Origin of the sequence: Salinarimonas sp. NSM (assembly GCF_052380005.1) — a bacterium.
In the GTDB taxonomy this organism is placed as follows: Bacteria; Pseudomonadota; Alphaproteobacteria; order Rhizobiales; family Beijerinckiaceae; genus Salinarimonas.
On sequence record NZ_JBQTCJ010000017.1, the window covers coordinates 1 to 56,447 of the forward strand.

The 56,447-nt window shown below is 72.1% G+C and carries 50 protein-coding genes and 1 tRNA gene (1 of these 51 running past the window's edge); 18 read left to right on the forward strand and 33 right to left on the reverse strand.

Annotated features, from left to right (window positions below; all coding sequences use genetic code 11):
* Positions 1-146: 146 nt before the first annotated feature.
* From ACTZWW_RS08680 to ACTZWW_RS08720, 9 genes are all read right to left on the reverse strand, one after another.
* Positions 147-1,190 (reverse strand): Fe(3+) ABC transporter substrate-binding protein, encoded by a 1,044-nt coding sequence (locus tag ACTZWW_RS08680; protein ID WP_444780550.1) that lies wholly within the window; start codon positions 1,188-1,190, stop codon positions 147-149.
* A gap of 273 nt (positions 1,191-1,463) precedes the next feature.
* The gene (locus ACTZWW_RS08685) at positions 1,464-2,702 is read right to left on the reverse strand and encodes an NAD(P)/FAD-dependent oxidoreductase (RefSeq protein WP_444780551.1); all 1,239 of its coding nucleotides are present in this window, start codon (positions 2,700-2,702) and stop codon (positions 1,464-1,466) included.
* A 99-nt stretch (positions 2,703-2,801) separates the two neighbouring features.
* Positions 2,802-3,242 carry a RidA family protein gene (locus ACTZWW_RS08690; protein ID WP_444780552.1) on the reverse strand — a complete coding sequence of 147 codons (441 nt, stop codon included), beginning with the start codon at positions 3,240-3,242 and terminating at the stop codon, positions 2,802-2,804.
* Positions 3,239-3,700 carry an acyl-CoA thioesterase gene (locus tag ACTZWW_RS08695; RefSeq protein ID WP_444780553.1) on the reverse strand — a complete coding sequence of 154 codons (462 nt, stop codon included), beginning with the start codon at positions 3,698-3,700 and terminating at the stop codon, positions 3,239-3,241. Before ACTZWW_RS08695 ends, ACTZWW_RS08690 begins: the two co-directional genes overlap by 4 nt.
* Positions 3,697-5,328 carry a benzoate-CoA ligase family protein gene (locus ACTZWW_RS08700; protein WP_444780554.1) on the reverse strand — a complete coding sequence of 544 codons (1,632 nt, stop codon included), beginning with the start codon at positions 5,326-5,328 and terminating at the stop codon, positions 3,697-3,699. Before ACTZWW_RS08700 ends, ACTZWW_RS08695 begins: the two co-directional genes overlap by 4 nt.
* 226 nt (positions 5,329-5,554) lie before the next feature.
* Positions 5,555-6,715, reverse strand: coding sequence for an acyl-CoA dehydrogenase family protein (locus tag ACTZWW_RS08705; RefSeq protein ID WP_444780555.1), 1,161 nt, complete (start codon positions 6,713-6,715; stop codon positions 5,555-5,557).
* Positions 6,716-6,729: 14 nt separating this feature from the next.
* Complete coding sequence (locus tag ACTZWW_RS08710; protein ID WP_444780556.1) at positions 6,730-7,560, reverse strand: enoyl-CoA hydratase family protein; 831 nt, start codon at positions 7,558-7,560, stop codon at positions 6,730-6,732.
* Positions 7,557-8,132 (reverse strand): MarR family winged helix-turn-helix transcriptional regulator, encoded by a 576-nt coding sequence (locus ACTZWW_RS08715; protein WP_444780557.1) that lies wholly within the window; start codon positions 8,130-8,132, stop codon positions 7,557-7,559. Before ACTZWW_RS08715 ends, ACTZWW_RS08710 begins: the two co-directional genes overlap by 4 nt.
* Positions 8,132-8,926, reverse strand: a complete 795-nt coding sequence (locus ACTZWW_RS08720) for an SDR family NAD(P)-dependent oxidoreductase (protein ID WP_444780558.1) — start codon at positions 8,924-8,926, stop codon at positions 8,132-8,134. Before ACTZWW_RS08720 ends, ACTZWW_RS08715 begins: the two co-directional genes overlap by 1 nt.
* Positions 8,927-9,184: 258 nt before the next feature.
* On the opposite strand from ACTZWW_RS08720, the gene ACTZWW_RS08725 reads away from it, so the two are divergent.
* From ACTZWW_RS08725 to ACTZWW_RS08765, 9 genes are all read left to right on the forward strand, one after another.
* Positions 9,185-10,366 (forward strand): ABC transporter substrate-binding protein, encoded by a 1,182-nt coding sequence (locus ACTZWW_RS08725; protein ID WP_444780559.1) that lies wholly within the window; start codon positions 9,185-9,187, stop codon positions 10,364-10,366.
* A gap of 335 nt (positions 10,367-10,701) precedes the next feature.
* Positions 10,702-11,622: a branched-chain amino acid ABC transporter permease gene (locus tag ACTZWW_RS08730; RefSeq protein WP_444780560.1), complete on the forward strand. Its 921-nt coding sequence runs from the start codon at positions 10,702-10,704 to the stop codon at positions 11,620-11,622.
* A 14-nt stretch (positions 11,623-11,636) separates the two neighbouring features.
* Entirely contained in the window at positions 11,637-12,659 is a 1,023-nt protein-coding gene (locus ACTZWW_RS08735; protein ID WP_444780561.1) for a branched-chain amino acid ABC transporter permease, read from the forward strand.
* Positions 12,656-13,405 carry an ABC transporter ATP-binding protein gene (locus tag ACTZWW_RS08740; RefSeq protein ID WP_444780562.1) on the forward strand — a complete coding sequence of 250 codons (750 nt, stop codon included), beginning with the start codon at positions 12,656-12,658 and terminating at the stop codon, positions 13,403-13,405. The genes ACTZWW_RS08735 and ACTZWW_RS08740 overlap by 4 nt, the downstream gene beginning before the upstream one ends.
* The gene (locus ACTZWW_RS08745; protein WP_444780563.1) at positions 13,405-14,103 is read left to right on the forward strand and encodes an ABC transporter ATP-binding protein; all 699 of its coding nucleotides are present in this window, start codon (positions 13,405-13,407) and stop codon (positions 14,101-14,103) included. Before ACTZWW_RS08740 ends, ACTZWW_RS08745 begins: the two co-directional genes overlap by 1 nt.
* Before the next feature lie 36 nt (positions 14,104-14,139).
* Positions 14,140-14,598: a cupin domain-containing protein gene (locus ACTZWW_RS08750; RefSeq protein WP_444780564.1), complete on the forward strand. Its 459-nt coding sequence runs from the start codon at positions 14,140-14,142 to the stop codon at positions 14,596-14,598.
* A gap of 117 nt (positions 14,599-14,715) precedes the next feature.
* Positions 14,716-15,051, forward strand: a complete 336-nt coding sequence (locus ACTZWW_RS08755; protein ID WP_444780565.1) for an ArsR/SmtB family transcription factor — start codon at positions 14,716-14,718, stop codon at positions 15,049-15,051.
* Positions 15,052-15,113: 62 nt separating this feature from the next.
* Complete coding sequence (locus ACTZWW_RS08760; RefSeq protein ID WP_444780566.1) at positions 15,114-16,517, forward strand: NAD(P)-binding domain-containing protein; 1,404 nt, start codon at positions 15,114-15,116, stop codon at positions 16,515-16,517.
* Positions 16,514-17,767, forward strand: a complete 1,254-nt coding sequence (locus tag ACTZWW_RS08765; RefSeq protein WP_444780567.1) for an MFS transporter — start codon at positions 16,514-16,516, stop codon at positions 17,765-17,767. Before ACTZWW_RS08760 ends, ACTZWW_RS08765 begins: the two co-directional genes overlap by 4 nt.
* Positions 17,768-17,803: 36 nt before the next feature.
* Here ACTZWW_RS08765 and ACTZWW_RS08770 read toward each other — a convergent pair whose 3' ends face one another.
* From ACTZWW_RS08770 to ACTZWW_RS08815, 10 genes are all read right to left on the reverse strand, one after another.
* On the reverse strand, positions 17,804-18,397 hold the full coding sequence (locus tag ACTZWW_RS08770; RefSeq protein WP_444780568.1) for a hypothetical protein: 594 nt from the start codon (positions 18,395-18,397) through the stop codon (positions 17,804-17,806).
* 33 nt (positions 18,398-18,430) lie between these two features.
* Positions 18,431-20,776: a putative bifunctional diguanylate cyclase/phosphodiesterase gene (locus ACTZWW_RS08775; RefSeq protein WP_444780569.1), complete on the reverse strand. Its 2,346-nt coding sequence runs from the start codon at positions 20,774-20,776 to the stop codon at positions 18,431-18,433.
* Positions 20,777-20,850: 74 nt separating this feature from the next.
* Entirely contained in the window at positions 20,851-23,553 is a 2,703-nt protein-coding gene (locus ACTZWW_RS08780) for a valine--tRNA ligase (RefSeq protein ID WP_444780570.1), read from the reverse strand.
* 116 nt (positions 23,554-23,669) lie between these two features.
* Positions 23,670-24,386: a PopZ family protein gene (locus tag ACTZWW_RS08785; RefSeq protein WP_444780571.1), complete on the reverse strand. Its 717-nt coding sequence runs from the start codon at positions 24,384-24,386 to the stop codon at positions 23,670-23,672.
* A 116-nt stretch (positions 24,387-24,502) separates the two neighbouring features.
* Complete coding sequence (locus ACTZWW_RS08790; RefSeq protein ID WP_444780572.1) at positions 24,503-25,894, reverse strand: TolC family outer membrane protein; 1,392 nt, start codon at positions 25,892-25,894, stop codon at positions 24,503-24,505.
* A gap of 235 nt (positions 25,895-26,129) precedes the next feature.
* Positions 26,130-26,798, reverse strand: coding sequence for a protein-L-isoaspartate O-methyltransferase family protein (locus ACTZWW_RS08795; RefSeq protein ID WP_444780573.1), 669 nt, complete (start codon positions 26,796-26,798; stop codon positions 26,130-26,132).
* 368 nt (positions 26,799-27,166) lie between these two features.
* Positions 27,167-27,240: transfer RNA gene (locus ACTZWW_RS08800), tRNA-Cys, on the reverse strand.
* A gap of 113 nt (positions 27,241-27,353) precedes the next feature.
* Entirely contained in the window at positions 27,354-28,466 is a 1,113-nt protein-coding gene (hppD, locus tag ACTZWW_RS08805; protein ID WP_444780574.1) for a 4-hydroxyphenylpyruvate dioxygenase, read from the reverse strand.
* A 63-nt stretch (positions 28,467-28,529) separates the two neighbouring features.
* A complete protein-coding gene (maiA, locus tag ACTZWW_RS08810) occupies positions 28,530-29,159 on the reverse strand; it encodes a maleylacetoacetate isomerase (protein WP_444780575.1) in 630 nt (209 codons plus the stop codon).
* Positions 29,156-29,674: a MarR family winged helix-turn-helix transcriptional regulator gene (locus ACTZWW_RS08815; protein ID WP_444780576.1), complete on the reverse strand. Its 519-nt coding sequence runs from the start codon at positions 29,672-29,674 to the stop codon at positions 29,156-29,158. The genes maiA and ACTZWW_RS08815 overlap by 4 nt, the downstream gene beginning before the upstream one ends.
* 165 nt (positions 29,675-29,839) lie before the next feature.
* On the opposite strand from ACTZWW_RS08815, the gene hmgA reads away from it, so the two are divergent.
* On the forward strand, positions 29,840-31,210 hold the full coding sequence (gene hmgA, locus ACTZWW_RS08820; protein ID WP_444780577.1) for a homogentisate 1,2-dioxygenase: 1,371 nt from the start codon (positions 29,840-29,842) through the stop codon (positions 31,208-31,210).
* A 254-nt stretch (positions 31,211-31,464) separates the two neighbouring features.
* Here hmgA and ACTZWW_RS08825 read toward each other — a convergent pair whose 3' ends face one another.
* On the reverse strand, positions 31,465-32,574 hold the full coding sequence (locus ACTZWW_RS08825; RefSeq protein ID WP_444780578.1) for a TRAP transporter substrate-binding protein: 1,110 nt from the start codon (positions 32,572-32,574) through the stop codon (positions 31,465-31,467).
* 65 nt (positions 32,575-32,639) lie between these two features.
* Here ACTZWW_RS08825 and ACTZWW_RS08830 point away from each other — a divergent pair, with 65 nt between their 5' ends.
* The 6 genes from ACTZWW_RS08830 to ACTZWW_RS08855 all read left to right on the forward strand — a co-directional run bounded on the left by ACTZWW_RS08830 (position 32,640) and on the right by ACTZWW_RS08855 (position 39,750).
* Positions 32,640-33,647 (forward strand): fumarylacetoacetate hydrolase family protein, encoded by a 1,008-nt coding sequence (locus ACTZWW_RS08830; protein ID WP_444780579.1) that lies wholly within the window; start codon positions 32,640-32,642, stop codon positions 33,645-33,647.
* Between the two features lie 288 nt (positions 33,648-33,935).
* Complete coding sequence (locus ACTZWW_RS08835) at positions 33,936-34,886, forward strand: MBL fold metallo-hydrolase (RefSeq protein WP_444780580.1); 951 nt, start codon at positions 33,936-33,938, stop codon at positions 34,884-34,886.
* A gap of 371 nt (positions 34,887-35,257) precedes the next feature.
* Positions 35,258-36,868 carry an FAD-dependent oxidoreductase gene (locus ACTZWW_RS08840; protein ID WP_444780581.1) on the forward strand — a complete coding sequence of 537 codons (1,611 nt, stop codon included), beginning with the start codon at positions 35,258-35,260 and terminating at the stop codon, positions 36,866-36,868.
* A complete protein-coding gene (locus tag ACTZWW_RS08845; protein ID WP_444780582.1) occupies positions 36,865-37,095 on the forward strand; it encodes a DUF2783 domain-containing protein in 231 nt (76 codons plus the stop codon). Before ACTZWW_RS08840 ends, ACTZWW_RS08845 begins: the two co-directional genes overlap by 4 nt.
* Positions 37,096-37,188: 93 nt before the next feature.
* Positions 37,189-38,994 carry an IlvD/Edd family dehydratase gene (locus tag ACTZWW_RS08850; RefSeq protein WP_444780583.1) on the forward strand — a complete coding sequence of 602 codons (1,806 nt, stop codon included), beginning with the start codon at positions 37,189-37,191 and terminating at the stop codon, positions 38,992-38,994.
* Positions 38,995-39,138: 144 nt separating this feature from the next.
* The gene (locus ACTZWW_RS08855) at positions 39,139-39,750 is read left to right on the forward strand and encodes a LysE family translocator (protein ID WP_444780584.1); all 612 of its coding nucleotides are present in this window, start codon (positions 39,139-39,141) and stop codon (positions 39,748-39,750) included.
* A gap of 16 nt (positions 39,751-39,766) precedes the next feature.
* Here the strand turns inward: ACTZWW_RS08855 and ACTZWW_RS08860 are convergent, their stop codons facing one another.
* The 4 genes from ACTZWW_RS08860 to ACTZWW_RS08875 all read right to left on the reverse strand — a co-directional run bounded on the left by ACTZWW_RS08860 (position 39,767) and on the right by ACTZWW_RS08875 (position 44,363).
* Complete coding sequence (locus ACTZWW_RS08860) at positions 39,767-40,162, reverse strand: DUF5368 family protein (RefSeq protein WP_444780585.1); 396 nt, start codon at positions 40,160-40,162, stop codon at positions 39,767-39,769.
* A gap of 13 nt (positions 40,163-40,175) precedes the next feature.
* Entirely contained in the window at positions 40,176-41,534 is a 1,359-nt protein-coding gene (locus ACTZWW_RS08865; protein WP_444780586.1) for an NAD(P)/FAD-dependent oxidoreductase, read from the reverse strand.
* Positions 41,535-41,617: 83 nt separating this feature from the next.
* A complete protein-coding gene (locus ACTZWW_RS08870; protein WP_444780587.1) occupies positions 41,618-43,903 on the reverse strand; it encodes a xanthine dehydrogenase family protein molybdopterin-binding subunit in 2,286 nt (761 codons plus the stop codon).
* 58 nt (positions 43,904-43,961) lie between these two features.
* A complete protein-coding gene (locus ACTZWW_RS08875; RefSeq protein ID WP_444780588.1) occupies positions 43,962-44,363 on the reverse strand; it encodes a rhodanese-like domain-containing protein in 402 nt (133 codons plus the stop codon).
* Between the two features lie 129 nt (positions 44,364-44,492).
* Between ACTZWW_RS08875 and ACTZWW_RS08880 the strand changes: the two genes are divergently transcribed.
* Both ACTZWW_RS08880 and ACTZWW_RS08885 read left to right on the forward strand, forming a co-directional pair.
* Complete coding sequence (locus ACTZWW_RS08880) at positions 44,493-45,629, forward strand: PilZ domain-containing protein (RefSeq protein WP_444780609.1); 1,137 nt, start codon at positions 44,493-44,495, stop codon at positions 45,627-45,629.
* 36 nt (positions 45,630-45,665) lie between these two features.
* Positions 45,666-46,874: an MFS transporter gene (locus ACTZWW_RS08885; RefSeq protein ID WP_444780589.1), complete on the forward strand. Its 1,209-nt coding sequence runs from the start codon at positions 45,666-45,668 to the stop codon at positions 46,872-46,874.
* A 12-nt stretch (positions 46,875-46,886) separates the two neighbouring features.
* On the opposite strand, the gene ACTZWW_RS08890 is transcribed toward ACTZWW_RS08885, so the two are convergent.
* From ACTZWW_RS08890 to ACTZWW_RS08930, 9 genes are all read right to left on the reverse strand, one after another.
* Positions 46,887-47,756, reverse strand: a complete 870-nt coding sequence (locus ACTZWW_RS08890; RefSeq protein ID WP_444780590.1) for an alpha/beta fold hydrolase — start codon at positions 47,754-47,756, stop codon at positions 46,887-46,889.
* A complete protein-coding gene (locus ACTZWW_RS08895) occupies positions 47,753-48,520 on the reverse strand; it encodes an alpha/beta fold hydrolase (RefSeq protein WP_444780591.1) in 768 nt (255 codons plus the stop codon). Before ACTZWW_RS08895 ends, ACTZWW_RS08890 begins: the two co-directional genes overlap by 4 nt.
* Before the next feature lie 92 nt (positions 48,521-48,612).
* Positions 48,613-49,560, reverse strand: coding sequence for a 4-hydroxy-3-methylbut-2-enyl diphosphate reductase (ispH, locus tag ACTZWW_RS08900; protein WP_444780592.1), 948 nt, complete (start codon positions 49,558-49,560; stop codon positions 48,613-48,615).
* A complete protein-coding gene (locus ACTZWW_RS08905; RefSeq protein WP_444780593.1) occupies positions 49,557-50,837 on the reverse strand; it encodes a hydroxysqualene dehydroxylase in 1,281 nt (426 codons plus the stop codon). Before ACTZWW_RS08905 ends, ispH begins: the two co-directional genes overlap by 4 nt.
* A complete protein-coding gene (locus ACTZWW_RS08910) occupies positions 50,834-52,510 on the reverse strand; it encodes a squalene/phytoene synthase family protein (protein WP_444780594.1) in 1,677 nt (558 codons plus the stop codon). Before ACTZWW_RS08910 ends, ACTZWW_RS08905 begins: the two co-directional genes overlap by 4 nt.
* Positions 52,511-52,514: 4 nt before the next feature.
* Positions 52,515-53,633, reverse strand: a complete 1,119-nt coding sequence (locus ACTZWW_RS08915; RefSeq protein ID WP_444780595.1) for a glycosyltransferase — start codon at positions 53,631-53,633, stop codon at positions 52,515-52,517.
* Positions 53,630-54,355 carry a lysophospholipid acyltransferase family protein gene (locus tag ACTZWW_RS08920; RefSeq protein ID WP_444780610.1) on the reverse strand — a complete coding sequence of 242 codons (726 nt, stop codon included), beginning with the start codon at positions 54,353-54,355 and terminating at the stop codon, positions 53,630-53,632. Before ACTZWW_RS08920 ends, ACTZWW_RS08915 begins: the two co-directional genes overlap by 4 nt.
* Positions 54,356-54,676: 321 nt before the next feature.
* The gene (locus ACTZWW_RS08925) at positions 54,677-56,212 is read right to left on the reverse strand and encodes a phytoene desaturase family protein (RefSeq protein WP_444780596.1); all 1,536 of its coding nucleotides are present in this window, start codon (positions 56,210-56,212) and stop codon (positions 54,677-54,679) included.
* A 58-nt stretch (positions 56,213-56,270) separates the two neighbouring features.
* Positions 56,271-56,447, reverse strand: partial view of a DUF2141 domain-containing protein gene (locus tag ACTZWW_RS08930; protein WP_444780597.1) — the end only. Its footprint extends 303 nt past the window's final position; the window shows 177 of its 480 coding nt (coding positions 304-480); its start codon lies beyond the right edge, outside the window — the gene reads right to left on this strand; it ends in the stop codon at positions 56,271-56,273.

Sequence of the window (56,447 nt, forward strand, 5' to 3'; positions counted from 1 at the left end):
TGGGGGGGGGGGGCCGCCCCCCCGCGGGGGGGGGGGGGCCCCGCGGCCCCCCCCCCCCCCCCCCGGGGGGGGGCCCCCCCCCCCCCCCCGCGGGGGGGGGGGGGGGGGGGCCCCCCCCCCCCCCCCCCCCGGCTCTGTCCGCCGCATCACTTCCAGCCGGCCCGATCCATGACCATGAGGGCGTCGGCGTTGTTCTGGGCGAAGGTCTCGGCCGAGAGGTCGTCCTCCTGGAACTCGCCGAAGCGCTGGATCCACTCGGGCGCCGCGACGCCCTCGACGACCGGGTACTCGCTGTTGCCCTCGGCGAAGTAGGCCTGCGCCGAATCGGAGGCGAGGTACTCGAGGAAGAGCTTGGCCGCCTCGGGGTTCGGGGCGTTCGCGGCGACGCCGGCGCCGGAGATGTTGACGTGGGTGCCGCGGTCGTCCTGGTTCGGGAAGACCACGCAGATCTGCTCGGCCACGGCACGGTCCTCGGGGTTGTCCGAGCGCAGCAGGTTGCCGAGGTAGTAGGTGTTGGAGACGGCGAGATCGCCCTCCCCCGCCGCGACCGCACGGATCTGGTCGGTGTCTCCGCCGCGGGGCTCGCGCGCCATGTTGGCGACGATGCCGCGCGACCACTCCTCGGTCGCCTCCTCGCCCAGCGCGGCGAGGATCGCGCCGGAAAGCGACTGGTTGTAGATGTTCGTCGACGAGCGGATCAGCAGGCGGCCCCGCCACTCCTCGTCGGCGAGCGCCTCGTAGGTCCGGGGCGGGTTCTCGACGCGGTCGCAGGCGTACATGATCACGCGGGCGCGCTTGGAGAAGCCGAACCACTTGTTCTCCGGATCCTGCAGGTACTCCGGCACGCGCTCCTCGAGCACCTCGGAGTCGACGGCCTGGAACAGCCCGGCCTCGTCGGCGCGCTCCAGGCGGCCGGCGTCGACCGTGATCAGCACGTCGGCAGGGGAGTTCGCACCCTCCGAGATCATGCGCTCGATCAGCTCGTCGGCACCCGCCTCGATGCGGTTGATCGTGATCCCGGTCTGCTCCGTGAACTCCGCGTAGAGCGCCTCGTCGGTGTCGTAGTGGCGCGACGAGTAGAGGTTGAGCTCGCCGCTCTGCGCGACGGCCAGCGCCGGCAGGCCCACGAGGCCGGCGGCGAGCGCGGTGCCGAGAAGGAGGGTGCGGCGTGCGGGCGAAGGATGGGTCATGGCGATCGTCTCTCTCTCCCTTGTCCGAGCCGCGGGAGCGCCCGGACGTTCATCCGTTGGGCCGGTCGCGCACGAGGTGCCGTACCGGCGATGGGCGGCATGAATAACGAACGAGACGAAGTCGTCAAGCGCTAGAACGAAGCTTAGAATTGCTGAAAAGAGGCTCAGTCTAGTTGAGAATCGCTCTAAAGTGAAGATATTCCACCAACCACGAAGTATTAGCTCAGTATTATCGCCCGCCCGCCACAGCCGTCGACCGGTCGATCGCGCCGCCTACCGTGCGAACCGGGCGATGCCGTAGGGCGCCATGTCGATGCCCGCGGTGTCGCCGGAGAGGAGCCCTGCGACGAGACGTCCCGTCGTCGCCGCCTGGGTGAGGCCGAGATGGCCGTGGCCGAATGCGTAGATCACCCGGCCCTTTCCCGGCGACCAGCCGATCACCGGCAGCCCGTCGGGCGTCGAGGGGCGTTGGCCCATCCAGCGGGTCCCGTCGCGGGCGTCGAGGTCCGGCAGGTAGATGCGTGCGAGGCGCGCGAGCGCATCCGCCCGCGCGTGGCGGGCGGACGCGTCGAGCCCGGCGAACTCGGCGGCTCCGCCGATCCGCAGCCCGACCGCGAGCGGCGTCGCCACGAACTTGCGCTCGGCGAAGATCAGCTGGCGCGACAGCGCGACGTTCGGCCGAGGGATGGTGACGTTGTAGCCGCGCTCCGATTCGAGCAGCACCGGGTCGCCCACGCTCGCCGCGAGGCGCGCCGACCAGGCGCCGGCGGCGACGACGACGAGGTCCGCGTCCCCCGTCGTCCCGTCTGCGAGCGTGATCGTCACCCGGTCGAGCTTCGGCTCGAGCGCCGTCGCCTCCGCCTCGTGGAAGGCCACCTCCCGCGCACGCAGCCAGGTCTCCAGGCCCTCGACGATCCGGCGCGGGTCGGCGACGACGCCCCAGCCGGGGTCGAACACCGCGCGCGCGATGCGCGGGGCGAGCGCCGGCTCCATGGCGCGCGCCTCGCTCCCGCTCAGCACCTCGAAGGGGAATCCATGCGCGGCGCGCCGCTCCCAGTCCGCCCGCTCGGCCGCGAAGCCGCCCTCGCTCTCGTAGAGCGTCAGCGCACCCTCGCGGCGCAGGTCGCCGGAGAGGCCGATATCCGCGAGGAGCGGGAGAAGGTCGTCGTACACGCGCCTCATCAGAGCCGCGTTCGCCGTGCTGATGCGCGCGATCTCGGCGGGCGTCCCGCTCGCCAGGAAGCGGCGCAGCCAGGGCAGGAGCCTCAGGGCGTGGCCGGGCCGGATCGAGAGCGGACCGAGCGGATCGACGAGCCAGCGCGGCACGCGCTTCCACAGGCCCGGCGCCGACGCGGGCGCGATCTCGCTCACCGCGACGCCGCCGGCATTGCCGAAGGACGCACGATCCCCGTCGAGCGCACGCTCGACGACCCGCACCGCGTGCCCGTCCCGGGCGAGCGCGCGGGCGCAGGCCAGGCCGACGACGCCGGCGCCGATGACGACGATACGCACGTGACGATCCTCGGGCGCGCCTACGGGGGGATGCGCGCGATCCGGGAGGGAGCGTGAGCCGCGCGGGCGCGCCTGTCAAATGCCGGGCGCGGCTCGCGATCAGGCGGGGACGACGGCCGTCGCCTCGATCTCCACCAGCGCGGCGGCCTCGACGAGGCGGACCACCTGCACGAGCGCCATCGCAGGGTAGTGCGCGCCGATCACCTCGCGATACGCCCGCCCGAGCTCGCGCTGGCAGGAGAGATAGGCGTCGACGTCGGTGACGTACCACGTCAGCCGAACGAGATCGCGCGGGCCGGCACCGCCCTCGGCGAGAATCGCGACGATGTTCTCGAGCGCGAGCCGCGTCTGTGCGACGAAGCCCTCCGGGAATCGGCCCTCGACGTCCCAGCCGACCACGCCGCCGGTGACGACGAGCGTGCCGCGCGCCGCCATCCCGTTGGAATAGCCCTTCGGCACGGGCCAGCCCGGCGGCTGCAGCACGCGCGGCCCCTCGCTCTCGCCCCCCTCGCCCATCAGGCGCTCGCGCAGGCCGGTCATCGGCATCTCTCCTCGTAGGCGGCCAGCGCCGCACGCAGGTCGTCGGGCAGACGTATCGCCCTGTGGGCGTTCAGGTCCGTCGTCACGATGACGAGGCGCGCCGCGATCACCGGCTCGTCCCCGCGATAGCCGGGAACCATCAGGCCCAGCGACGCGCCGCCGATCCGCTCGACGAGCACGGCGAAGTCGACGACGTCGCCCATCATCCCCGGCTTCAGGTAGTCCGCGTGCGCCTGCCCGTAGCCGAGCCCGACGCGGCGATCGCGGATGAGCACGTGGTAGTCGAGCCCCAGCGCGGCGCCGAAGAAGTCCTCGATGACGCCGTTGATCATGTCGAACCAGCGGGCGAAATAGACGATGCCCGCGGGGTCGCAATGGGCGAATCGGATCTTCACCGGCGCGACGTGGACGCCGGCGGCTAGGCGCGCGCGGGCGGGTGGCGTGATGCGCGCGCTCACCGGACGTCCTCCTCGCTCGCCTGCCGGCGCAGGGCGAAGCGCTGGAGCTTGCCGGTCTGCGTCTTCGGCAGAGCCTCGACGAACACGATCGAGCGCGGGTACTTGTAGGGGGCGATCTCGGACTTCACGTGCTCCTGCAGCATCTTCGCGGTCCCGGCGTCGGCGCTCTCGCCCTCGCGCAGGACGACGTAGGCCCGCACGATCATGCCGCGCTCCTCGTCGGGCGCCCCGACGACGCCGCATTCGGCGACCGCGGGATGGGTGAGGAGCGCCGCCTCGACCTCCGGCCCGGCGATGTTGTAGCCCGACGAGACGATCATGTCGTCCGAGCGCGCCTGGTACCAGAAGTACCCGTCCTCATCCATCAGGTAGGTATCGCCGGTGACGTTCCAGCCGTTCTCGACGTACTTCGTCTGGCGCGGGTCGGCCAGGTAGCGGCAGCCGGTGGGCCCGCGCACCGCGAGGCGCCCGACGCTGCCGGGCGGAAGGTCCTTCCCCTCCGCGTCGACGATCTTCGCCTCGTAGCCGGGCACCGGTCGTCCCGTGGCGCCGGGGCGGATCTCCTCCTCCGGGGAGGCGATGAAGATGTGCAGCATCTCGGTCGCGCCGATGCCGTCCATCAGCTTCAGCCCCGTCGCCTCGTGCCAGGCCTCGAACGTCGCCTTCGGCAGCGGCTCGCCCGCGGAGACGCACTTGCGCAGGCAGGACACGTCGAACTCGCCGAGCCGCGGCAGCATCGCCCGGTAGGCGGTGGGGGCCGTGAAGACGACGCTCGCGCGATGCTGGTCGATCGCCGGCAGCAGCTCGTTCGGCCCCGCCTTCTCGAGCAGCACGGTCGAGGCGCCGATGCGCAGCGGGAACAGCACGATGCCGCCGAGCCCGAAGGTGAAGGCGAGCGGCGGCGAGCCGATGAAGCGATCGTCCGGCGTCGCGCGCAGCACGTTGCGGGCATAGGCGTCGCAGATCGCGAGCATGTCGCGGTGGAAATGCATCGTGCCCTTGGGCTCGCCCGTCGTGCCCGAGGTGAAGCCGATGAGGCAGACGTCGTCGGCGGCGGTGTCCACCGCCTCGAACTCCGGGGAGGCGTCCTTCATCAGGGCCTCGAGCCCGAACGCGTCGTGCGTGTCCCAGTAGACCACCCGCTCGAGGCTATCGCAGAGCGGCTCGGCCTTGCGCATCTCCTCGGCGAGCCGCGCGTCGCACAAAGCGAGCGCGATCTTCGCCTTCTCGATCGGATAGGCGATCTCGCGGGCGCGCAGCAGCGGCATCGTCGCCACCACGACGCCGCCGGCCTTGAGCACTGCGAGGTAGCAGGCGACCATCATCGGGTTGTTGGCCGAGCGCAGCAGCACGCGCCCGCCCGGCACGAGGCCGAGATCCTTCGTCAGCACGTTGGCGATTCGGTTCACCCGATCCTGCAGCTGCGCATAGCTCAGGCTCTCGCCCGGCGAGACGATGCAGGAGCGATCGCCCCGCCCCGCGCGCACGTGCACGTCCAGGAACGCGTCGACGCAGTTCAGCCGCTCGGGATAGTGCAGCTCCGGGCGCGAGAAGACGAAGTCCGGCCACGTCTCCCGCGGCGGGAGGTTGTCGCGCGCGAACGTGTCCTGATGGGCGCTGGGGATCATGCGCGTCTCCGATGGCTTGAAATGCCTCGCACCCCTGTCATCCCGGATGCCGAAGGCAGTCCGGGACCCGGAACCGGCGCGGCCGAACCTAGCGGCGTGCGAACGCCGCGGCCACGTACGCCCGCATCGGCGGCGGGTGGACGGGCGCGCGTCCGCGCACCCTGAGGCGAGCACCTGTGGGTCTGGGTCCCGGGCCCGCTTCGCGACCCGGCATGACGGCGGTGCGTCATCCTCCCGCTCCCTTGAGCGTCTCGCGTGCGATGACGATCTTCTGGACCTCGGTAGCGCCCTCGTAGATGCGCAGCGCCCGGATCTCGCGGTAGAGCGCCTCGACGGGCACGCCCTTCGTCACGCCGAGCCCCCCGAAGATCTGCACGGCCTTGTCGATCACGGCCTGCGCGCTCTCGGTCGCGACCATCTTGGCCATCGCCGCCTCGCGGGTGACGCGCGGGGCGCCCATGTCCTTGGTCCAGGCGGCGCGGTAGACGAGGAGCGCGGACGTGTCGACGTCGGTCGCCATCTCGGCGAGCGCGGCCTGCGTCAGCGGCAGCTCGCCCATGGGCGCGCCGAAGAGATGGCGCGTACGCGCCCGCTCCAGCGCCTCGTCGAGCGCGCGGCGGGCGAAGCCCAGCGCGGCCGCGCCCACCGTCGAGCGGAAGACGTCGAGGGTGGCCATCGCCACCTTGAAGCCCCCGCCGGGGGCGCCGATGCGGTGATCGAGCGGCACGCGGCAGCCCTCGAAGCGCAGGCGCGCCAGCGGATGGGGTGCGATCACGTCGATGCGCTCCGCGACCGTCAGGCCCGGGTTGTCGGCCTCGACGAGGAAGGCGGAGAGCCCCCGCGCGCCGGGCGCCTCGCCGGTGCGGGCGAAGACGACGTAGTGGTCGGCGATGCCGCCGTTCGAGATCCAGGTCTTCTCGCCGTCGAGAATCGCCTCGCCGCCCTCGATCCGAGCCGACGTGGAGAGCGCCGCCACGTCGGAGCCGGCCTCCGGTTCGGAGAGCGCGAACGCGGCGATGCGCTCGCCCCGCACCACGCCCGGCAGGATACGCTGCTTGAGCGCGTCGGACCCGAACAGCGTCACGGGTCCCGTGCCGAGCCCCTGCATCGCGAAGGCGAAATCCGCGAGCCCGTCGTGGTAGGCCAGCGTCTCGCGGGCGAGGCACAGCGTGCGCACGTCGTAGGTCTCGCCCTGCCCGCCATAGGCCGCGGGCGCCACGGCGCGCAGCCAGCCGGCCTCGCCGAGGCGGCGCACCAGGGTCCGGCAGGCCTCGTCGACGTCGTCGTGCGAGACATCAAGATCCGCGGCGAAGTCCTTCAGCCGGATCGCGAAGTCACGGTGCCGGTCCTCGAAGAACGGCCAGCGCAGGAAGCTCTCGTCGGGCATGGGCGCGCGCCTCCTCAATCGCCGCCGAAGACGGGCTTCGTCTTCTGCGCGAAGGCCTCGAAGGCGCGGCGGAAGTCGTTCGTCGTCATGCACAAAGCCTGCGCGACGGCCTCGGCCTCGATCGCCTCCTCCACCGACATCGCCCATTCCATGGCGAGCATGCGCTTCGTCATCGTGTTGGCGTAGGTCGGGCCGGTGACGATCTCGGCGGCGAGCGCACGCGCCTCCTCGAGCACCGATCCCTCGCAGACGCGCGAGAAGAACCCCCAGCGCTCGCCCTCCTCCGCGCGCATGAAGCGGCCGGTGTAGAGCAGTTCGGAGGCGCGGCCCTGGCCGACGAGGCGGGGCAGGATCGCGCACGCGCCCATGTCGCAACCGGCGAGACCGACCTTGTTGAACAGGAAGGCGACCTTGGCGGAGGGCGCGGCGAGGCGGATGTCGCTCGCCATGGCGATGATGGCGCCGGCCCCGGCGCAGATCCCCTCCACCGCCGCGATCACCGGCTGCGGGCAGGCGCGGATCTCGCGCACGAGCTCGCCCGTCATCCGGGTGAAGGCGGTCAGCTCCTTCGTGCCCATCTTCGTCAGCGGCTCGATGATCTCGAACACGTCGCCGCCCGAGGAGAAGTTGCCGCCCGCCCCAGCGATCACCACCGCGTGGACGGTCTCGTCCTTCTTGAGCGCCGCGAAGAGATCGGTCAGCTCCCGGTAGCTCTCGAAGGTGAGCGGGTTCTTCCTCTCCGGCCGGTTCAGCGTCACCGTCGCGACGCCGTCCGACACGTCGAGCAGGAAATGCGCCGGCGCGTAGGACGCGACCGGGATGGTGACGGCGTTGGCGGGGTTCATCGCGGGCCTCCCGTGCCGGCGTTCCTGTTCGTGCGCGCCTGCGCATTGGCGTCGATGGCCGTGCGCGTCGAGGCCTTCACCTTCCCGAGCAGCCCCATCAGCGCCTCGCTCTCGTCCGCGTCGACCCCGCCGAGCATCTCGGCGATCCAGGCCTCGTGCTCCGCCGCCATGGCGCGAAAGGCGGCGCGCCCCTCCTCCGTCAGGCGGATCACCTGCGCGCGCCGGTCGGTCTCGGACACGCGCCGGTCGACGTGGCCGCTCTCGACGAGACGCTCGACGAGGCCGGTGACGTTGCCGTTCGAGACCATCATGCGCTTGGAGACGTCCGACAGCGTCATCCCGTCGGGCGCGCGCACGAGCTGCGCCATCAGGTCGAAGCGCGGCAGCGTCACGTCGAAACGCTCGCGCAGGCGCCGGCGCACCTCGCCCTCGATCATGGTCGAGAGCGTGAGCAGGCGCAGCCACAGCCGCAGCTCGGCCGCGTGCTCGGCGGGCGCCTCGAGCGCCTTGGCCTCGTGGTCCAGCGGCACCGGCTCCGGCGCATTCTCGTCGGCGGATACGCGATCGTGCATCACACCTCGCCCCCGGCGACCGCGATCGCCTGGCCGGTGACCGAGGCGGCGGCGGCGCCGCACAGCCACGCGACGGCATCGGCGACCTCCTCGGGACGCACGAGCCGCCCCTGCGGATTGTGCTTCGTCAGCTCCCCCATCGCCTCTTCCGGCGTGCGGCCGGTCTTGGCGACGATCCGCTCGACGCTGTGGGCGACGATGTCCGTATCGGTGAAGCCGGGGCACACCGCGTTGACCGTCACGCCCTTGCGGGCCGTCTCCAGCGCCAGCGCGCGCACGAGCCCGAGCGTCGCGTGCTTCGCGGCGACGTAGGCGGACACGTACGGGTAGCCCTTCAGCGCCGCGGTGGAGGCCACCGCCACGATACGCCCGAAGCCGCGCTCGACCATTCCCGGCAGCACCGCGCGGGCGGCAAAGACGACGCTCGTGAAGTTCATGTCGAGCATGCGCCGGAGCATCTCGTTCGAGGTCGCCTGGAAGGGCGCCGTCTCGGCGGCGCCGGCGTTGCAGATCATCAGGTCGATCGGCCCCGCCCGCTCGGCCGCCTCGCCGAGCGCGTGCGCCACCGCCTCCTCGATCGTCACGTCCGCGGTGACCGCGTGGCGCGCCGCGCCGGCGGCGATGGCGCGCTCGAGCGCGGCCATGTCGCGCCCGAGCACGGTGACCTCCGCACCTGCCTCGGCCAGCGTGCGGGCGATCGCGAGGCCGATGCCGCGCCCGCCCCCGGTGACGAGCGCGTGGCGGCCGGCGAGCCGTCCCTTCTGCGCGCTGCGGTGGCGCGGTGCGGTGTCCATGGCGCTCCCTCCTCGTCCCGCCCGTCGCGAAGATGCGTCCGGGCTCTTGTGGTTTGCGCGCGGCTTGTTTTAAGCTTCAAATATCAGGCCGGAACGAGGGCCGCGTCAAGCGGGGTTCGGGCGGGCCTGGCGGCGGGCGCGACGGGGGTGCCGGAAAAGGCGCTTTGCGGACGCGTCCCGTCGCGTACAGTGCCCCAGCGGCATCAACGAGCGCGGCAAATCGCGCGGGGAACAGCCAGAAACGGGAGTACAGCTTTCATGACGCGCATTTCCAAGCATCTCGGCCTCGCGGCGCTCGGGCTCCTCGCCACGACCGCGCTGACGCATGCGCAGGGCTCCGACCCGCTGAAGGTCGGCATCATCGTCACGCTGTCGGGCCCGGCCGCCTCGCTCGGCGAGCAGGCCCGCGACGGATTCCAGCTCGCGATCGAGCAGCTCGGCGGCGAGCTCGGCGGCGTGCCGGTCGAGGTCGTGGTCGTCGACGACGAGCAGAAGCCGGACGTCGCGCTCACCCGCGTCAACGGCCTGATCGAGCGCGACGGCGTCGACGTCGTCGTCGGCCCGATCTTCTCCAACATCCTCCAGGCGATCCACAAGCCGGTGATGGATGCCGACCGCATCCTCATCAGCCCCAACGCCGGCCCCTCGTCCTATGCCGGCGCGGAGTGCAGCCCGAACTTCTTCGTGACCTCCTACCAGAACGACCAGGTCCACGAGGTGATGGGCCGCGTCGCGCAGGACCGCGGCTACGAGCGCGTCTTCATCATGGTGCCGAACTACCAGGCCGGGCGCGATTCGGCGGCGGGCTTCAAGCGGCACTTCGAGGGCGAGATCGTCGACGAGGTCTACACCCAGCTCGGCCAGCTCGACTTCTCCGCCGAGCTCGCCCGCATCGCGGCGATGCAGCCCGACGCGGTCTTCACCTTCATGCCCGGCGGCATGGGCGTGAACCTGGTGCGCCAGTACAACCAGGCCGGCATGAAGGACCGCATCCCCTTCCTGTCCGCCTTCACGGTGGACGAATCGACGCTGCCCGCCCAGCAGGACGCGGCGCTCGGCATGTTCGGCGCGATGACCTGGGCGCCGGACATGGATACCCCCGGCAACGCCGAGTTCGTCGAGGCCTACATCGAGAAGTTCGGAAGCGTTCCGGGCTCCTACGCCATGCAGGCCTACGACACCGCGATGCTGCTCGATTCGGCGGTCGAGGCCGCCGGCGGCATCGGCGATCAGGATGCGCTGCTCGCGGCGATCAAGGCGGCGGACTTCCAGTCCCTGCGCGGCGACTTCGCGTTCAACAACAACCAGTACCCGATCCAGGACTTCTACCTCGTCGAGGTCGCCCAGCGCGAGGACGGCATGTTCCAGACGCAGATCGTCGAGCAGGTCTTCGACGACTACGGCGACGTCTACGCGTCCGAGTGCCAGATGGGCGGCTGAGGCGGCCGTGACGGCCATCGTCGCGGTTCCTCGGACGTCGAAAGGCTGTCGACGGAACCGCGACGGAGTTCCCCTCTCCCTCGTGGAGAGGGGCTAGGGGTGTGGGGCGTCGGGTGAAGAGCGATCGGCCGCCGCCGGCGAGACCGATTGGCATCGACGATCGCGCCACATCCTGCACGCCCCACACCCCCGGCCCCTCTCCACGAGGGAGAGGGGAGAGCCGGCATCACGGGCGACGCTCGCTCACGTCCGTTCGCCCTCTCCGGTCCGGGCTCCGCCCGGGCTCCCTCCCCCGTGGAGAGCACGCGACGCCCTTCAGCGAGGACCTTCGCGCCATGTACACCACGCTCATCCTCGTCCAGACCCTCAACGGCCTGCAGTTCGGGATCATCCTGTTCCTGATCGCGGCGGGGCTGACGCTCGTGTTCGGCGTCATGGACTTCATCAACCTCGCCCACGGCGTGCAGTACATGATCGGGGCGTACTTCGCCTTCGCCTTCACGACCTGGACCGGCAATTTCGGGCTGGGCCTGCTGCTCGCCCTGCCCGCCGCGCTCGTTTTCGGGCTGCTGCTCGAGGCCGTGGTCTTCCGGCACCTCTACGACAAGGACCATCTCGAGCAGGTGCTCGCCACCTTCGGAATCATCCTGTTCCTGAACCAGGGCGTGAAGGTGATCTGGGGCTCCTCGCCGCTCTTCGTGCCGGTGCCGGAGTTCCTCCAGGGCTCGATCCAGCTCATGGAGGGCTTCTTCTACCCGGTCTACCGCCTCGCCATCATCGGCGCGGGGCTCGGGGTCGCGGCGCTGCTCTACGTGCTCGTGAACTACACCCGCGCCGGGATGCTGGTGCGTGCCGGCGCGACCAACGCCAAGATGGTCTCGGCGCTCGGCGTCGACATCCGCCGGCTCTTCATGATCGTCTTCGGCTTCGGCGCCATGCTCGCCGGCTTCGCCGGGGCGATGGTGGCGCCGATCCTCTCGGTCGAGCCCGGGATGGGCGACAACCTCCTCATCCTGGCCTTCGTCGTCATCGTCATCGGCGGCATCGGCTCGATCCGCGGCGCCTTCCTCGCGGCGCTGATCATCGGCCTCGTCGACACGCTCGGTCGCACCTTCGCCGGGGACGTGCTGCGCCTCTTCCTCGACCCCGGCGCGGCCTCCACGATCGGGCGCGCGGTGGCGCCGATGCTGATCTACATCCTCATGGCCGCGGTGCTGTTCTTCCGCCCCGCCGGCCTCTTCCCGGTCAAGCGCTGAAGGGGCCCGCGCCGATGCTCGACACCGCCTCCCCCGCGGCGAAAGCCGCCGCGACACCGCCGGAGAAGGCTGATCCTCCCGCCGCCACGGCCGCGCCCCGCCCGCCGCTCTGGCGCCGCGAGGCGCTGGCCCTCGCGCTCTTCGCCTTCTTCGCGCTCGCCCCCGCGATCGCACAGGTCGGCGCGGAGGGCTACCTGCTCTCGCTCGTCATCCGCGCGATGATCTTCGCCATCGCCGCGCTCTCGCTCGACCTCATCCTCGGCTACGGCGCGCTCGTCTCCTTCGGCCACGCGGCCTTCGTCGGCATCGGCTGCTACGCGGTCGGCATCCTGATGGCGCACGCGGTGCCGGACCTCTTCGTCCAGCTCCTCGTCACGCTTCTGGCGAGCGCGCTCTTCGCCTTCGTCACGGGGGCGATCTCCCTGCGCACGAAGGGCGTCTACTTCATCATGATCACGCTCGCCTTCGGGCAGATGGTCTACTTCCTCACGACATCGCTGGCGCCCTACGGCGGCGACGACGGGCTCACCCTGCCCTCGCGCAGCACGGTGCTCGGCACGGACGTGCTCGAGAACGATCTCGTCTTCTACTACCTCGTGCTCGCCTGCCTCGTCGGCGTCTACGCCATGCTGCGCGCGATCGTCGGCTCGCGCTTCGGGCGCGTGCTGCGCGGCACGAAGGAGAACCCGGTGCGCATGCAGGCGATCGGCTACGATCCCTATCGCTACCAGCTCTGCGCGTACGTGATCGCCGGCATGATCGCCGGCCTCGCGGGCTTCCTGCTCGCGAACCAGCTGGAGTTCGTCTCCCCCGCCTTCATCTCCTGGCAGCGCTCGGGCGAGCTGATCATCATGGTCGTGCTCGGCGGCATGGGCACGCTCGTCGGGCCGATCGTCGGCGCGATGTCCTTCCTCTTCCTGGAGGAGATCCTCGCGCGCATCACGCAGGACTGGAAGCTGATCTTCGGCCCGCTCCTCGTCCTCGTCGCGCTGTTCGCGCGCGGCGGCATCCTCGGCTTCTTCAAGAGGGCGAAATGAGCGCGATCCTGGAGCTGCGGAACCTGCGCAAGAACTACGGCGCGCTCGCCGTCACCGACGACGTCTCGCTCGCCGTCGAGACCGGTGAGCTGCACGCGATCATCGGGCCCAACGGCGCCGGCAAGACCACGCTGATCCACCAGATCTCCGGCCTCGCCCCCTCCGATTCGGGCGCGATCCTGTTCGACGGGCGCGACGTCACCCGTACGCCGATGCACGAGCGGGTGCGCGCCGGGCTCGCCCGCTCCTTCCAGATCACCTCGATCCTGCCCGGCTTCACCGCCCGCGAGAACGTCGCGACCGCCGTGCAGGCCCGCTCGGGCTCCTCCTTCCGCTTCTTCGGCGACCCGTCGCGCGAGCGCGCGCTCGACGACGAGGCGATGGAGGCGCTCGCCACCGTTGGGCTCTCGGCCCGCGCCGACGTCGTCGCCGGCCGGCTCTCCCACGGCGAGAAGCGCCAGCTCGAGCTCGCCGTCGCGCTCGCGACGCGCCCGAAGCTGCTCCTCCTCGACGAGCCCCTCGCCGGCACGGGCCGCGAGGAGAGCGAGCGCGTCGTCGAGACGCTGCTGGCGCTCAAGCACCGCTACACGATCGTGCTGATCGAGCACGACATGGAGGCCGTGTTCGCGCTGGCCGACCGGGTGAGCGTGCTCGTCTACGGCCGCGTCATCGCCACCGGCGCACCCGACGCCGTGCGCGCCGACCCCGCCGTGCGCGAGGCCTATCTCGGCGAGGAGGCCGCCTGATGCTGTCCGTGCGCCATCTCGAATCGAGCTACGGCCCCGCCCAGGTCCTGTTCGACATCTCCTTCGACGTCGGCGAGGGCGAGGTCGTGACGCTGCTCGGCCGCAACGGCATGGGCAAGACCACGACGGTCAATTCCATCCTCGGCCTCGTGCGCCCCAAGGGCGGGGAGATCGCCTTCGAGGGCCGCCCGATCCGGGGGCTGCCCTCCTACGAGGTCGCGCAATGCGGCATCGGCCTCGTGCCCGAGGGCCGGCAGATCTTCCCGACGCTCACCGTCGAGGAGAACCTCGTCGCCACGGCCGCGACGCGCTTCGGCGCCCCGCGCTGGACGCTCGAGCGCATCTACGCGCTCTTCCCGCGGCTCCAGGAGCGGCGCCGCAACCTCGGCTCCCAGCTTTCGGGTGGCGAGCAGCAGATGCTCGCCATCGGGCGTGCGTTGATGACGAACCCCAAGCTCGTCATCCTCGACGAGGCGACGGAGGGGCTCGCGCCCCTCATCCGCGCCGAGATCTGGGACTGCCTCGCCCGCCTCAAGGCCGAGGGGCAGGCGATCCTGGTGATCGACAAGAACGTCGACGCGCTGATCCCGTTGGCGGACCGGCACGTCGTCGTCGAGAAGGGCCGCGTCGCCTGGATGGGCACGAGCGCCGACCTGAAGGCCGATGCCAGCGTGAAGGACCGCTTCCTCCACGTCTGACGAACACGCACGAGCAACGAGAGGGGAGCCGTCACCATGCGTACCGAAGAGATCGCCGGGATCACGCCCGGCGGAGAGGGGTTCGAGGGCGTGCGCCTCAACATCCTCGGCCAGATCTACGTGCCCAAGAGCGTCACCGAGCAGTGCTTCTCCTGGCACGCGACGTTCCCCGTCGGCACGTTCGTGCCGCCGCACATCCACCCGACCCAGGACGAGTACATCTACATGCTCGAGGGCCGCTTCGACCTGATGCTCGGCGGCGAGGAGGTCGTGGCGAACGCGGGCGACCTGATCCGCATGCCCAAGGGCATGCCGCACGGCATCTTCAACAAGACCGACCAGCCGGTGAAGTGCCTGTTCTGGGTGACGCCCACACGCAAGCTCTACGACCTGTTCTGGGGCATCCACTCCATGGCCGAGCAGGAGCCCGGCGCGGTCGTCGCGCTCTCGGCCCGCCACGAGGTCGAGTTCCTGCCCCCGCCTCCGGGCGCATGATGCGCGGAGCGGCGCGGCGGTCGCCCGCGCGCGGCCGCCGCGATAGGTTTCGCACACAACTTCGGTAATTCTGGAATTACCGTTGACGCCCTGCTCCGACGGGGGCAAGCTGCATTCATGGACACCACGCTCGCCATCGCCAAGCGTCTCGAGGCGCTGGGCAACCCGACCCGGCTCGGGATCTACCGGGCCCTCGTGCGCGCAGGCGACGGCGGGCTCGCCGTCGGCGCGCTGCAGGACCGTATCGGCATCCCCGCCTCCACGCTCTCGCACCATCTGCGCGCCCTCGTCGGCGTCGCCCTCGTGACGCAGGAACGCCAGGGCACGACGCTGATCTGCCGCGCGAACTACCCGGTCATGAGCGGGCTCGTGGCCTTCCTCTCCGAGGAATGCTGCGTGGAGAGCGGCTGCGGCCCGGCATCCCGACGGAGCGCGCGCGAGGAAGCCGTGTAGCGCATTTTCGCGCTCCTCTATTTCCAAAATTCTGGAACTATCGACATCGTGAGGAGAGCATCATGAACGCAGTCACCGGCCCGGCCGGGCTCCCGGTCGCCATCCTGGGGGCAGGCCCGATCGGCCTCGCGGCCGCCGCGCACTGCGCCGCGCGCGGCCTGCCGTTCGTCGTGATCGAGGCGGGTGCCGACGTCGGCGCGCACGTGCGCGACTGGGGCCACGTGCGCCTGTTCTCGCCGTGGCGCTACGACATCGACGAGGCCGCACGGCGGCTGCTCGCGCGCGCCGGGTGGGTCGCGCCCGATCCGGACGCGCTGCCCACGGGAGCCGAGCTCGCGGACCGCTACCTCGCACCGCTGGCGGACGCGCTGGCCGCTCACGGGCGGATCGAGACCGGCGCGCGCGTGGTCGCCGTGACTCGCGCGGGGCTCGACAAGGTCCGCAGCGCGCGGCGCGAGCAGGCGCCGTTCCGGATCGACGTGGCCCATGCCGACGGCCGCCGGACGCGCCTGACGGCACGCGCCGTCGTCGACGCGACGGGGACCTGGAGCACGCCCAATCCGCTCGGCGGCTCCGGCGTGCCGGCGCTCGGCGAGGCCGAGGCTGCCGGCCGCATCGCCTATCGCATTCCCGATCCCCTCGGGCGGGACCGCGCGCTGCATGCCGGCGCGCGCACGCTGGTGATCGGCGCGGGGCATTCGGCGGCGAACGCCGTGATCGACCTCGCCGACCTCGCGGCCGAGACCGGTGCCGGAACGGTGGCCTGGGCCATCCGCGGCGCGCGGCCGATCCGCGCCTTCGGCGGCGGCGCGGGAGACGAGCTTCCCGCCCGCGGCGCGCTCGGCGAACGGCTCCGGGCGCTCGTCTCGGAGGGGCGCGTGCGGCTCGAGACGGGCTTCCTCGCGACCTCAGTGCGCGAGGACGGCGACGGCGGCCTCGTCGTCGACGGCGAGGACGGCCGCGCGATCGGCCCCTTCGACCGCATCGTCGCCCTCACCGGCCAGCGGCCGGAGCTCGGCTTCCTGCGCGAGCTGCGCATCGATCTCGACCCGTGGCTCGAATGCGCGCGGGCGCTCGCCGGCGACATCGATCCCAACGTCCACGCCTGCGGCAGCGTCTCGCCGCACGGGCATGCGGCGCTCGCCCATCCCGAGCGCGGCTTCTACGTCGTCGGCGCCAAGAGCTACGGCCGCGCGCCGACCTTCCTCCTGATGACCGGCTACGAGCAGGTCCGCTCCGTCGTCGCCGCCCTCGCGGGGGCGCTCGAGGAGGCGGACCGGGTGGAACTGACACTGCCGAAGACCGGCGTGTGCACGACGGATCTCGCGGACGGGTCGGTGGCGTGCTGCGCGCCCGCCCCGGAGGGCGCCCGCGGCTGCTGCGGAGGCGAGCGTTCCGCCGACGCCGTCCCGATCGCGTCCCCCGCCCCGGCCACCGCCGGCGGCTGCTGCGGAGCCGCCGCGTGAGCCCACCGTCCGGGACAGCCGCCGCCGACCCGGCGGCGACCACCGCACCGACGGGGCCGTCGCGCCCCGTCGTGATCACCGCCCTCGGCATCACCCAGATCCTCGCCTGGGGATCGACCTTCTACCTGCTCGCGGTGCTCGCGCCGGTGATCGCCGGCGACACGGGCTGGCCGAAGACCTTCGTCGTCGGCGGCCTGACGCTCGGCCTCGTCGCGGCGAGCCTGATCTCGCCGCGGGTGGGGCGCGCCGTCGAGGCGACGGGGGGGCGGCCGGTGCTCGTGGGCTCGGCGCTGGTGATGGCCGCGGGGCTCGCCCTGCTCGGGCTCGCCACGACGCGTACGCTCTATCTCGGCGCCTGGCTGGTGATCGGGCTCGGCATGGGGGCTGGCCTCTACGACGCCGCCTTCGCCACGCTCGGGCGCCTCTACGGATCGACGGCGCGCTCGGCGATCACCACGCTCACCTTGTTCGGCGGCTTCGCCTCGACGGTGGGCTGGCCGCTCTCGGCCTTCCTGGTCGAGACGCTGGGCTGGCGCGGCGCCTGCTTCTCCTACGCCGCGATGCACGTCCTCGTCATCGCGCCGCTCTACCTGACGCTCCTGCCGCGCCGGCCGGCGCCGGCGCCCGTCGCGAGCCCGACGCTCTCCGGCGACGCGCCCGGGAAGGCCGCCTCGTCGCCCGCGCCGGCGGCCGGCGGCGAACGCCTGCTGCGGCTCACGCTGTCGGCGGCGCTTACGGTGAGCGGGCTCGCCACCGCCGTCCTCTCCGTCCACCTCATCACCGTGCTCCAGACGCGCGACCTCGCACTGGCCGCGGCGGTCGGCCTCGCGGCCTTGGTCGGGCCGAGCCAGGTGGGCGCGCGCGTGCTCGAGGCCTGGATCGGCCGGCGCTACCACCCGATCTGGACCGCCGGGGCGTCGGCGTCGCTCACCTTCGCGGGCGTGGCCCTGCTCGCGAGCGGGCATGCCGGCATCCTCACCCTGGCGCTCGTCTGCTACGGCGCGGGCATCGGCATCCGCTCGATCGTCAAGGGCACCCTGCCGCTCGCGCTGTTCGGCGCGCACGGCTACGCGGCGCTCATGGGCCGCCTCGCCCTCCCCCAGCTCCTCGTCGCGGCGCTGGCGCCGCTCGCGGGGGCGTGGCTCATGGAGGCGATCGGCCCCGACGCCCTGCTCCTGGCGCTGATCGGCATCACCGCCCTCGACGCCGCCTTCGTCGTGGCGATCGCCCTGCAGATACGGAGGCGATGACGGCTCAGACGGTGGGCGGCGGCTCGCGTCCCGTGGTCATTCGACCGCGAGCGAGACCCATAGATCGACGGCGAGCAGCGGTACGTACGCGGCCGTCGTCCAGGCGCGCACGCGCCGCGAGGAGGCCAGCAGGACCAGCGCCGGCAAGAGGATGATCGGCACGTCGAGCAGGGCCCACACCGCGATGGGGGACTGTCCGAAGTAGTGGATGTTCGCGCCCATCCCGAGAACGTGGAACGCGACGAGCGCCGCGAGGCCGTATCGGCCGTCGCGCTCGAAGTAGGCGCGCAGGCTGCCGTCCTCGTCCTCTGCCCGGCTCGGGAGGATGAGGGCCGAGGCGACGAAGAGCGTGAGCGTCAGGCCGACGAGGAAGAGGAAGTCGGCGAAGCCGAAGGTGCTGCGCATGGCGGCGAGGTGATTGATCGCCCACCAGTATTCCAGCATCTCGATGAACAGGACGCCGGCCCAGGTCACGGTGATCCAGTCGACCGCCGACCGCGAGCGCAATCGAAACACGGTGACGAAGCCCAGCAGGAGCCGCGTCACCGCAAGGCCCAGCACCATCGCCAGGATCGTCGAGATCATCCGGAACTCGTCCATGCCCACCGATATGGCCGCAGGGCGACGCACAGTCCAGATCCTGTTACGGCGACCGCCGACCCGTCACGCCGCGTCGCGTGCGCGCTCCGCCAGGAACGGCGCCACCGCGCCCGCGGGCATCGGGCGGCCGAAGAGCCAGCCCTGGGCCTGGGCGCAGCCGCGGGCGGCGAGGAAGGCGGCCTGCGCCTGCGTCTCCACGCCCTCCGCGGTCACGGCGATCTCCAGCGCGCGGCCGAGCTCGATCACGGCTGACGCGATCGCCGCGTCGTCGGGATCCTCGATCAGGTCGCGCACGAAGCTGCGGTCGATCTTGATGTCGTCCACGGGGAAGCGCTTGAGGTGCGTCAGCGAGGCGAAGCCGGTGCCGAAGTCGTCGAGCGCGATCCGCATGCCGGCTTCCTGGAAGGCCCGCAGGATCGCCTCGACCGCCTCCCCGCCCTGCCCCAGGAAGACGCTCTCGGTCACCTCGACGTCGATGCGCTCCGCCGGCACGCCGGCGCGGGCGAGCTGGGCGAGGACGCGCGGCGCGAGGTCCGGCCGCCGGAACTCGGCGGGGGCGAAGTTGACCGCGATCCGCCCGCAGGCGAGGCCGGCCTCCATCCACCCGCGGACGTCGGCGCAGACGCGTGCGCGCATGCGCTCGCCGATGGCGATCGCGAGCTCCGGGTCCTCGAAGGCGGCGGCGAAGCCGTGGGGCGTGACGACCGTCCCGTCCGCGCGCCGCCAGCGGGCGAGCGCCTCGAAGCCGGTGACGCGGCCGGTCTCGAGGCTCACCTTCGGCTGGTAGTGCGGCTCGATGGCATCCGCCCCGAGCGCCTCCGCGACGTCGCGCAGCAGCGTCACCCGGCGCTGGAAGCCCTCGCGCAGCCGCGGCTCGTAGACGACGACGCGGTTGCGGCCGCCCTGCTTGGCCGCGTAGAGCGCGAGATCGGCGTCCTTGACGAGCTCGCCCGGCGCCGTGTCGTGCTCCGGGCACAGTGCGAGACCGATGCTGATGCGCCCGACGAGGACGCGATCGCGAAAGAGGACCGACGCGTGCATCGCCCCCAGGAGGCGCGTCGCCGTCCGCTCGGCCTCGGCTCGGTCGGCCCGCGCGAGGACGACGGCGAACTCGTCGCCGCCGAGCCGCGCGACGACGTCGTCCGGCCCCACCTCCGCGGTCAGCCGCCGGGCGACCTCGACGAGGAGCGCGTCCCCGGCATCGTGGCCGAGCGTGTCGTTCACCTCCTTGAGCCCGTCGAGGTCGAGGAGAAGCAGCGCCGCGCCCGTCTCGCCGCCGCTTGCGCCCTCCCCCTGTTCCCGCCCGGCGTCGGCGGCGACCCGAGCGGCCGCGCGTGCGGAGATCGTGTCGAGCCTGGCCTGGAACTGCGCGCGGTTCGGCAGCCCGGTGAGCGCGTCGTGGTTGGCGGCGCGCCAGACCCGGCCCTCCGCGAGCTTGCGCTCGGTGATGTCGACGACGGCGGCGAGCAGCGCCGCGCGCCCGTCGATATCGATGGCGGAGGCCGCGAGCAGGACGTCGCGCTCCTCCCCATCGGGCCGGCGCAGGCGCGTCTCGAAGCCCTCGACGCGCCCCTGCGCCGTCACGGCCGCGACGAAGCGGGCGCGGTCCAGCGGGTTGGCGTAGAGGTCGGGCGTCGACCAGACCTCGCTCGCCCGCTCGCCGAGGAAGCCGCGTCCCGCGTCGTTGAGCGCGAGCACGCGCCCGCCCGCGCGCTCGGAGACGACGAGCGGGATCGGCACCGTGCGGAACATCCGCTCGAACATCTCGCGGCTCTGGGCGAGCTCGCCGTTGGCGTGCCGCTCGCGCTGGGTGGCCGCCCACTCGAGCCGGCGCAGCCTGTTCGAGCGATTGACGACGAGCAGCAGCGCCACGTTCAGCATCAGCAGGCCGAGCGCGAGACCGAGCGTCGTCGTCTTCACGCCCGGTGGCCCTTCGCCGAGCACCGAGAAGCCGACGAGCATGCACAGCGACGCGACGGCGCCGGTCGCGAGCGCGGTGCGGAAGTGGTTGGGCACCACGAGGTAGAACATCGTCGGCAGGACGACGACCACGAAGAGCGCGAGGTCGGACCGCGCGGAGACGAGGAGCCCTACCGCGAGCGAGACGACGATCTGCCACAGCACGATCGCATGCCCCAGCCGGCCGCTGTGCTGGAGCCTCAGCACGGCCGCGAGGCAGGCGAGCGAGGCGAGGATCGTGGCGAGCCGCGCGGGCACCGCCACCCAGAAATGCGGATCGCCGGCGAAGCGCCAGTCCGAGACCAGGAACAGCGTGTTGACGATCGCCGACGCGACCAGGAACAGCCGCGCCTGCCGGGCGGTCTCCGGCAGGCGCTCGGTCCGGAAGGCGGCTTCCGTACCGGGATCGCGGAACTCTCCGCTGAAGGGGCTGAGCGCGTAGGCCGACATGACGGCTACGCTTCGCACGCAGCAGTGTAATGGGCGTTAACACCACCCATGCGCGGATGCGCAAGCCCGATGGGTCATCCCTGCAACCGGGCCAGCGCCTCCGCCACCTTCGCCTTGCGCGCCAGCGTCTCCTCGAGCCGCTCCCGCATCTCCTCGACCACCTCTTCCTTGGCGTTGGCCAGGAAGGCGGGGTTGTCGAGCTTGGCGCGGGCCTTGGCCTCGTCCTGCGCGAGCTTGCCGTCCTCCTTGGCGAGGCGGGCGCGCTCGGCGTCGAGGTCGACGACGCCCTCGAGCGGCAGCGCCGCACTCTCGCCCCGCACGACGAGGAGGATGCTCGCCTTGGGCGCGGCGTCGGCCGTCCCGATCTCGGAGAGGCGCGCGAGGCGCCGGATCATGTCCGACCACGCCTCCGCGCGGGCGCGCACCGCGGCCGAGGGCGCGATCAGGAGCAGCGGCACCTGCGCGCCGCCGGGAACGCCGGTCTCCGAGCGCGCGGAGCGGATCTCGGAGACGAGATCGACCACCCAGCCGATCTCGGCCTCGGCCGCCTCGTCGCGCAGCGCCGCGAGGTCCGGCCACGCGGCGAGCGCGAGCACGGGCTCGTCGCGCGCCGGGCCGTCCGCCCCCTTCACCGCCCACAGCTCCTCGGTGATGAAGGGCATGAACGGGTGGAGCAGCTTGCACACCTGGTCGAGGAGGAACGCCGCGGTGGCCCGGGTCTCGTCCTTGGCCGGACCGTCCTCGCCCTGGAGCACGGGCTTGGCGAGCTCGAGATACCAGTCGCAGAACACGTTCCAGGTGAAGCGGTAGGCGGCCGCGGCGGCGTCGTTGAAGCGATAGGCCTCGATCGCCGCGCCGACGTCCGCGAACGCCCTGGCGCATTCGGAGAGCGCCCAGCGGTTGAGGGTCTCCTCGACCGCCTTCGGGTCGAAGCCGGCGACGCGCGCACAGCCGTTCATCTCGGCGAAGCGCGCGGCGTTCCAGATCTTGGTCGAGAAGTTGCGGTAGCCCTCGACGCGCGAGACCGCGAGCTTGATGTCGCGCCCCTGCGCCGCCATGGCCGCGAGCGTGAAGCGCAGGGCGTCGGCCCCGAACTGGTCGATCAGCGAGAGCGGGTCGATGACGTTGCCCTTCGACTTCGACATCTTGGCGCCCTTCTCGTCGCGGACGAGCGCGTGGATGTAGACCGTGTCGAAGGGCACCTCGTCCATGAAATGAAGACCCGCCATCATCATCCGGGCGACCCAGAAGAAGATGATGTCGAAGCCGGTGACGAGGGTGCTCGTGGGGTAGTAGCGGGCGACCTCCGGCGTCGCGTCCGGCCAGCCGAGCGTGGAGAACGGCCAGAGCGCCGAGGAGAACCAGGTGTCGAGCACGTCCTCGTCGCGGGTGAGCGCGACCTCGCGGTCGTGCTTGTCGCGGGCCTGCGCGCGCGCCTCGTCCTCGTCGTAGGCGACGAAGACGTTGCCCTCCTCGTCGTACCAGGCCGGGATCTGGTGCCCCCACCAGAGCTGGCGCGAGACGCACCACGGCTCGATGTTCTCGAGCCATTGGAAATAGGTCTTCTCCCACGTCTCCGGCACGAAGCGGGTGCGCCCGTCCTTCACGGCCGCGAGCGCACGCTCGGCGAGCGGCTTCACGTTCACGAACCATTGGTCGGTGAGGTACGGCTCGACCACGACGCCGGAGCGGTCCCCGTGGGGCACCGCGTGGACGTTCGCGACGATCTCGACGAGGAGCCCGCGCGCCTCCATCAACGCGACGACGCGCGTGCGCGCTTCGAACCGGTCGAGCCCGTGCAGCGCCAGCGCCTCCGGCTCGGGTGCGGCATCGCGCAGGAAGTCCTCGTTCTCCTCGAGCGACACCCGAGCCGACCGGTCGAAGATGTTGACGAGCGGCAGGTCGTGCCGCTTGCCGACCTCGAAATCGTTGAAGTCGTGCGCCGGCGTGATCTTCACCGCGCCCGATCCCTTCTCCGGGTCCGAGTAGTCGTCGGCGACGATCGGGATGCGCCGGCCGACCAGCGGCAGGATCGCGAACTTGCCCACGAGGTCCGCGTAGCGCTCGTCGTCCGGATGCACCGCCACCGCCGTGTCGCCGAGCATCGTCTCGGGGCGGGTGGTCGCGACCGTGATGAAGCGGCCTGCCTGCCCCTCGATCGGGTAGCGGAAGTGCCAGAGGTGGCCCTTCTGCTCGACCTGCTGCACCTCGAGGTCGGAGATCGCCGTCTGGAACTTCGGGTCCCAGTTGACGAGGCGCTTGTCCTTGTAGAGCAGGCCCTGGCGGTAGAGGTCGACGAAGACCTTCAGCACGGCCTTCGAGAGCCCCTCGTCCATGGTGAAGCGCTCGCGCGACCAGTCGCAGGAGGCGCCGAGCCGCTTGAGCTGGTTGACGATCGCCCCGCCGCTCTCCTCCTTCCAGGCCCAGACCTCCTTCAGGAAGGCCTCGCGGCCCATGCTGCGGCGGTCCGTCCGGTTCTCGGCTGCGAGCTTGCGCTCGACGACCATCTGCGTCGCGATGCCGGCATGGTCCATGCCCGGCTGCCAGAGCACGTCGCGCCCGCGCATGCGCTCGAACCGGCACAGCACGTCCTGGAGCGTGTTGTTGAGCGCATGCCCCATGTGCAGCGAGCCCGTCACGTTCGGCGGCGGGATCATGATCGTGTAGGGCTCGGCGTCCGCACGCTCCGGGCGCCCGGCGCGGAACGCGTCCGCATCCTCCCACACCTTGGCGATACGCCCCTCGACGGCGGCGTGGTCGAACGTCTTGTCCATCATGGGATCGGCCGATCGTATCTCGAAACGGAAACGCGCCCGTGGTGCGCGCCCTCGAGCCCCGGCTAGAAACCGGAGGCGAGCGCGCAAGTCAACGGGTGGCGGAGCGTGCGCGCGGATCAGCGTCCGCGTGATACGCGCTCGATCTCGGCACGTACGAGGCGCTCGACGATGCTCGGCAGGTTGTCGTCGAGCCAGTCCTTGAGCATCGGCCGCAGCATTTCCTTGACGAGATCTTCCAGCGTGCGGCCCTGGTTCGAGAGCACCGCGTGGGCGAGCATGTTGAACGAGCCGCCGACGGCGGCGTCCGTCGCCTCGGAGACGAGGCGCTCCTGATCGAAGGACCGCCGCGGCGGCGGCTCCGGCATCGGTGGCGGCACGTAGGGCGCGGGCCCGTCCGGGACGGGCTCGTCCTCCTCCTCCTCCTCCTCGTCGAAGGCCTCCATCTCCGGCTCGGGCTCCGGCCCGGGAAGCGCATCGAAGTCGGTCTCGGCCTCGAAGGCGGCGGTGCGGAAGTCGATGTCCTCGTGCTCGAGGTCGAGCGGCGAGGGATCGGCCGCGACCTTGGCCACCGGCTCGGCGACGGCGCCGAGATCGAGAACCTCCTCCTCCTCTTCCTCCTCCGCCTCGGGCTCCGGATCGTCCCCGAACATGTCGTCGACGGCGGACTGGGAGTTGCCGGCTGCGCCGTCGTCCTCGGGCTCGTCGACCTCCGGCTCCTCCTCGGGCTGCGCCGCGGACGCCTGGTCGTCGGCGATGATCCGGCGGATGGAGGCGAGGATGTCCTCCATCGTCGGCTCTTCGGACTTGGCGCTCTTGGGGCTGGCCGGGCTCATGAAGCACTCACCGATCACGATTCCACGCGCCGAGCATCGGCCGGCATGGTCAACGAAAGCTTAACGCGAGGGGGCGATGCGGTGCAAAGCGGCTTTCGAAGCGATCCACCGCGACGTCATTGCCCGGACGGGGTCTGCGTCCCGTACCAGAGGCCGTCCACCTGCTCGAAATGCACCGAAGGATCGTACACCTCGACGTTAAGCGCCAGCCGAGGCGGCGCCAGCCGGCCCATCGCCTGAACGACCGAGTAGGCGGCGACCACGCGGTCGCGCTGGGCCGTGATCAGGTTGACGCGCGCGTTCAGGAGCTCCTGCTGCGCATTGAGCACGTCGAGCGTGGTGCGCTGGCCGACGCGCGCCTCCTCGCGCACGCCGGTGAGCGCGGTCTCGGCGGCGGAGACCTGCGCCTGCGCGGCCACGATCTGCGCGGTCGAGGCTTCGTACTGCCCCCAGGCGGCGATCACCGCGGCCCGCACCTGCTCGCGCACCAGGTCCACGTCGAATCGCCGCTGCTGCGCGATCTCCTTGGCCTGGCGCACCCGCGCGGAGACCTCGCCACCCTGGTAGAGCGGCACGTCGAGCCGCGCCACGATCTGGGCGGAGGTCACGCTGTCCCCGGCGATGTTCGAGCTGTAGCGCTGGTTCACGGACCCCTGGACGCCCAGGCTCGGCAGCAGCTCGCCCTCGACGAGACGCACCTGCGCCTGCGCGGCATCCAGAGCGTGGCGCGCCGCGATGATGTTGGGGTTCTCGGCGAGCGCCGTCTGCACCGCGGCGTCGATCGTGCCGGGGATGAGGTTCTGCGGCACGCTGCCCGGCTGGAGCTGGCGCGGATCGACGCCGACGACCCGGCGGTAGATCGCGATGCTCGAGCGCAGGTTGGCCTCGCCGAGGCTCACCTGGGAGCGCGCGGCGGCGACGCGCGCCTCGGACTGGGCGACGTCGGTGCGCGTCACCTCGCCGACGTCGAAGCGGTCCTGCGTCTGCCGCAGCTGCTCGCCCAGGACGTCGAAATTGTTGGTCTGGAGGTTGAGGATCGCCGTGTCGCGCAGGACGTTCATGTAGGCCTGCACGGCCTGGAACAGCACGTCCTGGACGGACGCCTCGAGGTTCTGGCGCGCGGCGAAGACCTGGCTCTCGGCCTGGCGCACGGCGGCGGCGGTGCGGCCGCCGTTGTAGATCGACTGGTCGATCTGCAGCCCGATTCCCCGCGGCGTCAGCGCGGATTCCGTGCGCACACCACGCACGTCGCGCTCGCTCCAGGTGCGACCGATGTCGGCGCTGGCGCTGATGCGGGGGCGATAGCCGGAGAGTGCGCGGGGCACGTTCTCGTCCGTCGCGCGCACTCCCGCCCGCTCCCCGTTGATGATCGGGCTCGCGGTGTAGGCGCGCGCGAGCGCCGATTCGAGCGTCTCGGCGCGCGCCCCGCCACCCGGGAGCACGGTCGACAGTCCCAGCGCGGCGGCGATCAGCGCTGCGTTCCAACGGGCGGATCTGGCGCGGGGCATCACGGGTTTCCTGAACTGGCCCTGCCCGCGTGGCGCGGTATCGTCCCACGAGCTTCGAGCATCACGCTTGGGCCTCGACGTTTGGGCGGCATGGTCGGCGCAGAATACGGTCGCAGCCGAGTCGAGCAAGGAGAAGCGCCACGCCACCGCCATTTCTCCGACACCCGTTGCCCCAAAACCACGCCGGGGACCCGTCCATCCGGCGCCTCCTGCGCGAGACACGCGCCCGGATCGATCAGAAGACGAATCCCGGCTCCTCACGGAACGGCGGCAGCAATGGTGCGGCGGCGTCGAAGATCGCGCGCGATCCGAACGTGTCGCCCGAGCGCACGAACAGGCTCGCGCGGCTCGTGCGGCTGCCGTCGCCGACGATCACGCCGAGCCGCCCGTCCTCCGCGAGGCAGTCGAGCAGCGCCTGCGGGCGCACCTGCGCCGCGCCGTTCACGTAGATGACGTCGAAAGGCGCCGTCGCCGGGCAGCCGCCGTCGAGCGGGCCGACCACGACCTCCACCGATCCCGCCCCATGCTCCGCGAGGAGGACGCGGGTGCGCTCCGCGACGGCCTCGTCCGATTCGAGGATCGTCACCGCAGCGCCGAGCCGCTGCATCACCACCGCCTCGTACCCGAGCGCGCTCGCCACGACGAGCGCGCGCTCGCCCGCGCCGAGGCGCAGGTTCTGCAGCAGGCGCCCGAAGATCATCGCGGGCAGCAGGAAGCGCCCGCCGTCCTGCGTCTGCGCCACGGGGAGGCTCTGGTCGGAATAGGCGAGCGCCTTCGCCTCGTCGGGCGCGAAGGCCTCGCGGGGGACCTCGTTCATGGCCGAGAGGATGCCGAGATCGGTGATGTCGTAGGTGCGCAGCTGGTGATCCACCATCATGCGGCGCACGCGGGCGAAGTCGATCATCGGAGCCTCTCGGATCGGGTCGGCGTCTCACTGCGAACGTCGAGGCTTTTGGTGGATCGGCCCGCAAAAGGCAAGCGGGCGCGGGCGGGCGCGGCCGCTCGGATCGGACGTCCCGCCTCCGGGTACGGACCCGCGCAGGCGACGGGGAGCGCTTCTCCCAAGGGCGGATGATCCTACGGACGAGAAGCGCGGGGTAAGCGGCCGCAGGGTGAGCGGCCGGACGGTGCGGTGTTCCGGTGGGGCCCGGTGCGGTGAGGCCGCGGCCATGCGCCCGGCAGCCGCACGCCCGGCGGATCGTCGTCGGCGAAGACGACGCGGCCGCCCTCGGGCGAGGCGGCATGATCGCGGTCGGTCGTCGCCGGGAGCGTTGGAGGCCTCGCCCGGAATCGAACCGGGGTGCAAGGATTTGCAGTCCTCTGCGTAACCACTCCGCCACGAGGCCTCACCCGCGGCGTGTCCGTCGCGGGCCATCCTCATATCAGCGTCGCGCGCGCGCTGGCAAGGGCGAAAATCCGGAGAGATCGCCCCGCTCCATCGCCCGCACCACGCCGACCGTCACGCCTTCTCCTTGAGCACCCCGCGTCGGATCTGGTCCTCCTCGATCGACTCGAACAGGGCCTTGAAGTTGCCCTCGCCGAAGCCGTCGTCGCCCTTGCGCTGGATGCACTCGAAGAAGATCGGGCCGATCACGGTCTTGGTGAAGCGCTGCAGCAGCACCTTGGTGAAGCCGCCCTCGAGCACGCCCTCGCCGTCGATGAGGATGCCGTCGCGCTGGAGCCGCGCCACGTCCTCGCCGTGCTTGGGCAGGCGCTTGTCGATGCGGGAATAGTAGATCTCGTTGGGCGCGGGCATGAACTCCACGCCCTTCTCGATCAGCGTCTCGATCGTCTCGTAGAGGTCCTGCGCGCCGAGCGCCACGTGCTGGATGCCCTCGCCCTTGTACTCCTTGAGGTATTCCTCGATCTGGCCCGACTCGCCCGCGTCCTCGTTGATCGGGATGCGGATCTTGCCGTCCGGCGAGGTCATCGCCCGCGAATGCAGGCCGGTGAGCTTGCCGGAGATGTCGAAGTAGCGAATCTGGCGGAAGTTGAAGAGCCGCTCGTAGAAGCCGGCCCACTCGTTCATCCGCCCGCGATTCACGTTGTGGGTCAGATGGTCGATGTAATGGAGCCCCGCGCCCGTCGGGTGCGGGTCGCGCTCGCCGGCCCAGACGAAATCGACGTCGTAGATCGATCCCTTGGCGCCGTAGCGGTCGACGAAGTAGATCTGCAGGCCGCCGATGCCCTCGATCGCGGGGATGGCGAGCTCCATCGGCCCGATCTGCGTGCGGGCCGGCTTGGCGCCGAGCTTGATCGCGCGCTCGTAGGCGTGCGCGGCGTCGACCACGCGAAACGCCATGGCGGGCGCGCACGGCCCGTGCTCGGCGGCGAACTTCGCCGCGAAGCTCTCCGGCTCCGAGTTCAGCACGAAGTTGATGTCGCCCTGGCGATAGAGCGTCACGTTCTTCGAGCGGTGCTTCGCCACCGCGGTGAAGCCCATGCGCTCGAACAGCGCCGCGAGCTGCTCGGGCTGCGGATGGGCGTATTCCACGAACTCGAAGCCGTCGGTGCCCATCGGGTTGTCGTCGCTGATCTGCGGCGGCGGGGCGTCGTGCGGAAAGGGACCCATGTCCATCCTCCTCGTGATCTGGTTCGTCTTCGCGAACGTGCTCGCAATCGCGCGACGCGGGGTTCAGGCCGCGTCGGGCTGGTTCTCGGGCGCCGCCGCCGCGAAGGCGGGATGCGCGGCGCAGGCCTCCGCCACGGCGCGGATCCTCGGGAAGGCCTCGAGCGGCACCGAGAAGCGTCGTGCGTTGAAAACCTGCGGAACGATGTGGAGATCCGCCATGCCGGGCGTCTCCCCGAAGGCGTAGGGGGCGGGCGCGATCAGCCGCTCGATCGCCGCGAAGCCCTCGCTCACCCAGTGCGCGTACCAGGCGTCGACGGCCGCCTGGTCCGCACCGAGCCGCTCCTTCAGCCAGCCGAGCGTCGCGAGATTGTTGAGCGGATGGATGTCGCAGGCGACGATCGCGCACACGGCGCGCACGCGCGCCCGCTCGAGCGCGTCATGCGGCAGCAGCGGCGGCTGCGGCCAGCGCTCCTCGATGAACTCGAGGATCGCCGGCGACTGGATCAGGAACGCGCCCTCGTCCGTCTCGAGCGCGGGCACGCGCCCCTGCGGGTGGCGCGCGCGCCAGGCCTCGCCGCGGTGCTCGCCCTTCAGGAGATGGACCGTCGCGTGCTCGTAGGGAACGCCCTTCAGGTTGAGCGCGATCCGCACGCGGTAGGCGGCGGAGGAGCGGAAATAGCCGTGGAGCTTCATCGCGCCCCCTCCGATGCGTCCGAGGGATCGAGGTCGGGCGCGAGGCTGCGCATGCGCGCGTCGAGCCGGTCGATGAGCCCGAACAGCGTCTCGCGCTCGGCGTCCGTCAGCCCGGTGAACACCGCGCGCTCGAAGGCGAGCGCCTCGGGCGCCACCGCCTCGTAGATCCCCCTGCCCTCCCGCGTCAGCGCGAGCAGCTCCTCGCGCATGTCCTCGGCGTTCGGCCGCCGCTCGACGATTCCGCGCTCGGCGAGCGCCGCCACCGCCCGGGAGACCGTCGACTTGTGCATCACCGCGTGCGCCGCGATGTCGCGCGCCGTTCGGGTGTCGAACTGACCGAGCGTGGCGACGATGCGCCATTGCGGAATGGTGATGCCGAAGCGCTCGGCGTAGATCCGCGCCAGCGCGTTCGACACCGTCGTCGCGATGACGTTCAGGCGATAGGGCAGGAAGCGCTCGAGCGTCAGCGCCGGACCGCCGGGCGGCCCGTCGTGCGTGGGAGCGTTCGCTGGCATGTCCGCGAGGGATTCGGCTTGGGGGGAGGTCCGCATCGTTGACAGAAATCGGTTGCTGGTGCAACCATTATGACCATCGCGGCCATCTTGGCAAGGGCAGCATCCGAGCGTGGCGGCTCGCGCGTCGCAATCGCGCCGGGCGCCCGCGCCGCACGGGAGACATCCATGACCGTCCACCAGACCACCGGCTTCACGAGCCCCGACCTCCAGGGCCGGGAGACCGCGATCGTGCCGAACTACATGTCCGGCTTCGGCAACTCCTTCGAGACCGAGGCGCTCGAGGGCGCGCTTCCGGTGGGCATGAACTCCCCGCAGAAGATCAACTACGGCCTCTACGCCGAGCAGCTCTCCGGCTCGCCCTTCACCGCGCCGCAGGCGACGAACCAGCGCTCCTGGCTCTACCGCATCCGTCCCTCGGTGAAGCACTCGCACCGCTACGCCCGCGTGGACCGCGGCTTCATCCGCACCGGGCCGTGCCGCGAGGACACGCAGGCCACGATCGGCCAGATGCGCTGGAACCCGGTGCCGATCCCCGGCGAGGCGCTCACTTTCGTCACGGGGCTGCGCACCATCACCACCGCGGGCGATTCGGACACGCAGGTGGGCATGGCCGCCCACCTCGCCTTCGTGACGCGCTCCATGGGCAACGAGTATTTCTTCAACGCCGACGGGGAATATCTCGTCGTGGCGCAGGAAGGCCATCTGCGCTTTCGCACCGAGTTCGGCGTGATCGAGTTCGGGCCGGGCGAGATCTGCGTCATCCCACGCGGCGTGATCTTCAAGGTCGAGCTCGTGGACGGGCCGGCGCGGGCCTACGTGTGCGAGAACTACGGCGGCCAGCTCACGCTGCCCGATCGCGGGCCGATCGGCGCCAACTGCCTCGCCAACCCGCGCGACTTCCTCACGCCGGTGGCGGCCTACGAGGACGTCGAGGAGGAGAGCTTCCTCTACGTGAAGTGGGGCGGCGACCTGTTCATGACCAAGATCGAGCAGTCCCCGCTCGACGTCGTCGCCTGGCACGGCAACTACGCGCCCTACAAGTACGACCTGCGCCGCTTCGCGCCGGTGGGCGCGCTCCTGTTCGACCACCCGGACCCGTCGATCTTCACGGTGCTCACCGCGCCGACCGAGACGCCCGGCTCGGCCAACATCGACTTCGTCATCTTCCCCGACCGCTGGATGGTGGCGGAGAACACCTTCCGCCCGCCCTGGTACCACCGCAACCTGATGAGCGAGTTCATGGGCCTCGTCTACGGCGTCTACGACGCCAAGCCCGAGGGCTTCGTCCCCGGCGGCTTCTCGCTCCACAACCAGATGCTGCCCCACGGGCCGGACATGCAGGCCTTCGAGCACGCCTCGAACGTCGATCTCGGGCCCACCAAGCTCGCGGGCACCATGGCCTTCATGTTCGAGACCCGCTTCCCGCAGCGCGTGACCGCCTGGGCGGCGGGGCTGCCCGAGCTGCAGGATTCGTACATCGACTGCTGGCAGGGCCTGAAGAAGCACTTCGACCCCACCCGGCGCGAGCCGAAGTGATCTCGAGCGGAACGCAGCGCCCGATGCGTCCCGCTGCCGCGTCTCGCTCGTACCGCGACCGCGACGTCGGCTCTCCCCTCTCCCTCGTGGAGAGGGGCCGGGGGTGTGGGGCGGTCAGAACTGTCTCAACCGGGTCGAAGTCCGACCGTCGTCGTTGGTCGGGACCGGCGCGGCTTTCCGGCACGCCCCCCACCCACGGCCCCTCCCCACGAGGGGGAGGGGAGTCGGTCGGCGCGTGCCGGGAGCGGATCGCCTCACCCCCGCCCGCGGGTGCGGGCCATGAAGTTGTCGAAGGCCAGCTCGTTCACCGGCCACCACAGCAGCGCGTCGTCGCGGAAGGCGCGGTAGCTGTCCCACGAGCGCTTGAACGCCTCGTTGGAGGCCGCCGTCTCGTCGTAGTAGGCGTTCGCCGCCGAGAGCGCCGCCTCCATGACGTCCTGCGGGAAGTAGCGCAGCTCGGCGCCCTTGGAGACCAGCTCCTTGAGCGCGCCCGGGTTCACCGCGTCGTACTTGGCGAGCATCCAGTTGTTGGCCGCCTCCGAGGCGTGGCGGACGATCGCCTGGTAGTGCGCCGGCAGCGCGTTCCAGGCCTCGAGGTTGATGGCGGCGTGCAGCATCGCCCCACCCTCCCAGAAGCCCGGCGCGTAGTAGTACTTCGCCACCTCGTGGAAGCCGAGCTTGAGGTCGTCGTAGGGGCCGACGAACTCCGTCGCGTCGATCGTGCCGCGCTCCAGCGCCGAGTAGATGTCGCCGGGCGCGATCTGCTGGGGCACGACGCCGAGCCGCGCCATCACCTGCCCGCCGAGGCCGCCGATGCGGAACTTGAGGCCGTCGAGGTCGGCGAGGGAGTTGATCTCCTTGCGGAAGAAGCCGCCCATCTGAGCGCCCGAGTTGCCGCAGGCGAGGGAGATCGCGTTCATCGGCGCGAGCACCTCGTTGATCAGCCCCTCGCCGCCGCCGAAGTGCCACCAGGAATGCTGCTGGCGGGCGTTGAGACCGAAGGGCACGCCGGTGGCGAAGCCGAGGGCCGGCTCGCGGCCGAAGTAGAAGTACAACGGGGTGTGCCCCGCCTCGATCGTGCCGTTCGAGACGGCGTCGAGCACCTGCAGGCCGCCGACGATGTCGCCGGGCTTGAAGGTCTGGATGGTGAAATTCCCGTCCGTCGCTTCCGAGACGTAGCGCGCGAACGTCTCCATCGTGCCATAGATGGTGTCGAGCGAGTTCGGGAAGCTCGACTGCATGCGCCAGGTCACCGAAGGCTGGGACTGCGCGATCGCCGGGGCGGCGATCGTGGTCGCGGCGGCGGCGCCGGCGCCGAGCCCGGCGGTCTTGAGGAACGCTCTTCTGTTGGGGTTGGTGGTCATGGGCGGGTCCTTCTCCGGTCGTTTCCCCTGATGGTCAGACAAGCACGAAAGGTGCGCGCTACGCCATGAAATTAGCCTCTCTCAAGCACGGCCGCGACGGCCGCCTCGTGGTCGTCTCGCGCGACCTGACGCACGCCACGGACGCCTTTCCCGTCGTCGCCACGCTACAGGCGGCGCTCGACGACTGGGAGCGCGTGGCGCCGCGCCTCGCGGATCTCGCGGAGAGCCTGGAGCACGGGGCCGTCCCTTCCTTCCGCTTCCACGAGCACGACTGCGCCTCGCCCCTCCCCCGCGCCTATCAGTGGGCGGACGGGTCGGCCTACGTGAATCACGTGGAGCTGGTCCGCAAGGCGCGCGGGGCCGAGATGCCGGAGAGCTTCTGGACCGATCCGCTGATGTACCAGGGCGGCTCGGACGCCTTCCTCGGCCCGCGCGACCCGATTCGCATGGCGGACGAGGCCTTCGGCATCGACTTCGAGGCGGAGATCGCCGTCGTCGTCGGCGACGTGCCCATGGGCGCGACGCCCGAGGTCGCGGCGGACGCGATCCGGCTGGTTATGCTCGTGAACGACGTCTCGCTGCGCAACCTCATCCCGGGCGAGCTCGCCAAGGGATTCGGCTTCTTCCAGGCCAAGCCCTCCTCCGCCTTCTCGCCCGTGGCGGTGACGCCCGACGAGCTCGGCGCGGCGTGGGCCGGCGGAAAGGTCTCGCTTCCGCTGCTCAGCTACGTCAACGGAAAGCCCTTCGGCCGCCCGAACGCCGGCGTCGACATGACCTTCGACTTCCCCCGCCTGATCGCCCACGCGGCGCGCACGCGGCCCTTGTCGGCCGGAACGATCATCGGCTCGGGCACGGTCTCGAACCGGGACGAGGGCGGCGGCCCCGGGCGGCCGGTCGACCAGGGCGGCCTCGGCTATTCCTGCATCGCGGAGGTCCGCATGGTCGAGACGATCGCGACGGGCGAGGCGCGCACGCCGTTCCTGAGGTTCGGCGACAGTGTGCGCATCGAGATGAAGGACGAGGCCGGCCACTCGCTGTTCGGGGCGATCGAGCAGGTGGTGGAGACGGGTTGAGGGAGGAGGAGGAGCAGCAGCGTCTACCCGCTTCGCCATCGCAATCCTTCCCTGTAGGAGAAGGTGGCTCGGCGAAGCCGAGACGGATGGGGCGCGCGGGACGCGCGTTCGGCGAAGCCGAATCTATGCAGGGCCGGACGGCTTGGAGGCGCCCAATTTCCGCTTCGCGGAACGCGCCTTCGGCGCGCCCCATCCGTCCCGCCGCTTCGCGTCGGGCCACCTTCCCCTACAGGAAAGGATAGGCGCGCCCAACCGCCTCGATCAATTGAAGAGCAACGGGAGACAATAATGACCAAGAGCTTCGCCTCGACGGGCGACATGACCGAGAAGACCGTCACCTTCGAGGAGATCGGGCCGGACCTCTACGCCTACACGGCGCAGGGCGACCCCAATTCCGGCATCATCGTCGGCGACGATTGCTGCATGGTGATCGACGCACAGGCGACGCCGGCGATGGCGCAGGACGTGATCGCCCGCGTGCGGACCGTGACCGACAAGCCGATCAAGTACGTGTTGCTGACGCACTACCACGCGGTGCGCGTGCTGGGCGCCTCCGCCTACGGCGCGCAGGGCGTCATCGCGTCCGACCTGACGATGGCGCTGATCCAGGAGCGCGGGCAGCAGGACTGGGAGAGCGAGCTCGGCCGCTTCCCGCGGCTCTTCCGCGGCGCCGATTCGATTCCCGGCCTGACCCGGCCGAACCTCGTCTTCGACACCGAGATGAGCGTCTTCCTCGGCAAGCGCGAGGTGAAGCTCTACCACCTCGGCGCGGGGCACACGGCGGGCGACGTGGTCGCCTGGGTGCCGGATGCGCAGGTGATGTTCTCCGGCGACCTCGTCGAGTACCACTCCGCCTGCTATTGCGGCGACGCCCACCTGCGCGAGTGGCCCGAGACGCTGAACGGCATCCGCAACGCCGACCCGAAGGCGCTCGTCCCGGGCCGCGGCGACGCGCTGACCGACCGCGCCACGGTGCGCGAGGCGATCGCCATGACGCGAGACTTCGTTCAGACGCTCTACACCCAGGCCGAGCTGTCGGTCGCCAGGGGCCGCTCGCTCAAGGAGACCTACGACGCGACGCGGTCCGTCATGGACCCGCGCTTCGGCTCCTTCGCCATCTACGAGCACTGCCAGCCCTTCAACGTGGCACGCGCCTACGACGAGGCGTCCGGCGTCGACCATCCGACGATCTGGACCGCCGAGCGCGACCGCGAGATGTGGGCGGCGCTCCAGGGGTGAGCCGACGGCCGGCACCTCCTCGTCGAAGGAAGCCGGCAGAGCTTGGTGCACTCCGTGGGTGCAGCCCGCCGACGTTCTCCCCTCCCCCTCGTGGGGAGGGGCCGGGGGTGGGGGGCGTGCAGAACGTGCTCGACGCCGATGCAGCGGCGATCACGGTCGCGACAGCTCGGACGTGGCTCGCGCTGCATCCCGCCCCCCATCCGCCCCCTCCGGGGGCACCTTCCCCACGAGGGGGAAGGCAGGCCTGCGCCGCAGGCTCACCTCGACCCCAGCCGGAAGGAATGGTGTACCGACTGGATACGCAGGATTATTGGGAGCTCGGTCGCCCGTGTCGGTGCGGCCGAACCGAAATCAAGGGAGGTTCGCGGCAAATGGCGGAAAACGCCCGCAAGTCCCTCTACCAGTTCTCCTATCACCGCTCGCCGGACCAGGACGGCGCGGTCGTGCGCCGCCCCGTCGTGGTGATCGGCGCCGGACCGGTCGGCCTCGCCTGCGCGATCGACCTCGCCCAGCGCGGCGTGCCCGTCGTGCTCCTCGACGACGCCGACCGGATCGGCGCGGGCTCGCGGGGGCTGTGCTGGGCCAAGCGCACGCTGGAGATCCTCGATCGGCTCGGCGTCGGGCGCGCCTGCGTCGAGAAGGGCGTGACCTGGAAGCTCGGGCGCGTGTTCCAGGGCGAGGATGCGCTCTACGCCTTCGACCTGCTCCCCGAGACCGGCCACGCCATGCCGGCCTTCGTGAACCTGCAGCAATACTACCTGGAGCACTTCCTGGTGCAGCGCGCCGGCGAGCTCGACGCGCTCGACATCCGCTGGCGCAACAAGGTGACGGGCCTCGCGCATCTCCCCGACGGCGCGGCGCTGACGATCGAGACGCCGGACGGTCCCTACACGCTGCGCGCGGACTGGGTCGTCGCCGCCGACGGCGCGCGCTCGCCGACCCGGGCCATGCTCGGCCTCGACTTCGTCGGCGAGGCCTTCGAGGAGCGCTTCCTCATCGCGGACGTGCGGATGTCGGAGGCCTTTCCCACCGAGCGCTGGTTCTGGTTCGACCCGCCCTTCCACGAAGGGCGCTCCGCGCTCCTGCACAAGCAGCCCGACGGGATCTGGCGCATCGACCTCGGGCTGGGCGCGAACGCCGACGCGGCGCACGAGCAGAAGCCGGACGTGGTGACCCCGCGCATCGCGCGGATGCTCGGCCATGACGACTTCGCGCTGGAATGGGTCTCGGTCTACACCTTCCAGTGCCGCCGCCTGGAGCGCTTCGTGCACGGGCGCGTCGTCTTCGCCGGCGACGCCGCCCACCAGGTCTCGCCCTTCGGCGCACGCGGGGCCAATTCCGGCATCCAGGACGCGGAGAACCTCGCCTGGAAGCTCGCACGGGTGATCCGGGGCGAGGCGCCGGCGAGCCTCGTCGACACCTACGACGTCGAGCGCGTCGCCGCGGCCGACGAGAACATCGGCCACTCCACCCGCGCGACCGACTTCATCGCGCCGCGCACCGCGCAGGAGATGCGCTTTCGCGACGCCGCGCTGACGCTCGCGCGCGATTGCGGCTTCGCCGAGCGGATGGTGAACTCGGGCCGGCTCTCGACGCCGTCGACCTATCGCGCCAGCCCGCTCTCGACGCCCGACGCCGAGCCCTGGGCCGGCACGGCGCGGCTGGGCGCGCCGATCCCGGACGCGCCGATGGAGCGTGCGGACGGCACCCCCGCCTGGCTCCTCGCCGAGGTCGGCGGGGACGCGGTGGAGATCGTCATGCCCGACGGCGCCGACCACGGCCCGCCGCCCGAGGGCTTGCGCCGGATCGTGATCGGCAAGGACCTCATCGACATCGAGGGCCGTTTCCGCGAGCGCTTCGACGCGGTGCCGGGCGCGAGCTGGCTCGTGCGCCCGGACCAGCACCTCGCCGCGCGCCTGCGCCACGAGGACCCGGCGCGCGTCGCCGCCGCCGCCCGCCGCATGCTGGGAGACGTCGCATGACCGAGACGCGAGCCGCCCCCGCCCGCGCCCCCGGCGGCCTCGACACGACGAGCCGCCTGCCAGACCCCGACCGCGCCTACCGCGCCCTGATCGACGCCCACCGCGGCCTCTCCGACGAGGAGAGCGCCGCCCTCAACACCCGGCTCGTGCTGATCCTGGCCAATCAGGTCGGCGACGAGACGGTGCTCGAGGAGGCGATCGCGCTCGCCCGCGGCGATCCGGCGTGAGACCGGGACGTCGCGATCGGCCTCCCCCGTCGACAGCCGGCGCGAGCCGCGTATGATCCCGCGCCGAAGCACGACCAACGACGAGGAAACGCCATGCCCGCGCGCCGCCGCATCTCTCCCGCCGAGCTGCGCTCGCGCCTGTGGTTCGACAACCCCGACAACCCGGGCATGACGGCGCTCTACCTCGAGCGCTACCTCAACTACGGCCTGACCGGGGAGGAGCTGCGCTCGGGCAAGCCGATCATCGGCATCGCACAGACCGGCTCCGACCTCGCGCCCTGCAACCGGCACCACATGGAGCTGGCCAAGCGGGTGCGTGACGGCATCACCGCGGCGGGCGGGCTCGCGCTCGAGTTCCCCTGCCACCCGATCCAGGAGACCGGAAAGCGGCCCACCGCCGCGCTCGACCGCAACCTCGCCTACCTCTCCCTCGTCGAGGTGCTCTACGGATACCCGCTCGACGGCGTCGTGCTGCTCACCGGCTGCGACAAGACCACCCCCGCCTGCCTCATGGCGGCGGCGACGGTCGACATACCGGCGATCGCGCTCAACGTCGGCCCGATGCTCAACGGCTGGATGGACGGCAGCCGCACCGGCTCCGGCACGGTGATCTGGGCGGCGCGCGAGCGGCACGCGGCGGGCGACATCGACTTCCAGCAGTTCATGGACATCGTCGGCTCCTCGGCGCCCTCGAACGGCCATTGCAACACGATGGGCACCGCCTCGACCATGAACGCGCTCGCCGAGGCGCTCGGCATGTCGCTGCCCGGCCAGGCGGCGATCCCCGCGCCCTATCGCGAGCGCGGGCAGATGTCGTACCTCACCGGCAAGCGCATCGTGGAGATGGTGTGGGAGGACCTCAGGCCCTCGGAGATCCTCACCCGCGAGGCCTTCGAGAACGCCATCGTCGCCTGCTCGGCCATCGGCGGCTCGACCAATGCGCCGATCCACCTCAACGCCATCGCCAAGCACGTCGGCGTGCCGCTCGACTGCGACGACTGGGAGCGCGTCGGCTTCGAGATCCCGCTCCTCGTCGACATGCAGCCGGCGGGACGCTTCCTCGGCGAGGAGTACTTCCGCGCCGGGGGCCTGCCCGCGGTGATGGCCGAGTTGATCGAGGCCGGCAAGATCCACGAGGACGCGCTCACCGCCAACGGCGCCACGATGGGCGAGAACTGCCGCGGCAAGCATTCGCGGGATCGTGAGGTGATTCGCCCCTACGCGTCGCCGATGCGCGAGAAGGCGGGCTTCCTGCACCTCAAGGGCACGCTGTTCGACTCGGCCATCATGAAGACGAGCGTGATTTCCAAGGAGTTCGCCGAGCGCTACCTCCAGAACCCGGACGACCCGCTCGCCTTCGAGGGCCGCGCCGTCGTCTTCGACGGCCCGGAGGACTACCACGCCCGCATCGACGATCCCACGCTCGGCATCGACGAGGACACGATCCTGATCATGCGCGGGGCGGGGCCGATCGGCTATCCCGGCGCGGCGGAGGTGGTGAACATGCAGCCGCCGGGCGCGCTCATCAAGCGCGGCGTGCGCGCCCTGCCCTGCATCGGCGACGGCCGCCAGTCGGGCACCTCCGCCTCCCCCTCGATCCTCAACGCCTCGCCCGAGGCCGCCGCCGGCGGCGGGCTCGCGCTGCTCGAGACCGGCGACCGCATCCGCATCGACCTGAACCGCCGCCGTGCCGACATCCTGCTCCCGCCCGACGAGCTCGAGCGCCGCCGCGCCGATCTCGCGGCCAAGGGCGGCTTCCCGCACCCCGCGAGCCAGACGCCCTGGCAGGAGATCCAGCGCGGCATGGTCAGGCAGCTCTCGGAGGGCATGACGCTCGAGCCCGCGACGAAGTACCAGCGCATAGCCACGACCTTCGGCGTTCCGCGCGACAACCATTGAGCGCGCATCCTCCCCGGAGGGGAGGAGTCCGTGCGCAGCACGGCGGCGGGGCCGTTCGGCCGTCCCCCACTGCGGGACGGAGGCGCGTTGCGCTCGCCGTCGAGGCATGATCTCCTGCTCTCGCGCTACCGTAGGAGCCCACCCGTGAGCCTCGACTATCTCCTCACCTCGCTGATCGTCATCCTCCTGCCCGGCACCGGCGTGCTCTACACGCTGGCCTACGGGCTCGGGCGCGGGTGGCGGGCGAGCGTCCTCGCGGCGTTCGGGTGCACGCTCGGCATCGTGCCGCACATCGCGGCGAGCATCGTCGGCCTCGCGGCGCTGCTGCACACGAGCGCCCTCGCCTTCCAGATCGTGAAGTATCTCGGCGTCGCCTATCTCCTGTGGATGGCGATCTCGATGCTGCGCGAGGGCGGCGCGCTCGAGGTTTCGGAGAACAAGGCGCCCACGCCGCCGATGCGCATCGTGACCAGCGGCTTCCTGATCAACATTCTCAACCCGAAGCTGTCGGTGTTCTTTCTCGCGTTCCTGCCGCAATTCGTCCCGGCCACGACCGCCACGCCGACGCTGACGATGCTCGTCCTCGCCCTCGTCTTCATGGGGCTGACCTTCGTCGTCTTCGTCGGCTACGGCGCCTTCGCCGCGGCGACGCGCGCCTACGTGATCGGGCGGCCGGCGGTGGTGACGTGGCTCAAGCGCGGCTTCGCCGCCGCCTTCGGGCTGCTCGGCCTGCGGCTGGCGCTGGCCGAGCGCTGATCCCGAGTCGCGCGGCTCAACGGGAGGCGCGCGGCGCGGCGTTGGTGAGGCCTGCGCGGCGGCGCCGGCCCGGCAGGCCGAACAGGGCCGCCAGGATCGGCCACGCGACGAGGACGCCGCCGGCGAAGGCGCCCGCCGCGATCAGCGCCATCGCCACGAGGTCGATCCCGGCGACGAGGTGCGCGTGGCCGGCATCGGTCAGTCGCGGCGCCAGCGCCACGGCGGCGAGCGCCGCGAGCACGCCCGCCACGAGCGCTCCCGTGCGAGGCCCGCCGCGGAAGGGAGCGCGGGCGAGCACCAGGAAGCCGTAGAGCGCGAGAAGGCCGGCGAGCGCGAGCAGGCCCACCCACAGCCAGATCCCGAAGGTCTCCTGCGCGATGGCCAGGAGGGTGTGCGGAGAAAAGTCCTTCATCGGTCGTCCTCCCTCAGGCGAGCCCGCGCAGCATGGCGTGGTAGGTCGGCATCAGCGCCTTCTCCTCGATCACCCAGGCGACCCAGCTTTCCTCGAGCGGATCGATGAAGGGGAAGGACGGCGTCAGGTTGTTGTCGTAGTCGAACTCCACCAGCATCGCCGTGCCGACCCGCGTCACCAGCGGGCAGGACGTGTAGCCGTTGTAGGACGCGGTGAGCTCGCGCTCCTCGAGCCACGAGACGATGTTCTCGCAGGCGACCGGGGTCTGCCACTTGACGCTCGCCGCCGTCTTGCCCTTGGGCACGCCCGCGACGTCGCCGATGGCGAAGACGTTCGGCCAGCGGGTGTGCTGCATCGTGTGCTTGTGCACCTCGACCCAGCCGTCGGCGGCGAGCGGCCCCTCCTGCCAGGAGAGCCCGCTCTCGCGCACGGGGCGCGGCGCGCGCATCGGCGGCACCACGTGGATGAAGTCGTAGCCGGCCTCGACCATGCCGTCCGGCGTGCGGTAGGTGGCGCGCTTGCGGCCGGGCTCGATCGCGGCGAGCACGTGCTCGGGGCGCCACGTCACGTCGCGCCCGGCGAAGATCTCCGCGACCTTGGCCGCCACCGGCGGCACGGCGAAGAGCCCCTGGTTGTGTGCGAAATAGGTCAGGTTCGCCCGCCCGCGGGTGCCGGCGCCGCGCAGGCGGTCGTCGGTGAGGAGCGTGTACTTGAGCGGCGCCCCGGCGCACTTCATCTCGGTCGCGGGCCGGCCGAAATGGCCCTCACCTCCCGTCTCGACGAAGGCCTGCATCGCCACCCAGGACGCACCCGCGGCCTCCGGCCCGGCGTAGATCGAGGCGATACCGTCGCGGCCGATCAGGTCGCGGCTCATGCCGTCGATGGCGTCGTAGGCGAGCTCCAGGCCGGTGGCGACGACGAGGACGTCGTAGGAGACCGCCTCGCCGGTCGTCGCGACCACGCGGCGGGCCTCCGGGTCGATCTCGGCGACGTCGGCCTTGATCCAGGAGACGCGCTCGGGGAGGAATCGGGCGTTGCGGTCGATCGTCCGGCCCGGCGCCCAGACGCCGGAGCCCACGAGCGTGAAGCCGGGCTGGAACCAGTGCGCCTCGCGCGCGTCGAGGATCGTGATCGTGCCGTTCGGCAACAGCGCCGAGAGCCGCGCCGCGGCGGTGAGGCCGGCGGCTCCGGCGCCGGCGATCACCACGTCGACCCTTCGGCTCGAGATCCGCGCGGCTCGGGCCGGGGAGCCCGCGAGCGGCAGGGCGCCGATCGCGGCGGCGCCGGCGAGCGCCTTGAGCGCGCCCCGTCTGCTGATGCTGGAGGGACCTGCGGCGGATCCCCCCTCCCCGTTGCGGCGGTTCGTCGTCATGGCGTTCCTCGGGCTTTTATCTAGAACATGCTAATATTCGCATGTTCGAAGACCGGGGAACAGTCGGGATGATCCGGATGCGCTCAGGCTCGCCGGATCGCCGCGAACACCGCCTGTGGCGTCGCCGGCATGTCGATGTGGACGAGGCCGCAGGCGCGATGGAGCGCGTCCGCGACGGCGTTCATCGTGGCCGGCGCCGCGCCGATCGTCCCCGCCTCGCCCGCGCCCTTGATGCCGAGGACGTTGGTGGCGCAGGGCACGTTGCGGGTCTCGAAGACGAAGCTCGGCACGTCCGCCGCGCGCGGCAGCCGGTAGTCCATCAGCGAGGCCGTGACGAGCTGGCCGCCCGCGTCGTAGACGACGCGCTCGTGCAGCGCCTGGCCGATGCCCTGGACGAGGCCGCCGTGCACCTGGCCCGCGAGCAGCAGCGGGTTCAGCGTCACGCCGAAATCGTCGACGACGACGTAGGCGACCACCTCCACATTGCCCGTATCCGGGTCGATCTCCACCTCGCAGACGTGCGTGCCGTTGGGATAGGTCGCCGCCGGCGGCTTCCAGGCGTGGGAGGCGATGATCGGCTCGCCCGCCCGCGCGGCGAGGTCGGCGAAGCCGATCGCGCGGTCGGTGCCGGCGATCCGCACCGCGCCCTCCGCGATCTCGAGGTCCGCGACCGCGGCCTCGAGCGCGTCGGAGGCGAGCGCCACGAGGCGGGTCGCCACCTGCTCCGATGCGCCGGCGACGGCGGCCCCGCCGATCGGGATCGAGCGCGAGCCGCCGGTGCCGCCGCCGGTGGCGATCTCGTCGGTGTCGCCCTGCCGGACGCGGATGCGCTCGAGCGGAAGGTCGAGGTGCTGCGAGACCAGCTGGGCGTAGGCGGTGGCATGCCCCTGCCCGCTCGACTGCGTGCCGATCGTCACGACGGCGCCGCCGTCGGCCTCGATCCGTACGGTCGCCTCCTCCGGCCCGCCGCCGGCGCAGGCCTCGATGTAGCTCGCCATCCCGATGCCGCGGATGCGCCCGCGGGCGCGGGCCTCCGAGGCGCGCGCCTCGAAGCCGTCCCAGCCCGCGAGCGCCATGGCGCGGCGCATGTGGCCCTCGAACTCGCCGCTGTCGTAGGTGCGCCCCGTCGCGGTGCGGTAGGGCATCTGGTCGGGCGCGACGAAGTTCTTCGCGCGCAGGGCGTCGGGCGCCGCGCCGATCTCCCGCGCGACGTGGTCGACGAGGCGCTCGATCACGTAGGCCGCCTCGGGCCGCCCCGCGCCGCGATAGGCGTCGACGGGGAGCGTGTTGGTGTACCAGCCGCGGATGCGGGCGTGCACCGCCGGGATGTCGTAGACGCCCGGCGTCATGGTGGCGCCGCCGGTGGGGATGAACGGCGCGAACTGGGAGAGGTAGGCACCGAGATCCGCATCGATCGTCACCCGCATGGCGAGGAAGCGCCCCTCCTCGTCGAGCGCCATCTCGGCGCGCGTGCGGTTGTCGCGCCCCTGCGCGTCGCCGACGAAATGCTCCGTGCGATCCGCCGTCCACTTCACCGGCGCGCCGAGCCGCTCGGCCGCGAGCACGCAGAGCGGGTACTCGCGGAAGACGAACATCTTGGTGCCGAAGCCGCCGCCGACGTCGGGCGTGACCACGCGCAGCGTCCCGGGCTCGCGGCCGAGAACACCGGCGACGACGTCGCGCACGAGATGGCTGCCCTGAGAGCCCAGCGTCAGCGTGATCCGCCCGGTCTCCCGGTCGATCTCGGCGAGGCAGGCGCGCGGCTCGACGTAGTTGGTCACGAGCCGATTGTTGACGAGCTCGAGCGAGACCACCCGTGCGGCAGCGGCGAAGGCCGCATCCGTCGCAGCCGCGTCGCCCACGCTCGAGTCGAACGCGAGGTTCGTGCCGAGGTCGGGCCACACCAGCGGGGCGCCGTCCTCCTCCGCGGCCGCGATGCCCACGATGGCGTCGAGCGGCTCGTACCGTGCGGGAAACGCCTCCGCCGCCTCGCGGGCCTGGGCGAGCGTGTCCGCCACCACCACGCCGACGACGTCGCCGACGTGGCGCACCATGCCCGACGCGATCACCGGGTAGGGCGGCGTCGCCATGCGGCTCCCGTCGGAATTCCGCGCGGGCGCGAGGCAGGGCAGCGGCTTGAGCTCCGCGGCGTCCGACGCCGCGAGGACGAGGCGCACGCCCGGCATGGCGCGGACCTCGGCGAGATCACCCACGGCGAGGCGCGCGTGGGCGTGGGGGCTGCGCACCATCACGGCGTGGAGCACGCCGTCCGGCGCGAGATCGTCGGTGTAGGTGCCCGCTCCGGTGACGAAGCGAACATCCTCGACGCGACGCGCCGCTTGGCCGACGCCGAACTTCATGGGGCGCATCGCCGTGCTCCGTTCCTCGTTCCCGGGTGTCGAGAGGGTGGCGCCCCCGCGCCCCGTGTCAACCGTCGTCGCGCCCGGAACGCTCTCCCGCGGCATGGGCATCCGCGCCCGAAGCGTCCGCGCCGCCCTCGGCGCGCGCGACGGGCTCGCCGCCCATCACCCAGTCCTCGATGCCGCCCTGGTAATGGGCCACGCCCGCGATGCCCGCCGCCAGCGCCGCATGGGCGGCGTGCTGCGAGCGCACGCCGGCCGAGCAGGTGAAGACGATCCGCCGGCCGTCGCGCGGCAGGCGCGCGGGCTCGAAGGCGTCGAGCGGATGCGAGACGGACCCGGGGATGTGGCCGCGCGCATATGCCGCCGGCTCGCGCACGTCCACGAGGAGGATGTCGCCCGCCGCGAGGCCGCGCTTCACGTCCTCGCGGGTCAGGGCGGGGGCGTTTCCCGTCTCGAAGGTCAGCATGGCGTGTCTCCCGTCTGCCGTGCATCGCGAATTGCGTGCACGTTTCGAACATTATGGTCGCGATCGATTCAGGATTCCGGAACCGGCGCGGGCTTATGGTGACAACGCGGAACCACCCACGTGGGCACCATGCTCGATTTCCAGGTCAGACGCCGCTTCGCCCAGATGCGCCGATCGTTCGCGACGCTAGGGTTCGCCGGCGACGCCGCGGACGCGGCGCGGTCGTCCGAGCTCGTCTTCGACGACAGCGCCGTCACGCCGCCGAGGCTCGAGCAGGCGCACGCCGTCGAATGGCGCCGCGACGAGGACGATCTCGTCGAGGGCGTGTCCGCGCAGACGCGCGAGGCCGTGTTCCGGCTCGCCTACGCGATCCGGCGCGAGGCCGACGCGCTCGACGATCTCGCGCCGCGCGCCCGCACCGCGGCGCGGCGGCTCTCGCGCGAGGAGGCGGACATCGCCGAGGCGCTCGCGGGGCTCGATCCCGAGGATCTGCGTCCCGCGCTCGATCTCGCCACGCCGCCGGTCGCGAGCCTCGTCGGCGAGGTCGGGGCCGTCGCCCTCTCCGTCTCCCTCGCCGCCGTGCGCGCGGGCGCTTCCGCCCGCGGCTTCGCCGAGGCGTCGCGGCGGATTGCGGACCTCGCCGCGCTCCTCGCCGGCGCCTGGGACGGTATCGAGGGACTCGTCGTGGGGATCGAGGAGCGCTCGGCCGACACCGCTGCGCTGGCCACCGACCTGCGCCGGCGCGGGGCCGGGCTCGTCGGCGGCCGGGCGGAGACCGGCGCGCGCGACGTCGCGGCGCTGCGCCGCCTCGTCCGCGAGACCGAGGGGACGGCGAGCCGGATTGCCGAGACGGCGGAGGACCTCGCCCGCAGCGTGCGCACGCTCTCCGACGGCCTCCTCGCCGTCGTGCGGCGCCCGCCGGAGGGCGAGCGGCGCGCCACGGCGCGCGTGCCGGTGGACCTTCCCTGCGAGGTGCGCGTGGCCACGGGCGTCGTGCCCGGGCGCGTGCGCGATCTCTCGCTCACGGGCGCGCTGGTCGCGCTCGACGAGCCCGTGGCACTCGCCCCCGGCCAGCCGCTCTCCTTCCGCCTGCCGGATGTCGCGCCGCTCGCGGGCTCCGTCGTCACGGTGGAGGAGGCGAGCCTGCGCCTGACCTTCGACCTGCGCCACGGTGCCAACGCCGGCGCCCAGCCGGCGCTGGAGCGGCTCGTGGGTCTCGCGGACGAGCGGCGCGGGCCGCTTCCAAATCACGGGACGATCCCGTAGGAAGGCCGCGCCCCGCAATCGAAAGGCGCGCATCCCTTGCCCCCGCTCTCCACCGCCGGCGCCCGCGCCGCTCCGCGCGCGCTCCTCGTCGTCGTCGCCTATCTCGGGTTCGTCTCCCTCGCGCTGCCGGACATCGCGCACGGCGTCTCGTGGCCGTTCGTGCGCGACGCCTTCACGCTGCCGCAGAGCGGGCTCGGGCTGATCATGGCTGGGACCGCGGCGGGCTTCTTCGTCTCCTCCTTCTTCGCCGGGCGGCTGCTCGAGGCCGTCGGTGTCGGGCGGCTGCTGGCGGGCTCGACCGGCCTCGTCGCCGCGGCGCTGGTGGGCGTCGCGGTCGCGCCGAGCTTCCCGGTCTTCCTCGCGGCCGCCCCCCTCGTCGGGCTCGGCTCCGGCGCGATCGATTCGGGCCTCAACGCCTATGCCGCGGCGCGCTTCTCCGCGCGTCACATGACCTGGCTCCACGCCGCCTTCGGCTTCGGCGCCGCCTGCGGACCCTTCCTGATGACGGGCGCGCTCGTCGTCGGCGGCTCCTGGCGGCTCGGCTACGGCACGATCGCGCTGATCATGGGGGCGATGGCGCTCGTCTTCCTGTCGACCCGTGGGCTCTGGCGCGCCGATGCCGGCGGGCCGATCACGGCCGGGGAGACCGCGGGCGCGAGCCCCGCGCCCGCCCGGGTGACGACCCGCGCCGCCCTCGCGAACCCCGTCGTTCGGCTGCAGATCGCGATGTTCTGCATCTACGTCGGCGTCGAGTACGGGGCGGGGCTGTGGATCTTCACCGTGCTCAGCGAGGGGCGCGGCCTGTCGGTCGAGCTGGCGGGGACGATGGCGGGGCTGTTCTGGGGCGGGCTGTTCCTGGGCCGCGTCGGCTTCGGCCTGGTCGCCGACCGCCTCGGGGAGGACCTCTCCGTTCGGCTCGGCCTCGCGGGGATGACGCTGGGCGCGGCCGCCTTCGCGCTCGCGCCGACACCGGTGGGCCTCGTCGGCATCGTGCTGCTCGGCCTCGCCTGCGCGCCGGTCTACCCGATGCTGATGTCGCGCACGCCCGCACGGCTCGGCGAGGCGGTGGCGACGCACGCGATCGGCTTCCAGGTCTCGGCGGCGATGCTCGGCGGCGTGATCTTCCCCGCGCTCGGCGGCCTCCTGGCGGACGCGATCGGCCTCGACGCGGTGCCCCTGATGGTGCTCGCCTCGGTGCTGGCCCTCGTCACCCTCAACGCGATGCTGGAGCGCCGCACCGCCTGAACGCGCGCCCGCTCAATCGAGCCGCCGGCGCAGGAAGCCCACCACCGCCTCGGCGAAGGCGTCGTTGGCGTCCCCCGCCACCATGTGGCGCGCCTCGGCCACGTCGACGAACTCCGCGTCCGGCGCCATAGCCAGGAAGTCCCGCGCGGCCTCGGGCGTGACGAGCTCGCTCGAGCCGCCGCGCACGAGGAGCGTGGGCACGCCGAGCGTGCGCGTGGCCTGGTGGAGGCGCGCCTCCGCCCGCTCCCAGTCGGCGTTGACGGAGCGCGGGCCGTCGAGGAAATCCGGGTCCCAGTGCCAGCGCAGGCGCCCGTCCGGGGAGGCGCGCAGGTTCTTGCGCAGGCCCTCGAGCGAGCGCGGGCGGGGGCGATGCGGCAGGTAGGCGGCCACCGCGTCCGCCGCCGCCTCCAGCGAGGCGAAGCCTTCGCGGGCATGCGCGCGCATGAAGCCCTGGATCTTGTCGACACCGCGCGGGTCCATCCGCGGCACGATGTCGACGAGGACGAGCCCGCGGAACGGCGCGGGCGCCCCCGCCGGCGTCTCGCCCAGCGCCAGCAGCGAGGCGATGCCGCCCAGCGACGCGCCGATCGCCACCGGCACCGCACCTTCGCTCGCCAGCGTCCGGCCCACGGCGGCGGCGTCCGCCGCGAAGTCGAGGAAGGAATAGCCGCCGCCCGGCGCGCGATCGCTGTCGCCGTGGCCGCGCTGGTCGAGGCACACGGCCCGCCAGCCCTCGTGCGCGAGGCGCCGGGCGGTCTCCTCCCAGGCGTGGCGCGTCTGCCCGCCGCCGTGCAGCAGCAGCGCCGAACGGTGGCCCTCTCCGTGGACGTCGCCGACGAGGCGATTGCCGGCCGCGCCGACGAAGCTGCGCGTCGCGCTCACGGCCGCTCCTCCAGGAAGGCCAGGACGCCGGCCTTGTGGACCTTGTCGCCGACCGCGAGGTTGTGGTCGCGCCCGGGGATGTCGAGCGCCCGCGCGCCGGGGATCAGCGCGGCGAGCGCGGGGCCGGAGCCGGCCACCGTGTCGTTCGTGCCCACCGAGACCAAGACCGGCATCGCGAGCGAGGCCACCTCCTCGCGCGAGAGGGTCTGGCGCGAGCCGCGGATGCAGGCGGCGAGCGCCTTCAGGTCGCTCCCGGTCTGCTCGGCGAAGGCGCGGAACATGCGCTGCATCGGGTCCGTGAGCGCGGCGAGGGAGGGCGCCTCCATCGCGTCCGCGATGCCGAGCGGCAGCCCGACGCCCTCGACGAGGTGGATGCCGAGCCCGCCGAGCAGGGCTGCGCGCACCCGCTCGGGCGCCATCAGCGCCAGATGCGCCGTGATCCGCGCCCCCATCGAGTAGCCCATCACGTCGGCCCGCTCGAGCCCGAGATGGTCCATCAGCGCGAGCACGTCGCCCGCCATGACCTGCGAGCCGTAGGCGTCCGGCTCGTAGAGCTTGGCACTCTTCCCGTGCCCACGATTGTCGAGCGCGATCACCCGGCGCCCGGCATGGGCGAGGGTCTTGGTCCACATCGTGTTGACCCAGTTGACCGCGTGGCTCGAGGCGAAGCCGTGCACGAGCACGATCGGCTCGTGCCGATCCTCGCCCGTGGGCGCGAGGTCGATGTAGGCGATGTCGACGCCGTTCGAGGAGAAATGCTGCATGGGAACCGGGTGCTGCGGCCGGGTGGGCGGGGGCGCAGACTAGTGCGCCCGTCCCGGGGAGGCAATTCCGCCGGAAGACGCGCCGCCCGTCCTCACCGCCCCGCCAGCGCCCCGAGATCCACCGGCGCGAAACGCGTCGTCTCCACCGTGGTGGTGATCTCCTCCACAACGACTTCGCGCCACCCTCGAAGCCGCTCCAGCGTCTCGCGCACCAGCACCTCCGGCGCGGAGGCGCCGGCCGTGAGGCCGATGGTGGTGACGTCGGCGACGAAGCCCTCGTCGAGCTCGGCGGCGTCGGCGATCATCCGCGCCGGGCGGCCCAGCACCGTGGCGAGCTCCCTCAAGCGGGTCGCGTTCGACGAGTTCGGCGCGCCGCACACGACGATGCGCTGCGCCCGCTCGGCGAGCACCCGCACCGCCGCCTGGCGGTTCTGCGTGGCGTAGCAGATCGTCTTCACGTCCGGCCCGACGATCGCCGGGAAGCGCGATCGCAGCACGGCGATGATCTCGCGGGTGTCGTCGACGGAGAGCGTCGTCTGCGTCACGTAGGCGAGGCGCTCCGCGTCCTCCGGCTCGAGCGCCGCCGCCTCCGCGATGGTGCCGACGACGTGGACCGTGCCGTCGATCCGCCCGAGGATGCCCTCGACCTCGGCGTGGCCGACGTGCCCGATGACGACGAGCGCCCTCCCCTCCGCCGCGTGCCGCCGGCCCTCGACGTGGACGCGGCGCACCAGCGGACAGGTCGCGTCGATCACGTCGAGCCCCCGCGCGGTCGCCTGGCGCTCCACCGCCCGGGAGACGCCGTGGGCGGAGAAGATCGTCACCGCCCCGTCGGGGATCTCGTCCACCTCGTCGACGAAGACGACGCCCTTGGCCGCGAGCTCGGAGACGACGCGGCCGTTGTGCACGATCTCGTGGCGGACGTAGACCGGGCGGTCCGTCGCCGCGCGCGCCGCCTCCACCGCGCCGATCGCCCGCTCGACCCCGGCACAGAATCCCCGCGGGGCGGCGAGCAGCACGGTGAGAGGGGAGCGCGTCATCGCGCGCTCTCCGCCGGGAGCGCCCGCTGCGTGCGGACGGTGCGCGGCGCGCTCGCCGCGAGGAGATCGCGCGCGGCGTCCTCGCCGGAGATCACGGCGGCCTCGATCGTCGCCGGCAGGCGCGAGAGCCAGTCCCCCGCGAGGCGAACGTTGGTGAACGGCGCGCGCGGCTGCGGCCCGTCCGGCCCGGCGGCCTGGCGTATCGTCGCCCGCTTCTCCTTGACCACGCGCTGCTCCACCGGCTCGCCGACGGTCACGCCCGCCGCGCGCAGGGCGGGGGCGACCTCCCGCCAGATACGCGTGGCCAGCGCCTGCGGATCGTCCCCCACCGCCGCGCCGGCGGCGGAGACCGTCACCGAGACGTGGTCCTCCCGCGCGAGCGCCCAGTGCGACAGCGCCCGGCGCAGGCCCACGAAGCGCGGCCGATCCGGCCCCGCCACCCGGTAATGCGCGTTGACGATCGGCTCGTAGGCGTCCGGCACCGGCAGCGCCGGGAGGAGGCGGGCGATCTCCGCCGGCGGCAGCGCGAGGACGACGCCGTCGCCCGGCCCGATCGCGATCGTGCGATCCGCCATCACGAGCGCGGCGACGCGATCCTCCCGCACGTCGATCGCGCGCAGGCGCGCGCCCAGCGCGATGCGCCCGCCCCCGCGGGCGAGCGCGTCCAGCGCGGGCGCCACGAGATCCGGCCCGAGCCCGCGCTCGGCGACGAAGAGCCGCGCGCCGCCCGGCCGCACGACGCGCCGCAGCGCCCGCCCGAGGCGGCGGGCGGAGGCGATCTCGACGGGCGTGTTCAGCACGGCGACCGTCAGCGGCTCGACGAAGCTCTCGAGCAGCGCCCGCCCGGCGAAGAGGTCGCCGATCGCCCTGTCCCGCAGCGGCAGGGCGAGGCGCGCGAGGCGCGGCAGGTCGGCGAGGCCGAGGCCCTCGGGCCGCAGGCCCGGGCGCAGCCAGTCGAGCGGATGGAGGCCGACGCGGGCGATCCGCCCGTTGGCGGCGTCCCAGACCGGCAGGCCGGCCGGCTCCGGCTCGATCCAGCGCCCGCGGGCGCCGATCCGCGCGAGCATCGCGAGCGCTCGCGGGTTCGCGCCGAGCAGCGCGTGCGTGCCGTTGTCGTGCGTGAAGCCGCCCGCGGGCGAGACCGTGCGGCAGCGTCCGCCCGCCTGCGGGGCGGCCTCGTGGAGATGCACCTGCGCCCCCGCCCGCACCGCGGCGAGCGCCGCCGCGAGGCCGGCGACGCCGGCGCCGACGACGTGCAGGCGGCGCCCCGGGATCATCGCGCGCCGCCGGGCATGCGCGTCGCGCGCAGGATGAGCCGCGCCTTCTCCGGCTTCGTCAGCCGCAGGCGCGGCCCGCGCGGGTGCGCGAAGCCGCGGGCGACGAGCTTGGCGAAGAGCAGGCGGTAGCCCTCCATCATCACGATCGCGGGCCTCAGCGCGCTGCGGTCGAGCTGCGCGAGCATCCGGTCCGCCTCGGCGAAGCCGGCGCGCGCCTCCGCGGCGAGCGCGTCGCAGGCCCGCGCGAAACGCCGGTGCGCGACCATCGCCGCCGCCTCGCCGTCGGCGATGCCGAGCGCGGCCAGGCGATCGAGGGGCACGTAGACGCGGTCGATGGCGGCATCCTCGTCGACGTCGCGCAGGACGTTGACGACCTGCAGCGTGCGCCCGACGACGAGGGCGAAGTCGTGCGCCTCCGGCGCGCCGAAGATGCGCACCGACAGAACGCCCACCGCGCCGGCGACGCGGCGGCAGTAGAGATCGAAGTCGGCGGCGTCTTGGATGCGCACGCGGGGCCGGCCGTCGCTCTCCATCCCGTCGAGGAGTGCGTGGAACTCGTCCCGCGGCAGGTCGTGCGCCACCATCGCCCGAGCGAGCTCGCGGCCGATCGGTCCCGTCGGTTCCTCGGGCAGCGCGTCGATCTCCCGGCGCCATGCGTCGAGGAAGGCGCGCTTCTCGGGAAGCGGCGCGGCGCCGTCGGCGATGTCGTCGATGACGCGGCAGAAGGCGTAGAGCGCGTAGTTGGCGCGCCGCCGCTCCGGCGCCTGCGCGGCCATCCCGAGCTTGAAGGAGGAGCCCGAGACGGCGACGATGTCCTTGACCACCCGCGGATCGCTCGACGCCCGCCGCCGGGCCAGCGCCGTCGGCAGCCCGGCGAAGGCGGCGGCGAAATCCCGCTTGCCGAGCGCGACGCGCGTCGTCACCGGATCGCCCGCCCGCAGCTTCGCCGAAAGCCGCCGCGCGAGCGCGAGCGTGACGGCGCTCTCGGCGGCGAGGCGGCGCGAGCGCACGCGCGAGGGCAGGTTCGCGGCGCGGGCGAGGAGATCGTCCACGCGGTCGAGCGCGGCGTCGAGGATCGGGCGGCGGCCTGCGGCGTTCGCCGGCGCGAAGAAGGCCGCCTCGCCGCCGGCCTCCTCCATCCAGGGCACCGGAAGGTAGACGCGGTCGAGAGCGGCGCGGTCCTTCTCCAGGTCCTGGAGGTGGTTGAGGATCTGGAGCGCGGTGCACAGCGCGTCCGCCGGCGCCTGCGCCGATGCGTCCTCGCCGTGCAGCCGCAGCAGGAAGCGCCCCACCGGGTCGGCGGAACGCCGGCAATAGGCGAGGAGCTCCGCCCAGTCGTCGTAGCGACGCTTCACCGCATCCTGCCGGAAGGCGTCGAGCAGCACGAGCGCCTCCTCGACGCCCGCGCCGAAGCGCCGGTCCGCGGCGGCCAGAGCCGCCGCGAGCGGCTCGGCCGGGTCGCCGGCCCGCAGCGCCCGCTCCAGCGTCTCGAGCCGGGCGAGCTTCTCGGGCGGGGCGGCGGAGGAATCGTCGGCGACGTCGTCGGCCGCGCGGGCGAAGCGATAGAAGGCGAGCACCGGCGCGCGCAGGGGGCGCGCGATCAGCCGCGAGGCGACGGGAAAGTTCTCGTCGCGGTGGGTCTTGGTAGAAACGGGCGCGGCGGCGATGCTCATGGGCTCATTGTGCCGGATACACGCGCCCCTTCCAACCGCCCGCGCGGCCGCGGCCGAGCTTCAGGAGCGACGCCCATTGGATGGCGAGGCCCACCCCGACGGTGGCGGGGTGGAGCGGCACCGTCCACCAGCTCTCCCGGGTCGCGCGGGTGATCGCCGCCCGCATGCCGAGCGACAGCACGAGCGCGCCGAGCGCCGGCACCAGCGGGCCGATGCCGGCGATCGCGAGCACCACGAGGATCGGCGGCAGCACGTGGCCGAAGCCGAGCAGCGCGGTCCAGACCGGCAGCTGGCCCCACGAGGCCATCCCCTCGTGCGCGTTCTTGATGAAGCCGCGCCACGCCGGCTCGAAGCCGTCGTACATGCGGCAGACCGCGAGCTCGGAGCCGAGCACGACGTCCGTCATGCGGCCGTGGTCGCGCAGGCGCCGGGCGAGCTGGATGCCGTCGTGCAGGAGATGGCGTATGGATTCGTGGCCGCCGATGGCGTCGTAGGCCTCTCGCGGGAAGAGCATCATCTGCCCGCAGGCGGCGCCGAGCCCCCGGTCGGGGCGCGTGCGCATCATCGGCACGGGCAGGTAGCCGAGCATCAGGAAGTTGATCATCGGCACGGTGAGCCGCTCGCCCCAGGTCTTCGTCACCTGCCGCGGCACGGCGCTGACGAGACCGAACCCCTTCGTTTCCTGATGGGCGACGAGGGAGGCGGCGGCGCGCGGGGCGAGGCGCACGTCCGCGTCGACGAAGAGGAGATGCGTGCCGGACGCCGCATCCGCCAGGCGCTGGCAGGCGTGGACCTTGCCGGTCCAGCCGGCGGGAAGCGGCGGCGCGCGCTCCAGCCGCACGCGCGCGTCCCGCGCGGCGATCGCGGAGACGATCTCGGCCGTTCGGTCGGTCGAGCCGTCGTCCATCACGACGACCTCGACGGCGACCCCCTCGCTCGCGAGCGCGCTCTCGACGCAGGCGGCGATGTTCGCCTCCTCGTCGCGGGCGGGGATCAGCACGGACACGCGCGTCCCCTCCCCGGCCGGGCGGAAGGCGGGCGTGCGCATGGCGCCGAGGTTCATCGTTGCGAGCAGCGCGCCGAGGGCGGCGAAGGCGAGGGCGAGGATGGCGATCACCGTCACGGTCGGTCGTCTCCTGAATGAGGCCGGCGCCCGTGCGCGGCCTCGTAGCGCTCGCCCTTCATCGCCGCCAGTGCGCGCTTCCAGGCCCCGTAGACGCCGCCCACCCCGGCCGCGCCGGAGAGGACCGTCTCGAACCGGGCCGGGTCGCGGGTCGCGACGTCCGCCGACAGGCGGTCGAGCACGCCGGTCAGCCGCTCCTCGAGATGGGTGCGCCGCGCCGCGCGGTCCAGGGCGAGGAGGTCCGCCCCGCGCTCCGGCTCGCCGAAGGCGACGAAGGCCTCCGCGCCGCGCTGCTCCCAGAACTGGTACTCCATGGCGAGCGGCACGAACAGCGCATGCGGCGCGATCTCGGGGAGGCGCGCCACGCCGGCGCGCAGCCCGATCGGCCGGGTGCGCACGTCCATGAAGCGCCCCTGCGCCGCGAGCCAGATCGCCGCGTCGTCCCGCGTCAGGATGTCGGCGGAGGCGGAGAGAAAATCCGCCGCGCCCTTCGGGCTCTCGAGGTCGATGCCGTAGGCGCCGATGCGCTTCATGAAGCCGTAGGTCGCGAGCATCTCGGCGTCGATCGGCGCGTAGGACTGGCGCGCGGGGAAGAAGGCGTCGCCCACGAGGATGAAGGTCGCCGCGTCCCACCAGGCCGGGTGGTTCGTGTAGAGCACCAGCGGCGCGGCCTCGCCGACGAAGCGCGGGACGCCCCAGGGGGGAATCCAGAGCGCGTTCATGTGCTTCTTGAAGTACCGCTTGAAGTAGAAGGTGAAGAAGCCGAGCCGCCGCGGATCACGAAGCCGCGTCGGCCGCTCGGCCTCCGGCAGCCGCGCCGCGAGCCGGCGCGCCTTGGCGCGGGGGTCGGCGCTCATCGACGCATCTCCTTCCCTGTAGGGGAAGGTGGATCGCCGCGCACCGGCGAGACGGATGGGGCGCGCGGGACGCGCGTTCGGCGCAGCCGAAACGGACGCGTCGAGCCGGGGAACCCCGCCCCTGATCCGCTCCGCGGATCGTCCCCGCCCCAACGGGGCGGGAGCGGCGCGCCCTCGGCCATCGCCTCACGACGCCTTGGCGAGGCCGCCGCCGCGTGCGTCCTGGTCGAGGGCGTCGGCGGCGATCCAGCCGGACATCATCACCATCGGCATGCCGGGGCCCGGATGCGCCGCGCCCCCGGCGAGGTACAGCCCCTCGATGTCGCGCGAGCGGTTGCCCGGCTTGAAGGCGCCGAGGAACTTGCCGTGGCTCGCCAGGCCGTAGATCGCGCCGTTGAGCACCTTGTAGCGGTCGTGGATGTCCTGCGGCGTCAGATGGCGCTCGACCACGATGCGCTCGCGCAGGTCCGGCATGCCGCCGGTACGCTCGAGCTTCTCGATGATCTTCTCGCGATAGGGCGCGAACATCTTCGACCAGTCGTGGTGCGGGCGCAGGTAGGGCGTGTGCACGAGGACATAGAGCGCCTCCCCACCCTCGGGGGCGACCGACGGGTCGGTCGCCGACGGCGCGGCGAGGTAGGCCGTCGGATCCGGCGCGGGCTCGCCCTTGTCGTAGATGAAGTTGAACTCCTCCTCCGGATCGCGGGAGAAGACGAAGTCGTGGTGCGCGAGGTGGTCGTAGCGCTTGTTCAGCCCGAGATAGAGCACGACGCCGGAGCAGGCGGGCTCGAAGCCCTTCTTGTCGTAGCGCGCGCCGACGTCGCCGCCGACGAGCTCGCGATAGGTGCGGATCGAGTCCATGTTGGACACGACCTTCTCGAAGCGCTCGGTCTCGCCCGAGGCGGTCTTGACGCCCGTCACGCGCTTGCCCTGGAGCTCGAGCCCGACGATGTCGGTCGACGGCCGCAGGGTCGCGCCGAGGTCGGTGGCGAGCTTGGCGAGGCCCTCCGCGACGGCGCGGGTGCCGCCCATCGGGTACCAGACGCCCTCGGCAACCTGCATGTGGGCGATCGAGCAGAGCACCGCCGGCGATCCGTAGGGGTTCGAGCCGACGTACTGCGTGAAGTGGTCGAGCATCTGGGAGAGCCGCTCGTCCTTCACGTGCGAGCGGATCGTGCCGGCCACCGAGGCGCCCATGCGCAGCGCCATGACGTCGCGCAGCGTGCTCGGGTCGAAGTTCTTGCGCACGTTGATCGTGTCGAACAGGTCCTCGACCGGCTTCCAGAAGAAGAACCGCTCGGAGATCTCGTGCAGGTTCTTCGACTTCGCGATGAAGCGCTCGTAGCCTTCGCCGGCGCCGACGCCCGGGGCGAAGGCGTTCATGTCCGCCTTCATCTGCGGCACGCTCTCGCACAGGTCGAACTGCGTGCCGTCCTCGAAGAAGCAGCGCCATTGCGGATCGAGGCGCACGAGGTCCATGTATTGCGTAATGTCGCGCTTCGCCTCCTCGAAGATGCGATGCAGGACGCGCGGCACGGTGAGGATGGTCGGCCCCATGTCGAAGCGATAGCCGCCCTCGTGCAGCACCGCGGCCTTGCCGCCGACCCAGGAATTCTTGTCGAAGAGCGTCACCTCGTGCCCGCGCGCCGCCAGCACGCAGGCGCTGGCGAGCCCGCCGAGACCGCCGCCGATCACCGCCACCTTCTTGGAAGACCCACTCACGTCACGCTCCTCTCGCTGGCCGTTCCCGAGGCCAATCCGTTCGCTGCTCTCGCCGACCTCACCGGGTCTGTCGCTCGATAGCCTGCTGCACCGCGTTCTCGTCGTCGAGCGGCAGCCGCCCGAGCCGCACCGACACCGTGCCGCCGGAGGCCGGCAGCTCGAAGGCCGCGCCGCTGAAGGTCGGCGGCGAGAACCGGCCGACGTCGTTGGAGAACCCGTAGGGCTCGCTCGGCAG

Bases quoted from the DNA above. Each gene is read 5' to 3' on its own strand.
- ACTZWW_RS08875 (WP_444780588.1), bottom strand. From the start codon at position 44,363: ATGCTGACCTTCGAGACGGGAAACGCCCCCGCCCTGACCCGCGAGGAC.
- ACTZWW_RS08760 (WP_444780566.1), top strand. From the start codon at position 15,114: ATGAACGCAGTCACCGGCCCGGCCGGGCTCCCGGTCGCCATCCTGGGG.
- hmgA (WP_444780577.1), top strand. From the start codon at position 29,840: ATGACCGTCCACCAGACCACCGGCTTCACGAGCCCCGACCTCCAGGGC.
- ACTZWW_RS08735 (WP_444780561.1), top strand. From the start codon at position 11,637: ATGCTCGACACCGCCTCCCCCGCGGCGAAAGCCGCCGCGACACCGCCG.
- ACTZWW_RS08920 (WP_444780610.1), bottom strand. From the start codon at position 54,355: ATGAACGCGCTCTGGATTCCCCCCTGGGGCGTCCCGCGCTTCGTCGGC.
- ACTZWW_RS08700 (WP_444780554.1), bottom strand. From the start codon at position 5,328: ATGATCCCCAGCGCCCATCAGGACACGTTCGCGCGCGACAACCTCCCG.
- ACTZWW_RS08895 (WP_444780591.1), bottom strand. From the start codon at position 48,520: ATGCAGCATTTCTCCTCGAACGGCGTCGACATCGCCTACATCGACCTC.
- ACTZWW_RS08740 (WP_444780562.1), top strand. From the start codon at position 12,656: ATGAGCGCGATCCTGGAGCTGCGGAACCTGCGCAAGAACTACGGCGCG.
- ACTZWW_RS08870 (WP_444780587.1), bottom strand. From the start codon at position 43,903: ATGCGCCCCATGAAGTTCGGCGTCGGCCAAGCGGCGCGTCGCGTCGAG.
- ACTZWW_RS08730 (WP_444780560.1), top strand. From the start codon at position 10,702: ATGTACACCACGCTCATCCTCGTCCAGACCCTCAACGGCCTGCAGTTC.
- ACTZWW_RS08715 (WP_444780557.1), bottom strand. From the start codon at position 8,132: ATGCACGATCGCGTATCCGCCGACGAGAATGCGCCGGAGCCGGTGCCG.
- ACTZWW_RS08755 (WP_444780565.1), top strand. From the start codon at position 14,716: ATGGACACCACGCTCGCCATCGCCAAGCGTCTCGAGGCGCTGGGCAAC.
- ACTZWW_RS08690 (WP_444780552.1), bottom strand. From the start codon at position 3,242: ATGACCGGCCTGCGCGAGCGCCTGATGGGCGAGGGGGGCGAGAGCGAG.
- ACTZWW_RS08705 (WP_444780555.1), bottom strand. From the start codon at position 6,715: ATGCCCGACGAGAGCTTCCTGCGCTGGCCGTTCTTCGAGGACCGGCAC.
- ACTZWW_RS08845 (WP_444780582.1), top strand. From the start codon at position 36,865: ATGACCGAGACGCGAGCCGCCCCCGCCCGCGCCCCCGGCGGCCTCGAC.
- hppD (WP_444780574.1), bottom strand. From the start codon at position 28,466: ATGGGTCCCTTTCCGCACGACGCCCCGCCGCCGCAGATCAGCGACGAC.
- ACTZWW_RS08775 (WP_444780569.1), bottom strand. From the start codon at position 20,776: ATGTCGGCCTACGCGCTCAGCCCCTTCAGCGGAGAGTTCCGCGATCCC.
- ACTZWW_RS08860 (WP_444780585.1), bottom strand. From the start codon at position 40,162: ATGAAGGACTTTTCTCCGCACACCCTCCTGGCCATCGCGCAGGAGACC.
- ACTZWW_RS08830 (WP_444780579.1), top strand. From the start codon at position 32,640: ATGAAATTAGCCTCTCTCAAGCACGGCCGCGACGGCCGCCTCGTGGTC.
- ACTZWW_RS08780 (WP_444780570.1), bottom strand. From the start codon at position 23,553: ATGATGGACAAGACGTTCGACCACGCCGCCGTCGAGGGGCGTATCGCC.
- ACTZWW_RS08840 (WP_444780581.1), top strand. From the start codon at position 35,258: ATGGCGGAAAACGCCCGCAAGTCCCTCTACCAGTTCTCCTATCACCGC.
- ACTZWW_RS08680 (WP_444780550.1), bottom strand. From the start codon at position 1,190: ATGACCCATCCTTCGCCCGCACGCCGCACCCTCCTTCTCGGCACCGCG.
- ACTZWW_RS08725 (WP_444780559.1), top strand. From the start codon at position 9,185: ATGACGCGCATTTCCAAGCATCTCGGCCTCGCGGCGCTCGGGCTCCTC.
- ACTZWW_RS08910 (WP_444780594.1), bottom strand. From the start codon at position 52,510: ATGAGCATCGCCGCCGCGCCCGTTTCTACCAAGACCCACCGCGACGAG.
- maiA (WP_444780575.1), bottom strand. From the start codon at position 29,159: ATGAAGCTCCACGGCTATTTCCGCTCCTCCGCCGCCTACCGCGTGCGG.
- ACTZWW_RS08865 (WP_444780586.1), bottom strand. From the start codon at position 41,534: ATGACGACGAACCGCCGCAACGGGGAGGGGGGATCCGCCGCAGGTCCC.
- ispH (WP_444780592.1), bottom strand. From the start codon at position 49,560: ATGACGCGCTCCCCTCTCACCGTGCTGCTCGCCGCCCCGCGGGGATTC.
- ACTZWW_RS08720 (WP_444780558.1), bottom strand. From the start codon at position 8,926: ATGGACACCGCACCGCGCCACCGCAGCGCGCAGAAGGGACGGCTCGCC.
- ACTZWW_RS08750 (WP_444780564.1), top strand. From the start codon at position 14,140: ATGCGTACCGAAGAGATCGCCGGGATCACGCCCGGCGGAGAGGGGTTC.
- ACTZWW_RS08785 (WP_444780571.1), bottom strand. From the start codon at position 24,386: ATGAGCCCGGCCAGCCCCAAGAGCGCCAAGTCCGAAGAGCCGACGATG.
- ACTZWW_RS08905 (WP_444780593.1), bottom strand. From the start codon at position 50,837: ATGATCCCGGGGCGCCGCCTGCACGTCGTCGGCGCCGGCGTCGCCGGC.
- ACTZWW_RS08795 (WP_444780573.1), bottom strand. From the start codon at position 26,798: ATGATCGACTTCGCCCGCGTGCGCCGCATGATGGTGGATCACCAGCTG.
- ACTZWW_RS08880 (WP_444780609.1), top strand. From the start codon at position 44,493: ATGCTCGATTTCCAGGTCAGACGCCGCTTCGCCCAGATGCGCCGATCG.
- ACTZWW_RS08825 (WP_444780578.1), bottom strand. From the start codon at position 32,574: ATGACCACCAACCCCAACAGAAGAGCGTTCCTCAAGACCGCCGGGCTC.
- ACTZWW_RS08815 (WP_444780576.1), bottom strand. From the start codon at position 29,674: ATGCCAGCGAACGCTCCCACGCACGACGGGCCGCCCGGCGGTCCGGCG.
- ACTZWW_RS08710 (WP_444780556.1), bottom strand. From the start codon at position 7,560: ATGAACCCCGCCAACGCCGTCACCATCCCGGTCGCGTCCTACGCGCCG.
- ACTZWW_RS08850 (WP_444780583.1), top strand. From the start codon at position 37,189: ATGCCCGCGCGCCGCCGCATCTCTCCCGCCGAGCTGCGCTCGCGCCTG.
- ACTZWW_RS08835 (WP_444780580.1), top strand. From the start codon at position 33,936: ATGACCAAGAGCTTCGCCTCGACGGGCGACATGACCGAGAAGACCGTC.
- ACTZWW_RS08745 (WP_444780563.1), top strand. From the start codon at position 13,405: ATGCTGTCCGTGCGCCATCTCGAATCGAGCTACGGCCCCGCCCAGGTC.
- ACTZWW_RS08790 (WP_444780572.1), bottom strand. From the start codon at position 25,894: ATGCCCCGCGCCAGATCCGCCCGTTGGAACGCAGCGCTGATCGCCGCC.